41 protein-coding genes (2 of these 41 cut by a window edge) are annotated in these 57671 nt (G+C 47.5%); 17 read left to right on the top strand and 24 right to left on the bottom strand.

Annotated elements, in window-relative coordinates; genetic code table 11:
* Together V7Q13_RS07770 and V7Q13_RS07765 are read right to left on the bottom strand one after the other, a co-directional pair.
* On the bottom strand, positions 1-58 hold the 5' end (the start) of the coding sequence (locus V7Q13_RS07770) for an adenylosuccinate synthase (RefSeq protein WP_333800115.1). It extends 1205 nt beyond the left edge of the window; only the first 58 of its 1263 coding nucleotides appear in the window; it begins with the start codon at positions 56-58; its stop codon lies off the left edge, out of view.
* Positions 59-151: 93 nt separating this feature from the next.
* Positions 152-1093 (bottom strand): glycosyltransferase family 2 protein, encoded by a 942-nt coding sequence (locus V7Q13_RS07765; protein WP_333800114.1) that lies wholly within the window; start codon positions 1091-1093, stop codon positions 152-154.
* Between the two features lie 94 nt (positions 1094-1187).
* Between V7Q13_RS07765 and V7Q13_RS07760 the strand changes: the two genes are divergently transcribed.
* Positions 1188-2879 (top strand): ArnT family glycosyltransferase, encoded by a 1692-nt coding sequence (locus tag V7Q13_RS07760; RefSeq protein ID WP_333800113.1) that lies wholly within the window; start codon positions 1188-1190, stop codon positions 2877-2879.
* Positions 2880-2958: 79 nt separating this feature from the next.
* Here the strand turns inward: V7Q13_RS07760 and V7Q13_RS07755 are convergent, their stop codons facing one another.
* From V7Q13_RS07755 to V7Q13_RS07740, 4 genes are all read right to left on the bottom strand, one after another.
* Positions 2959-5247, bottom strand: a complete 2289-nt coding sequence (locus tag V7Q13_RS07755; RefSeq protein ID WP_333800112.1) for a T9SS type A sorting domain-containing protein — start codon at positions 5245-5247, stop codon at positions 2959-2961.
* Positions 5248-5525: 278 nt separating this feature from the next.
* On the bottom strand, positions 5526-8105 hold the full coding sequence (locus tag V7Q13_RS07750) for a phosphoenolpyruvate carboxylase (protein ID WP_333800111.1): 2580 nt from the start codon (positions 8103-8105) through the stop codon (positions 5526-5528).
* A 133-nt stretch (positions 8106-8238) separates the two neighbouring features.
* Positions 8239-10491, bottom strand: coding sequence for a RelA/SpoT family protein (locus tag V7Q13_RS07745; protein ID WP_333800110.1), 2253 nt, complete (start codon positions 10489-10491; stop codon positions 8239-8241).
* A 65-nt stretch (positions 10492-10556) separates the two neighbouring features.
* Positions 10557-10928: a co-chaperone GroES gene (locus tag V7Q13_RS07740; RefSeq protein ID WP_333800109.1), complete on the bottom strand. Its 372-nt coding sequence runs from the start codon at positions 10926-10928 to the stop codon at positions 10557-10559.
* Positions 10929-11114: 186 nt separating this feature from the next.
* Between V7Q13_RS07740 and V7Q13_RS07735 the strand changes: the two genes are divergently transcribed.
* Entirely contained in the window at positions 11115-11813 is a 699-nt protein-coding gene (locus V7Q13_RS07735) for a response regulator transcription factor (RefSeq protein WP_333800108.1), read from the top strand.
* A gap of 145 nt (positions 11814-11958) precedes the next feature.
* Positions 11959-12252, top strand: coding sequence for a hypothetical protein (locus tag V7Q13_RS07730; RefSeq protein WP_333800107.1), 294 nt, complete (start codon positions 11959-11961; stop codon positions 12250-12252).
* 34 nt (positions 12253-12286) lie between these two features.
* On the opposite strand, the gene mutL is transcribed toward V7Q13_RS07730, so the two are convergent.
* Positions 12287-14248 carry a DNA mismatch repair endonuclease MutL gene (mutL, locus tag V7Q13_RS07725; protein ID WP_333800106.1) on the bottom strand — a complete coding sequence of 654 codons (1962 nt, stop codon included), beginning with the start codon at positions 14246-14248 and terminating at the stop codon, positions 12287-12289.
* 561 nt (positions 14249-14809) lie between these two features.
* Here mutL and V7Q13_RS07720 point away from each other — a divergent pair.
* Both V7Q13_RS07720 and V7Q13_RS07715 read left to right on the top strand, forming a co-directional pair.
* On the top strand, positions 14810-15448 hold the full coding sequence (locus V7Q13_RS07720) for a hypothetical protein (protein ID WP_333800105.1): 639 nt from the start codon (positions 14810-14812) through the stop codon (positions 15446-15448).
* 48 nt (positions 15449-15496) lie between these two features.
* The gene (locus V7Q13_RS07715) at positions 15497-15889 is read left to right on the top strand and encodes a hypothetical protein (protein WP_333800104.1); all 393 of its coding nucleotides are present in this window, start codon (positions 15497-15499) and stop codon (positions 15887-15889) included.
* Positions 15890-16029: 140 nt separating this feature from the next.
* Here the strand turns inward: V7Q13_RS07715 and V7Q13_RS07710 are convergent, their stop codons facing one another.
* From V7Q13_RS07710 to V7Q13_RS07700, 3 genes are all read right to left on the bottom strand, one after another.
* Positions 16030-16881, bottom strand: a complete 852-nt coding sequence (locus V7Q13_RS07710; RefSeq protein WP_333800103.1) for an SDR family oxidoreductase — start codon at positions 16879-16881, stop codon at positions 16030-16032.
* A gap of 45 nt (positions 16882-16926) precedes the next feature.
* On the bottom strand, positions 16927-17340 hold the full coding sequence (locus V7Q13_RS07705) for an Rrf2 family transcriptional regulator (protein WP_333800102.1): 414 nt from the start codon (positions 17338-17340) through the stop codon (positions 16927-16929).
* A gap of 258 nt (positions 17341-17598) precedes the next feature.
* Positions 17599-19122 (bottom strand): M28 family peptidase, encoded by a 1524-nt coding sequence (locus V7Q13_RS07700; protein WP_333800101.1) that lies wholly within the window; start codon positions 19120-19122, stop codon positions 17599-17601.
* Positions 19123-19433: 311 nt separating this feature from the next.
* Here V7Q13_RS07700 and V7Q13_RS07695 point away from each other — a divergent pair, with 311 nt between their 5' ends.
* Positions 19434-22349, top strand: a complete 2916-nt coding sequence (locus V7Q13_RS07695; RefSeq protein WP_333800100.1) for a glycoside hydrolase family 3 N-terminal domain-containing protein — start codon at positions 19434-19436, stop codon at positions 22347-22349.
* Between the two features lie 397 nt (positions 22350-22746).
* On the opposite strand, the gene V7Q13_RS07690 is transcribed toward V7Q13_RS07695, so the two are convergent.
* Positions 22747-23208: a methylglyoxal synthase gene (locus tag V7Q13_RS07690; protein WP_333800099.1), complete on the bottom strand. Its 462-nt coding sequence runs from the start codon at positions 23206-23208 to the stop codon at positions 22747-22749.
* 193 nt (positions 23209-23401) lie between these two features.
* Between V7Q13_RS07690 and V7Q13_RS07685 the strand changes: the two genes are divergently transcribed.
* The 3 genes from V7Q13_RS07685 (at position 23402) to V7Q13_RS07675 (ending at position 27104) form a co-directional block, all read left to right on the top strand.
* The gene (locus V7Q13_RS07685; RefSeq protein ID WP_333800098.1) at positions 23402-25156 is read left to right on the top strand and encodes a DUF4836 family protein; all 1755 of its coding nucleotides are present in this window, start codon (positions 23402-23404) and stop codon (positions 25154-25156) included.
* Positions 25157-25244: 88 nt separating this feature from the next.
* The gene (locus V7Q13_RS07680; RefSeq protein WP_333800097.1) at positions 25245-25895 is read left to right on the top strand and encodes an ATP-binding cassette domain-containing protein; all 651 of its coding nucleotides are present in this window, start codon (positions 25245-25247) and stop codon (positions 25893-25895) included.
* Positions 25896-25898: 3 nt separating this feature from the next.
* Positions 25899-27104, top strand: coding sequence for a hypothetical protein (locus V7Q13_RS07675; protein ID WP_333800096.1), 1206 nt, complete (start codon positions 25899-25901; stop codon positions 27102-27104).
* Between the two features lie 2 nt (positions 27105-27106).
* On the opposite strand, the gene V7Q13_RS07670 is transcribed toward V7Q13_RS07675, so the two are convergent.
* From V7Q13_RS07670 to radA, 10 genes are all read right to left on the bottom strand, one after another.
* On the bottom strand, positions 27107-27742 hold the full coding sequence (locus V7Q13_RS07670; RefSeq protein WP_333800095.1) for a response regulator transcription factor: 636 nt from the start codon (positions 27740-27742) through the stop codon (positions 27107-27109).
* Between the two features lie 5 nt (positions 27743-27747).
* A complete protein-coding gene (locus V7Q13_RS07665; RefSeq protein WP_333800094.1) occupies positions 27748-29571 on the bottom strand; it encodes a sensor histidine kinase in 1824 nt (607 codons plus the stop codon).
* A gap of 352 nt (positions 29572-29923) precedes the next feature.
* Entirely contained in the window at positions 29924-30097 is a 174-nt protein-coding gene (locus V7Q13_RS07660) for a hypothetical protein (RefSeq protein ID WP_157476150.1), read from the bottom strand.
* Positions 30098-30174: 77 nt separating this feature from the next.
* Positions 30175-31581, bottom strand: coding sequence for a PSP1 domain-containing protein (locus tag V7Q13_RS07655; RefSeq protein WP_333800093.1), 1407 nt, complete (start codon positions 31579-31581; stop codon positions 30175-30177).
* A 522-nt stretch (positions 31582-32103) separates the two neighbouring features.
* Positions 32104-32781 (bottom strand): hypothetical protein, encoded by a 678-nt coding sequence (locus V7Q13_RS07650; protein WP_333800092.1) that lies wholly within the window; start codon positions 32779-32781, stop codon positions 32104-32106.
* Between the two features lie 90 nt (positions 32782-32871).
* Positions 32872-34170, bottom strand: a complete 1299-nt coding sequence (locus V7Q13_RS07645; protein ID WP_333800091.1) for a DNA polymerase III subunit — start codon at positions 34168-34170, stop codon at positions 32872-32874.
* 74 nt (positions 34171-34244) lie between these two features.
* Complete coding sequence (locus V7Q13_RS07640) at positions 34245-34775, bottom strand: glutathione peroxidase (RefSeq protein WP_333800090.1); 531 nt, start codon at positions 34773-34775, stop codon at positions 34245-34247.
* 56 nt (positions 34776-34831) lie between these two features.
* Positions 34832-36277, bottom strand: coding sequence for a choice-of-anchor Q domain-containing protein (locus V7Q13_RS07635; protein WP_333800089.1), 1446 nt, complete (start codon positions 36275-36277; stop codon positions 34832-34834).
* A 38-nt stretch (positions 36278-36315) separates the two neighbouring features.
* The gene (locus tag V7Q13_RS07630) at positions 36316-37014 is read right to left on the bottom strand and encodes a ComF family protein (RefSeq protein WP_333800088.1); all 699 of its coding nucleotides are present in this window, start codon (positions 37012-37014) and stop codon (positions 36316-36318) included.
* 54 nt (positions 37015-37068) lie between these two features.
* Positions 37069-38442, bottom strand: coding sequence for a DNA repair protein RadA (gene radA, locus V7Q13_RS07625; protein ID WP_333800087.1), 1374 nt, complete (start codon positions 38440-38442; stop codon positions 37069-37071).
* 414 nt (positions 38443-38856) lie between these two features.
* Here radA and V7Q13_RS07620 point away from each other — a divergent pair, with 414 nt between their 5' ends.
* From V7Q13_RS07620 to V7Q13_RS07600, 5 genes are all read left to right on the top strand, one after another.
* Positions 38857-39546 carry a zinc metallopeptidase gene (locus V7Q13_RS07620; RefSeq protein WP_333800086.1) on the top strand — a complete coding sequence of 230 codons (690 nt, stop codon included), beginning with the start codon at positions 38857-38859 and terminating at the stop codon, positions 39544-39546.
* Between the two features lie 400 nt (positions 39547-39946).
* Positions 39947-43042, top strand: coding sequence for a SusC/RagA family TonB-linked outer membrane protein (locus V7Q13_RS07615; protein WP_333800085.1), 3096 nt, complete (start codon positions 39947-39949; stop codon positions 43040-43042).
* Between the two features lie 21 nt (positions 43043-43063).
* Positions 43064-44422 carry a RagB/SusD family nutrient uptake outer membrane protein gene (locus V7Q13_RS07610; protein ID WP_333800084.1) on the top strand — a complete coding sequence of 453 codons (1359 nt, stop codon included), beginning with the start codon at positions 43064-43066 and terminating at the stop codon, positions 44420-44422.
* Positions 44423-44645: 223 nt separating this feature from the next.
* The gene (locus V7Q13_RS07605) at positions 44646-47717 is read left to right on the top strand and encodes a SusC/RagA family TonB-linked outer membrane protein (RefSeq protein ID WP_333800083.1); all 3072 of its coding nucleotides are present in this window, start codon (positions 44646-44648) and stop codon (positions 47715-47717) included.
* Between the two features lie 18 nt (positions 47718-47735).
* Positions 47736-49226, top strand: a complete 1491-nt coding sequence (locus V7Q13_RS07600) for a hypothetical protein (protein ID WP_333800082.1) — start codon at positions 47736-47738, stop codon at positions 49224-49226.
* Positions 49227-49327: 101 nt separating this feature from the next.
* Here the strand turns inward: V7Q13_RS07600 and V7Q13_RS07595 are convergent, their stop codons facing one another.
* Positions 49328-50503 carry a thiolase family protein gene (locus V7Q13_RS07595; protein ID WP_333800081.1) on the bottom strand — a complete coding sequence of 392 codons (1176 nt, stop codon included), beginning with the start codon at positions 50501-50503 and terminating at the stop codon, positions 49328-49330.
* Between the two features lie 262 nt (positions 50504-50765).
* Between V7Q13_RS07595 and V7Q13_RS07590 the strand changes: the two genes are divergently transcribed.
* A complete protein-coding gene (locus tag V7Q13_RS07590; protein ID WP_333800080.1) occupies positions 50766-51827 on the top strand; it encodes a quinone-dependent dihydroorotate dehydrogenase in 1062 nt (353 codons plus the stop codon).
* A gap of 49 nt (positions 51828-51876) precedes the next feature.
* A complete protein-coding gene (locus V7Q13_RS07585) occupies positions 51877-52680 on the top strand; it encodes a TerC family protein (RefSeq protein ID WP_333800079.1) in 804 nt (267 codons plus the stop codon).
* A gap of 21 nt (positions 52681-52701) precedes the next feature.
* On the opposite strand, the gene V7Q13_RS07580 is transcribed toward V7Q13_RS07585, so the two are convergent.
* Together V7Q13_RS07580 and dnaB are read right to left on the bottom strand one after the other, a co-directional pair.
* Positions 52702-53424, bottom strand: coding sequence for an RsmE family RNA methyltransferase (locus tag V7Q13_RS07580; RefSeq protein ID WP_333800078.1), 723 nt, complete (start codon positions 53422-53424; stop codon positions 52702-52704).
* A 111-nt stretch (positions 53425-53535) separates the two neighbouring features.
* Positions 53536-55125, bottom strand: coding sequence for a replicative DNA helicase (gene dnaB, locus V7Q13_RS07575; protein ID WP_333800077.1), 1590 nt, complete (start codon positions 55123-55125; stop codon positions 53536-53538).
* A 563-nt stretch (positions 55126-55688) separates the two neighbouring features.
* On the opposite strand from dnaB, the gene pheT reads away from it, so the two are divergent.
* A protein-coding gene (gene pheT / locus V7Q13_RS07570; protein WP_333800076.1) for a phenylalanine--tRNA ligase subunit beta crosses the window boundary here: on the top strand, positions 55689-57671 show its 5' portion. Its footprint extends 474 nt past the window's final position; only the first 1983 of its 2457 coding nucleotides appear in the window; the start codon lies at positions 55689-55691; its stop codon lies beyond the right edge, outside the window.

The raw sequence follows: 57671 nt of genomic DNA, 5'->3' as shown, positions 1-57671 counted from the left end.
CTACGATTTTTCCTTTGCCCTCATCGCCCCACTGTAGGCCGAGTATAACGTCAATCATGATTTGTTGGATATGCCTGTTGAACGGCAAAAATAGGAGGTTGCACCCGTGTATAGCCGATAATTGAAGGGAAGATTTAATTTGACAATTTCCTTACTCAATTACTTCTTCAATGTGGTATACTGGGCGCTGTTTGGTTTCGAGATAAATGCGGGAAATATATTCGCCCAAAATGCCCAAGGCTAGCAGCTGCACCCCGCCCAAAAAGTAAATGGGCAGTGTAATGGATGCCCAGCCCGGCGCATTGCGGCCGGTAAGAATGACGAAGATGACCCAAAATGAAGCCAGCAAACTGCCAATAAATACCAGAAAACCAACGTAGGTGATAATTTTCAACGGCACATTACTAAACGAGGTAATACCATTCACCGCCAGGTTCAGCATTTTCCGAAACGGGTATTTAGTTTCGCCAGCAGTGCGGTCTTGCCGGTCGTAGTACACCGTGGCATTGGCAAAGCCCATGCGGGGAAAAATGCCTCTCAGAAAAAGGTTTACTTCGCGGTAGCGGCCAAACTCATGCAACACCTGATTGCTTAGTAACCGAAAATCGGCATGGTTGTACACCAGATTAACCCCCAGCTTGTGCATGAGCCCGTAAAACCACAGGGCGGTTTTGCGTTTAAACCAGGTGTCGTTGCCACGGCTTTGCCTCACGCCATACACCAGTTGTGCTCCACGCAGGTAAGCTTCCAGCATGGCTTTGGTGCAATGAATATCGTCTTGCAAATCGGCATCCATACTAATCATGCAATCACACTTGCCGGTTACAAAATGCATACCTGCAAGCAATGCACTTTGGTGTCCGCAGTTGGCACTCAGCTTCAGGGTTTTAACCTGTGCACTTTTGTGCTGTCGCAACAGTTCCAGGGTGTTGTCGCGGCTGCCATCGTCTACAAACAACAGATAGCTTTCGGCGGCTATCAACGATTGAGCAACATAGTCGTTGAGCAAATGCTGCAACCGCTCCACAGTGCTGGCAATAATAGCTGACTCGTTGTAACATGGTAATACGATGGCTAACAGAGGAGGACGCATGCTGGCTACTTTATAGGGCGGCAAATTAGCGATTTCCGACGGGCTGGCAGATTGCCTGCCATGAGGCTATTACCTTCGCACAAATTTTTTGGGCATGAACAAAACTTATTGGCCACTCTGGTTGCTGCTGATTTTGGTGCTGGCAGCGGGTATGTTTTTTCCAAAACTGATGGATACCGATGCGCCGGAATATGCTGGCATTGCCATGCACATGCATCAGCAAAATAACTGGGCCGATATTGTAAACAGAACCTACGAAAATGGCCAAGCCTACGATTATCTCGATAAGCCGCATGTGTTGTTTTGGAGTGCATGTCCGGGCTATCAGCTGTTTGGCGCAACAGATTACGGCTACCGGTTGGTAAGCATACTCATGAGCTTGCTGGCTGCTTTTGCTACGGCAAAGCTGGGCGGTTTGCTGTACAATAAAAGAGTAGGGCAGGTAGCTGCGCTGATGTTTATGACCTCACAAGCCATACTACTGGCCAATCACGATGTACGTACCGATTCGTTACTCACCAGCTTTGTGGTGCTGGCTGTATGGCAGCTGGTATTGTTTATTCAAAAAAATAAATGGCAGCACCTGCTGTGGGCAGGGGCTTTTTTGGCAGGCGGCGTGGGCACCAAGGGCATGATTGCGGTATTGGTAGTGGGTAGTGTTACCTTCTTTTACCTGCTTGGTCAGCGTAATTTTAAAACCTTGTTTACCTGGAAGTGGGCCCTACTGCTGGCATCTTTCTTTGTGTTTTTGTCGCCGGTGTTGTACTACTATTATCAGCAGTTCGATTTGCATCCGGAGAAGCTGGTGAATGGTAGCTATGGCATGTCTGGCATCAAGTTTCTTTTATGGACCCAAAGCTTTGAACGCTTTGCCGGCGATAGAACTTTTGTAGACAATCCTGAGTTTAGTTTCTTGTTTCACTCGCTGCTGTGGGCAATGCTACCGTGGAGTGTGCTGTGCTACAGCGGTGTGGTTAGTCGCATTAAAGACGCTATTCAAACCAAGGGACAATCGCTGTGGCAGGTGGAGCAACTCACTTTTGCCGGAGTATGGGCCATGTTCATTTTTATGTCTATGTCGAGCTTTAAGCTGCCACATTATATCAATGTGTTGTTTCCGTTCATGTCCATTTTTACGGCACAGTTTGTTCATCAGTTTTTTGAAAAGGGCAATTTCAAAGCACTCCGTATCATCCGCAATTTTCAGTGGGTGATTGTGGGTATTCTAGGTGTATTGTTTGTGGTGCTCAATGGCTGGGCTTTTCCGGTGCAGCATTGGGGTGTTGCATTGGCAATATTGCTGTTTGCCGCCATCATCATTTGGTATTTTTTACGTACGCCTACCGATTTGTTTGATAAAGCATGGATACCTTCTGCTGCTACAATTTTGCTGGTCAATTTTGGATTGAACCTGAACTTTTATCCGCAAATAGCCCGCTACCAAGGTGGAAGTGCTATGGCAGAAGTGGTAAAAGAAATGCGGGTGGATAAGCAGCAGCTTTTTTTGTACCACACCGTGCTGCGTTCTTTTGATTTTTACCTGCAAGACTGGCGGCCCATGCTAAGTGATACGGCCATCCGTGACCGCATTGCCGCTAAGCAACCAACCCTCATTTTTACCAATGATGATGGCATTGCTTTGCTGCAAAAATCATTTGTGTTGCAAGAGCTGAGCAAGCAGCCCGATTTTCATATTACCGGTCTTAATGCACAATTCATCAATCCTAAAACAAGAAGTAACAGTTACGGATTTGTGCACCTGGTGGCCGTTGCCGGTGTTAAATAAATCACCTGACTTTTGTACATAAAAAAAATCCCTGCAAGGACTGGCCTTGCAGGGATTTTTTTTATGTGGACGATGGCTGTTATTCTTTCACCAAACGCAGTGTTTGACGATTGCCATTGCCAGTTACTTCTATGCTGTAGATTCCTTTGGCGAGGTTGGCAGTAGCCAGTTTCAGCTGGTTGGCACCTGCACTTACCTGTTGTGCGGTTTGCATTACCAGCTGGCCGCGGCTATCCAATACACGGATGTTTATTTTTTCGGTAGCAGTAGCCTTATACAACACCCGGGCTTCGCTGGTTACGGGGTTTTGCAGTAAGGCTGCACCCAAATTTACCTTACCCGGACGGATAGATTTGATGTCGCTGTAAGCGGCTTTGCCATCTCTGTCTATCATGTGCAGGCGGTAGTACACTACACCTGTGTGGGGCACTTTAGCCAGGTTGTCGGTAAAATTGTAGCTGCGGCTGCTGTTGCTATTGCCGGCGGCATTTACTTTTCCGGCCACGGCAAAGTTGTTGCCATCCAAACTACGCTCTACATTAAAGTGGCTGCTGTTTTGTTCGGAAGCCGTGTTCCAGTCAAGCTTAGCAGCAACGCCTTCTGCACGGGCAGTAAAGTTTTTGAGTTTTACCGGCAGTACGTTCAGGCTGGTTTGCATAAAGAAACCGCTGAAGCCAGTTACATCAAAGCTGATTTCCCATTTGCTGGTGGTACTGTTCCAGATGATGTCTGTATCTACCGGATCGATAATGGTAGTGCCACCACTATAGTTGGCCGGGTTGCCATCGTTGGGAGAGCTTGAGCCTGCATATTTAGTGAAACGGATATTGGCTTTATTGTTTTCGACATCAGCGCCATTGTATGGCAGGTCGTTGCCATTTGGTACAGCGTTAAAGGCATCAAATTCGGCCTGTGTAAAATAAAGCGTTACACGGGCAGTAGTACCGGAGGCCGGGGTAATTTCATAATGACGCTGCAGGTAAGGAATGTTGCCTACGCTTTGCACACTACCATCAAAGAAAACCTGAGCAGTAACGTTGCCACTTACTGGGGTAGCACCGTTGGGAACTACTTTAGCCACGATGCTACCATCTGTACTGCCCAAGGCATACACATTGTTTGCAGAAATGCCGGTGATAGTGGCCGTTTGTGCAGTGATTGCAGCAGTAAGGTCGCCATGCAGGCGGGCTATGCGGGTGCGGGTAGCACCATTGAATGTAGTGAAGCTGCCCACGGCAACAATTTTACCATCGCTCTGCAGCGCCAGTTGGTTTACAAAACCGCCGCTATTTGCGCCAGGGTTGGGTACAAAGTTGGTATTAACAGTGCCATTGGCATTGAACGAAGAGATGCTGTTGCGGGTAGGCAGTACGGATGGTGTGGTAGTACCCGAAATGGTAAATGAGCCACCTAACAAAAATGAATCATCGCTTTTTACCAAAATGGCAGTAATGGATGAGTTAGCACCTGCAGTAAAAGTTGCATCAACCGTACCATCGGGGTTGAGCCGAACCAAACGAACAACGGCAGACCCATTCCAATTGGTAAAGTCGCCACCAAGCAAAATTTTACCATCGCTTTGCACAGCTACGGCTCTCACAGTATTGTTGGCTCCAGTGCCAATGTTGGTCATAAATGTAGCATCAGTGGTGCCATCGGCATTCAAACGCACTACTCTGCCAATTGAAGCGCCGTTGAAAGTAGTCACATTGCCTACGGCAATAATTTTATCATCAGGTTGAACGGCAATTCTTTCAAAATCACCGACGGTTGCACCTGTACCAATATTGGTGTTGAAAGTGGTGTTGAGCACACCTGTAGCTGAGATACGGGCAATTTTTCCAACAGAGCTACCATTGAAAGTGGTAAATAATCCGGCTGCTACAATATCGCCACTTGAAAGAATACCAATGGTATTGACACGAAGGTTGGTGCCACTGGCAGGTGCATACGATACATCACGGCTACCATCATCATTCAGCAACAAAATGCCGCCCGGGGCTGCAGCTCCATTGAATTGTGTAAACGCACCACCAATCCAGATTTTATTGTCGCTGCGGATGCGAAGAGCTCTTACAATGGCATTAGGACCATTGCCACCCGTGTTGAAACTGGCATCAAAACTGCCATTCGAATTCAACTGAGCCAGATTGGTTTTGGTATTGCCATCCACTGAGTTAAAATCACCGGCAATGATGATTTTGCCAGTAGATGTAATGGCGGTATTGGAGATAAAGTTATTTCCGCCGGATACACCGGCTCCAAAAGTTGTAGCATCTAATACTCCGCCCTGTTGGCCAAAGCCAATGTGTGTGCCCAATAGCAGGAGGGCACCTGCCATGGCTTTTTGAAAGTAAACGTGTTTCATGCTTGTTAGGTTTATGCTATTAAATGATAAATGGCGAAGTTTATTCAATCAATCTTGGGTTCTTAAGAAAAGCAGCAGCTACAATTGCAATAGCAATAGGCAACACCTACGCTACAAGTTTTGTAACTGTACCCGCAGGAGTATATCACTTTTCTTCAGTAAAAATGGGTTGGTAAGCGAAATGGTTTTTGGGGTATTTACTTATTGCAAAGTAAGAAATTCATTGTTGTAATGCTGAATTTCCTTTGCAAGAATATGACCGAGGGATAAAAAACTTTTTAAGCACTGTTTCTGCCAGCATTGATAATGCCAAAAGAGCAACGCATCACCAGCTTTTCGTATTTGTTTTTGAGTGGCGAGGTCATTACCTGTTCTTCCATACGCCGGAGCTGTGCCAGCCCAAACTGCTGTATGGTTGTGAGCGGTATTACAATGCGTTCCCGCATTTGTATGCTCAGCTGCTCCACCGGGTAGTTGCCCATAAGTTCGGTATTACCGCTCAGTTTCAGCACCATTTTGCGGGTAAGGTTATACTCGTCGTGTATCATATGCCATACTTTGCCATATACGGCATGCTCTCCCAGGTACGCCGTTAGCGGAAAGAAGCATTTTTTCATGGCCATTTCGCTGTTATCAATCAGTGTGCGGAAGAACAACGATTGCTGATAGAGATCGGCCACTTCCTGCCAACGGCCGGCAGTTTCAAAATGATGCAAAGCCGTGCCCACGCCATAATAGCCGGTTACGTTTTGCTTTATCTGGCTCCATGCACCTACAAATGGGATGGCCCGCAGGTCTTTCAACGCCAGTTTTGCAGAGCCTCCCCGCTTGGCCGGCCGGCTGCCAATATTGGTGTCGGCATAAAAGCGTAGCGGACTGGCACTGCTCAGGTAATCCAAAAAGTTGGGGTGATTTTTCAATCCCTGATAACTTTTGTACCCGAGGTTGGCCAGTTCTACCAGTATTTGCTCTTCTGCTTTTTCCAGGGTGGATAGTTTTGAGGCAAACAGGGTGCTGCTCAAACCGGCATTCATCAGTTGCTCCATGTTGAACTGTGCAGCATCTACGGTGCCAAAGTTGGAACTTACGGTTTGTCCTTGTATGGTTAATTGTATTTCGCGGTTCGAAATGTTTTGCCCCATGCTGGCGTAAAACTTATGCGTTTTGCCACCGCCACGGCTGGGCGGGCCACCACGGCCATCAAAAAATACCACCTCAATATCATACTTGCGGCTGAGCATGGTGAGTTCTTCTTTGGCTTTGTAAATACACCAGTTGGCCATAAGATAGCCGCCATCTTTGGTGCCATCGCTAAAGCCCAGCATAATGGTTTGCTGATGGCCGCGGCGGCGCAGGTGCTCCCGGTAGCCGGGCTGCATGTACAATGTTTCCATAATGGCCGCCGCACCTTGCAAGTCGTCGATGGTTTCAAACAAAGGCACAATGTCTACCGGCATTTTTTCTGGTTGCCAGCCATTCAGCAAAAACAGGCCAAATACTTCCAGCACATTTAGTGCACTCTGGCACTGGCTGATAATGTAGCGGTGGCAACCGGCTTCACCATTCAACCGCTGTATTTCGCAGATGGTGGCTGGTATTTTCAACGTATCCTGATGTATTTCGTTGCTCAGCACATTGGGCGACAATTGCTGCTGCAATTGCATAATGGCATCCATTTTGCCTACGGCATCCAACTGGGCATAGCCATCTGGCAAAATGCCAGGCACTTTGGCCAGCTCTTGCCACAGTGCCGTGTGTACACTGCTGTCTTGCCGCACATCCAGCGAAGCAAAATGAAGCCCAAACACTTCTACTTTATTAATGAGGGTTTCTACCAAATGAATAAACAACCCGTTGTGCTCTTTTTTCAGTGTTTGCCGAATGTGCAACAGCGGCCCTAAAATATCCTGCAGCACCAATTCGCTTTCGTAACCCGGCACAAATACATGGTCGTAGAGTAGCTTTTCCAGTTCGGCCAAAGGTTTGGTAACACCCTTAAAAGTGAGGCGGCGCTTCAGTTTCCGGATATCCAGGTAGTAGCATTTTAAAATGCTGGTGCGCAGTTCTTTGGCCACTTTCAATGTGGTATCCACTTTTACAAATGGGTTACCATCACGGTCGCCGCCCGGCCAAAAACCCAACCGGATAATAGGGTTTTTCGGGTTGGGTACATACTGCAGGTGCCGTTTCATAAAAAACAGAATACGACCTGCTGCAGCATAAAATATATTTTCTAAAAACCACACCAGGCTGATGGCTTCATCATATGGGGTAGGTTTTTCTTTTTTCAAAAAAGGTGTTTTGCCCAGCTGCTGCAGGTACATATTTACCTGTGCGTTATTGTCTTCGCTCAGGGCTTTGGCGAGGTCATGAATAATGCCCAACACTTCGCCTGGATAAAACTGCGTAGGGTGTGCAGTAAGCACCAGCCGAATGGCAAAATGCTGCATCAGTTCTTGCAGCACAGCCTGCTGATTTTCCTGCTCTACCCCTGCCTGTAGTTGCTTGAGCGAACCGGTACCGGCAAAGTCGTGCAGGTCTCTGAACGCTGCATCTTCCAGCGCATCAAACAACACAATTTGCCGCTCGGCATATTGCAAAAAACGAAACAGCAAATCAATGCGTTCTTCTTCCGATTTGCGACCGGTATGTTTATCAAAAAAATCGTTGAGAATGTCTACGGGGCTCATGCCTTTGTCGTAGCCTTCTTCGCAGTTGCTGAGTAGCAACGACAAAAGGATACCCGTTTTTTCAATGCGATGAAAAGGCAGGCTGGTAAACAGGCTGTTGAACAACTGAAACTTGATGCCTACTTCATTTTTGAAGCGTTCAAGTTGCGTTAGTGAGTTTGGATCCATATCTGATGAATATACTTCTTAGGCAGCAATCGTATTACATCAGGCAGCATGCTAAACTAAGGAAAATGCCGGACAGCATTGGATAAAGCCTTCGTGAAACTGTCGCTACCGTTTGCCACAAGCCAAACAAACACTACTTGTTTTCTTCAGGATCAAACCGGTCAACCGTTTGTATGCCACGCAAACTTTTGAGCCTGCTCACCAGTTCGTTCAGCTCTTCTTTGTCGTGCACATACACTTTTATGTTGCCTTCAAACAAGCCATCGCGGCTTTCGATGGTAAGGGCATTGATGTTGATGCGCATGTCGCCGCTAATGATGTTGGTTATTTTATTGATAACACCCACATCATCGAGCCCAATGATTTTAATACCGGTGAGAAAAGCGATGTCTTTGTTTTTGGCCCACTTGGTTTTTACCACCCGGTGGCCATAGTTAGCCAGCAGCCTGGCAGCATTTGGGCAGCTGGTGCGGTGTATTTTCAAGCCTTCGGTAGCTGTTATAAAGCCAAATACATCATCGCCTGGAATGGGCTTGCAACAGTTGGCCAGCGTGTATTTAAACTGGTCGCCGCTTTCGCCAAAAATAATCAGCTCCGTGTCTTTCGGAGGAACAAGTGGTTTGTGGTGATCGTGGTGATGCTCTTGCGGTTTGTGCTCCTGATGCTTAGGTCTTGGCAAATCAAGCCGGTCGCCAAACACCTGAAATTCTTTCAGCTCTTTGAGGTCGATATTTTTTATGGCGATATTGTAATACAAATCCAGCGAAGAAGAGAGCTTGTAAAACTGGGTTATGAGCTCCACGTTGCCGGGCGTAACAGCCGCTTTCATGCCTTCCAGTTTCTTCTGCAAAATGTATTTGCCGTCGTCGGCTATTTTGCGTTTTTCCTCTTTTAGTGAATCTTTTATTTTGCTTTTAGCCTTGGCCGTAATTACCAGGTTCAGCCAATCTTCATGCGGCTTTTGCTTGTTGCTGGTAATGATTTCAATTTGATCGCCGCTGCGCAGTTTGTGGCCAATGGGCACCAGCTTGTGGTTTACTTTGGCACCAATGGTTTTGCTGCCAATGGCACTGTGGATGTAAAACGCAAAGTCGAGGGCAGTACTGCCTGCGGGCAGCATTTTTACATCGCCCCGTGGCGTATACACATATATTTCTTCGGCCAGAAAACTGGTTTTGAAATCATTCAGAAAGTCTACCGAGTCGGCATCGGGTGAGCCAATCACATCCCGTATCTGCTGAAACCACTTGTCAAAACGGTCTTCATGCCCCGTGCCTTCTTTGTATTTGAAATGGGCGGCCAAACCACGTTCGGCTATTTCATCCATACGGCGGCTGCGCACCTGCACTTCTACCCAGCGGCCTTGTGGCCCCATTACAGTGGTGTGCAAAGCTTCGTAGCCATTGCTTTTGGGGCGGCTCAGCCAGTCGCGGAGGCGTTCGGGTTGCGGCTGATACTCGCTGGTAATGATACTGTACACCTTCCAGCAGTCGGCTTTTTCGGCTTGTAATTCCGAATCGAGAATGACCCGGATGGCAAAGAGGTCGTACACTTCTTCAAAGCTTACACCTTTCTTTTTGATTTTATTCCAGATGGAGTGTATGCTTTTGGGCCGGCCGTAGATGTCAAACTTCAGCCCGGTTTGTTCTATTTTTTCTTTGAGTGGGCGAATGAACTCGTTGATGTAGCGGCTGCGTTCCCGTTTGGTTTCGGCCAGTTTTTGGGCTATGTCGCGGTAGGCATCGGGCTCCATGTACTTCATGGATAAATCTTCGAGCTCCGTTTTAATAGCATACAGGCCCATGCGGTGTGCCAGCGGCGTGTACACCCAAATGGTTTCGCTGGCTATTTTCAACTGCTTTTCCCGCTTCATGCTGTCCAGGGTACGCATGTTGTGCAGGCGGTCGGCCAGTTTTATCAAAATCACCCTTGGGTCATCGGTTAGAGTGAGCAGTATTTTTTTAAAATTTTCGGCTTGCTGGCTGCTGCTGGCATCTATTACATTGCTGATTTTAGTAAGACCGTCTACAATGCGGGCTATCTCATTGCCAAATTCCCGCTGCACATCTTCCAGCGTTACTTCGGTGTCTTCTACCGTATCGTGCAGCAGGGCACAAATAGTGCTGCGTACCCCAAGGCCAATTTCTTCGGCACAAATCATGGCCACGGCAATGGGGTGTAAAATGTAAGGCTCACCGCTTTTGCGCCGCATGGTTTTGTGGGCATCGGCGGCCATTTCAAATGAATGCCGCACCAGCTCCCGGTCGCCGGGCTTAAGCTTGGGTTTGAGCACCCGTAGCAAGGCACGGTATTTCCGCAGGATTTCGTTTTTCTCCTGTTCCTCGTTGAGAGTATACGTTTTCGTAGGTACGGCTGGTGTTTCCAATGGCACTGTTCTAATGCGGTAAAGATAAGCGGCGCTGCACTGATGCAGACCGGCCCTAAAATAGGTTATAAATCTTCTTCCCGCTCCAGCATCAGTATGGCGCTTTGCGGTACAATAAAATACTTTTCACCTTCATACATAACTTCTGTAGCACCACTTACCAAAAAAATGGCAAGGTCGCCTTCACGGGCTTGCAACGGAATGTATTTTACCTGATCTTCTTCAGCTTTCCACGGCTCACTATCTACCGGCATGGGTATGGCATAGCCCGGCCCGGTTTTGATGACATATCCTTGCTGCACTTTTTCCTTTTCCTGTACCCCTGGTGGCAAATACAGGCCACTCACGGTTTTCTCTTCGGGCTTGCTTGGACGAATGAGCACCCGGTCGCCAATCACAATGAGTTTTTTGAACGTATTATCAGAAGTAAGAATCATAGCCATGTGTTTTGGGTACTACTACAACTTGTATACAGTTGCAATCGGTGGTTACAAATTGTCAGATCGCAGTGACTAAAATACAGGTAAACGCCATAGCCTGCATGCAGCATTAACCCGCTCATTAACAATTTATTGGACGGGGGGCTGCTATTTTCTATTTTTATTTGTACAAACACCATTGATATGGAAAAGAAATACAAGATTCTGCTGTGCGAAGATGACACCAATCTGGGCATGGTATTGAAGAACTACCTCGAACTGAACGACTACGATGTAACCCTGGAGCGTGACGGCCGCCTTGGTCTTGCTGCTTTTCAACGGGAGAAGTTTGATATATGCTTGCTGGATGTAATGATGCCCAATATGGATGGCTTTACACTGGCCGAAGAAATCCGCGATGTAGATCCGGATATACCGCTGTTTTTCCTGAGTGCCAAAACCATGAAAGAAGACATCATTCAAGGCTACAAACTGGGTGCCGATGACTACATCACCAAGCCTTTCGACAGCGAGGTGTTGCTGCACAAAATCAAAGCCATTTTGAAGCGCAATGAAGAGATGAACCGCGAACAGGAAAACATGGAGTTTGACTTGGGCAATTTCCACTTCAACCCCAAGCTGCGGGAGCTGAGCATTGCCGGCAAAACACAAACACTGAGCCCCAAAGAAAATGAACTGCTGCGTATGCTGGCCGAGCACAAAAACGACCTGCTGCCCCGCGAAAAAGCCCTCAAGAAAATTTGGGGTAGCGATACCTATTTCAACGGCCGCAGTATGGATGTGTACATTGCCAAGCTGCGCAAATACCTGAAGGAAGACGAAAACCTGGAGATTGTAAATATCCACGGTAACGGCTTTAGATTGGTGGAGAAGGAAGCGTAATACAAACCCTCATCCCCGCCTCTCTCTAAAAGGAGAGGAGCCTTTAGCCTTCGGCTTTTAGCTTAAAAAGTCTTAAATATTTCAATCCCCTGCCAGTATGGCGGGGGATTGTGTTTTTTGGTATGTAAATGGATACAACTACAGTATGAAAACATTGAAAATTTTTCGCAACATCTTACTGCTATTGTGGTTTGGCTGGTTTGCGCTGGCCGGTATAGTAGTTACCGGTTTGATGGTATGGCTTACGTCTATCAGCCTAAGCGGATTGGCCATAGTAGCTTGGGGTACACTGGCTGGTGTACTGTTGGGTGGAGGTGTAGCTGCCGCCTTGCTGGTACTCATTTGGCGCCGTATTGGTGCGCCGCTCATGGGTGGTTTGGCTACCATTCGGTTTATAAGGGAGCAACTACTGCAATTCAACAGTCGGTATCGTTTTTAATACAGCCACGCACAGCTATTGGTGCAGCCGAATGTTACCCGAAAATTCTCTGCAGCTGATCGGTGGAGTACTCCACATACGTAGGCTTGCCGCCTGGTGTGGTGTTGGGCGTGGTACATAAAAACAGTTGCTCCACCAAGCTGCGCATTTCCTTTTCGCTGAGGTTGCGGCCCGCCTTGATGCTTTGCTGCCAGGCCAGGGTGCGAATGAGTTTTTCGCGGCGGCTAAACTTCACTTCTGCAATGAAGTTTTTGTAATGTTCCAGTATGTGCTCAATGGCTTTTTGCTCATTGCCGCTGTCTACATCGGCAGGCGTGCCGTGTATAATAAAACTGTTGTGGCCAAAGGGTTCTACCTGATAGCCGAGTTGCAGCATATCGGGCAAAAGTTCTGTCAGCAGCACAGCATCGGCAGGTTGCAATTCAATGCTCACCGGAAACAGACTTTGCTGTGTGGCAATGGGTTTACCGAAGATGGCTTTTTGCAATTGCTCATACAAAATACGTTCGTGAGCACCCTGCTGGTGAATGAGCAAATAGCCATGGTTGGTAATGGCAATGATGTACGCCCAGTGTACCTGCATGAGCGGCGTTTCGGGTATCCACTGAAAACGCTTTTCGCGGCTGATGGGCCGCTGCTCATGTTCAAAATCGTAGTATGGCGTTTTGGGCGAAATCTCAAAGAGTTGCTCTTTTAGTTTGGCCAGTTCACTTTGCCAGCCAGCAGCCCCCTCTAACTCCCCCGGTGGGGGAGAACTGAAGCCACCCGCTTGTTGAGCAGCTTTTTGAATGTCAACCGTCTGTTGTTTTTCTGCTATCCAACTGCCGGGCATGGGGCGCATGGCACCAGCACTGGGTTCAATTTTGTGCGCCTGATTTTTTTGTGTAAAGGTTTGGTACAAACTGCTGCTGATGGTGCGTTCGGCTATGTCATCGGTCACCGGTTTACTCACGGCATCCAGTTGTTGTATATCGGCATTGAGGCTAAAATCAAGCGACGGCGCAATGCTGAACTGCGCCAGTGCATGCTTGATGGCAGCCTGCACAAAAGCATACACAATCTTTTCATCATCAAACTTTATTTCCTGCTTGGTGGGGTGCACGTTGATGTCCACATGCTGCGGGTCAAGTTGTATAAACAGCACATACGAAGGGTAGCTGTCTTTCGCCAGCAGGTCTTCATATGCATGGGTTACCGCATGGTTGAGGTAGGCACTTTTAATAAAGCGGTTGTTGATGAAAAAGTATTGGTCGCCACGGGTTTTGCGGGCCGTATCGGGCTTGCCTACAAAACCGCTGATGGTGAGGTAATCGGTATCTTCTTTAATGGGTACCAGCTTGGTATTGTACTGGCTGCCCAGCAGTTGTACAATGCGCTGTTTGAGGCTGCCTTTTTCCAGCATAAACACCTGCTGCCCGTTGCTGGTAAGGCTAAACCGCACATCCGGAAAAGCCATGCCCACCCGGGTAAATTCATCCATGATGTTGCGCAGCTCGGTGTTATTGCTTTTCAAAAAATTGCGGCGGGCCGGCACATTGAAAAACACATTTTTCATGCTGATGCTGGTGCCCACGGGGCATTGCACCGGCTCTTGCTGTACCACCACGCTGTTTTCGATGCGGATGAAAGTGCCCAGTTCGTCTTCGGCCCGGCGGGTTTTTAGTTCCACCTGTGCCACGGCCGCAATGCTGGCCAGCGCCTCGCCCCGAAAGCCCATGGTACGCAGGCTAAACAGGTCTTCGATGGTTTTGATTTTGCTGGTGGCATGCCGCTCAAAGGCCATGCGGGCATCGGTCGCACTCATGCCCTTGCCATTGTCTATCACCTGCACCAGTCCTTTGCCTGCATCGGTTACAATCAGTTGTAAGTCGGTAGCCCCGGCGTCAATGGCGTTTTCCAGCAGTTCCTTTACGGCACTGGCTGGTCGCTGAATCACTTCTCCGGCGGCTATCTGGTTGGCAATGTGGTCTGGTAGCAGTTGTATAATATCGGGCACTCGCAGTTTCTCCTTGTAGCCGGCAAAAATAGGGGTTCGGGGAGAGTCGGTAGATAGTAGTCCGGAGACGGAAAGACGGGAAGTCCGGAAGACCGAAAGTCCGGAAGACGGAAGCCGGGAGTTTTCGTCATGCTGACGAAGGAAGCATCTCTTCAATCAGCGTCCGGAAGACCGGAGTCGGTGGTCCGTAGTCTGTCGTCCATTTGCTTTCCCAGCCCTGCAAGGGCGACCTACTTCAGCCATGGGCAACGCCCATGGATACAACAAGCCCTTAATCCAAAAGCCCTGTAGGGGCGGCATCACACATTAATAAGCGTAGAGATTAATTGGGGCTGTCAGCAGCGGTGCATGCTCAGCAACAGTTCCGGCTGTCCGCTTGTAGCCCCGACCTGCGGCGTCGGGGGCTACCGCTTCCATCCGGCAGCCCATCAGCTGTTGTACATAAATCAGCTATGAGTTGTAGCGTATCTAAGCTGCATGGATGACATGAATTATGCCAGATAGTGTGTGCAATCCAGCAACCCATTGCATCAACAATACATGCTACCAAAACTATATTATGTGCCTGGCTTCATCAGCTTACTGCTGCTGTTTCCGCTTTTTTATTATACCGCGGAGCCTAAGCTGCACCCCCCAACTACAGTAAGTTTTTATTTACCAAAGGATAAAAATCCGGAAGACGATCAATTCATGGCATATACAGTTCCGGGCATTGAGCAGAGGGTGCAAAGCAAGCAGCAAACCAGATTTTGGTTAGGAGAAGTTGCTGCACAAAGCAAACTGTCGCTGCAAATGATACAACAAGAAGCCTTACAACTAAAGCTCACTCACGATACCAATAGGGTAGTGGCGGCAGTATTGTTGCCATCTGCCACGTTCAACGATTTTGTAAGCCTCATCAATATCTGTTTGATTAACGAACACAAACGATATGCTTTGGCAAGAGATACGTTTTACATTTTTGCAGATCCACCACCTAATAATGAAGTTATGACTTGTGGCGGAGTAATTTGTAAAGTGATCAATGTTGAAGAACAACCACCGGGAATGCTTGAAAAAATGAAAATGTATTTTGACAACAACATCCTTCCCTATTGGTATTGGTGGTGTTGTTATGCTGCTTTGGTAGGCGGTGCAATTGTCAGTATCATGCGCAGCTATTGGCCGTCCTCCCCAAAAAAAATCTCCACCCCTCATTAAACGTTCCCTCGTCATGCTGCGTCATACCTGCACAAAAACCGAAAGAACATGACACGCACTACTACCAAACAACTCCTGCTGACTGCCGCCATTGCACTCGCCACTTTTACCACCCAGGCCCAAACCCGCGACCGCAAAGAAGATGTACGGGACAAAAAAGAAGACGTTCGTGACCGCAAGGAAAACCGCCGCGACCGCCGCGAAGACAAGCGGGACAAAGCCGAAGACCGTCGCGACAAACGCGAAGATGTACGGGATGCCCAACACGATGGTGGCCGCCGCGATAAACTCGAAGATGTAAGAGACCGCAAAGAAGATGTACGGGATAAAAAAGAAGACCGCCGCGATAAAGCCGAAGACAAAAGAGACCGTAAAGAAAACCGCCGCGACCGTGCCGAAAACAAAGTCGACCGCCGCACTGGTCCTTCCCGCAGAGGTTAAGGAAAGAAGTACGAGGTAAGAAGTACGAGTCTTTTGCAGTAATACATGACCGTTACTTCCAGCTATCTTTTCTCCTGTATCAATAGTAAAAAAGCGAAGCGTTTTGGCGCTTCGCTTTTTTATTGAAGGATTATGGAAAATTACTGTGCAGCACCAGCCAACACTTCACGTACTGTTTCAGCGATGGGTGTGGTGGGGCGGCCAATCAATTGCGCCAGTTGCTGCTGTTCGTCCAGCAAATCGTTTTGCGCAATGCCTGTTTCCCATCCGGCAATGGTTGCTGCCAATGGTTCGGGCAAGCCAAAACTGCTGAGTAGTTTGGCGTAGTCTGCTACCGGCAGGTTGTTGTACTGCACGGGCTTGCCTGCTTGCTCCGCTACAATGGCAGCCAGCTCGGTAAGCGTATAGCTGCTGCTGCCTGCTAGTTCGTACACTTTGCCTTCGTGGCCGGTGCTTGTCAGCACCACAGCTGCAGCTTCCGCAAAATCTATACGGGCGGCAGAAGAAATTTTGCCATCACCCGAACTGCCTGCTATGGCGCCTGCATGCAATGCACCTGCTATCGCGTTTGCATAGTTTTCGTTGTACCAGCCATTGCGCAAAATCACATGCGGTATGCCCGATGCCTGCAACAATTGCTCTGTGGCCACATGTTCTTCGGCAAGGCTAATGCGAGATGTATCGGCATGCAACAAACTGGTGTATACTATCAATTGTACGCCGGCTTGCTGTGCAGCACGAATTACATTTCCGTGTTGTGTTTTGCGTTGGCCAATTTCATTGCCCGAAATCAACAAGAGTTGATCAATACCCTGCAATGCATATACATCGGGTTGGCTGTAATCGAATGCCCTTGCTTCAATGCCGAGTGATGCGGCTTTTTCTGTGTTGCGAACGAGAGCCACCAACTGGCTGGCTTCGGTTCTTTGTAAGAGTTGTGCTACTACCAGCTGACCCAGCTGTCCGGTGGCGCCTGTGATACCTGTTTTCATAGAATAAAATGTAATTAAAAATGTTACAATTATGAATAAAAAAAATTAACGGTGAAATTGGGCTACAAAACTGGCGAGGGTTTTGCCTGCTAAAAAAGCAGCTATTATCTCGTCTGTTTCCAGAAACAGTTGATCGAGTTTTTTATTGATGTTTTTGCCTACAGGGCATTTATGATTGGGGTTCAGGTTTTTGCGGCCCAGCACTTCCGATTGTTTGATGGCGGCATACACTTCGGCCAGTGTAATGGCTGCCGGGGGCTTGCCCAGCATCGATCCGCCATCTTTGCCTTTGCGGGTTACTACCAGCCCTGCTGCCTGCAACACACTCAGTTCTTTGCGCACCATCACGGGGTTGATGTTGATGCTGGTGGCCAGCCACTCAGAACTCTGCCACTCGCCAGGCATGCTGGCCAGCAGGGTGAGAATGTGCATGTTGGTTGCAAACCTGGCATTGTTCATAATGGGGCAAATGTAGGACTTGTTTTTAATGTAACAAATATAGTTACATTAAAAATTACTGAAAGCAATACGGCCTTTCCTGAAGTAGCGGACAAAAAAGGGAAAGCTACATAGTAGTAATTGGTTGAATGGTGCCAACGCCACTGCTGATACATAGTAGTACCACCGCTGACCCCCAAAAAAGAAAAAGCGTAGGAAAAATTCCTACGCTTTTACATGGTTGAAGACACTTCGTAACTCGTACTTCTAACCTCAACATTATCTGGTGAGTGCTGTAGCAGGCAATGGCTTGTCACGCTTCAGCATCTCGTTGCGGTTGGCTATTTCCCAGGCGGTGAGGAATACCAGCTGGGCACGTTTGGCCATCAGCTCAAATTCAATTTTGTCTACCGTATCGGTTGGGCGGTGGTAGTCGCGGTGAATGCCATCGAAGTAAAACAGGATGGGTACACCATGCTTGGCAAAATTGTAGTGGTCGCTGCGGAAGTAAATGCGGCTCTTATCCAGCGGGTCGTTGTAGCGGCCATCGAGCACCATTTTCAAATTTTTGTTGGCCAGTACAGATACGCCGGGCAGGTCGCTGCTCAGCTTGTCTTCACCTACGAGGTACACATACAAAGCAGAATCTTTTTTGCTTTCGTACACGGTATCGGTGCGGCCAATCATATCGATGTTGAGGTTGGCGGTTGTTTTTTCCAACGGATACACAGGATTGTTGCCGTAGTGTGCACTACCCCACAAACCTTTTTCTTCACCACTCACAGTCATAAACAAAATGCTGCGGCGGGGGCCCTTGCCTTCTGCTTTGGCTTTTACAAAAGCTTCGGCCAGCTCCAGCACACTTACGGTGCCACTGCCATCGTCATCGGCACCATAGTTGATGATATCGCCACGGCGGCCAATATGATCATAATGACCGGTTACCACCAGGAACTCATCTTTTTTATCGGTGCCTTCCAAAAAGCCGAGGATATTGTTGCTCACCAGAGTGATTTGCTTTTCGTGGTAGCTGAAGTGCACACTGGCTTTGATGTTTTTGCTCTGCAGTTTGCCGCCTTTTTCAGTAGCAGCATCGGCACCCAACAGTTGTGCAGCAGCAGCGTCAGATACGCTAAAGAAGTTGATGCCTTGGCGGGCAGGATCTTTTACTACCGTCATACCACTCATCACAGGTTCTTTGCCATCGTTGATGCGATCGCCCAGTACGAGTACGGCAGCAGCGCCTTTGGCCTGCAGCTGACCCACCACCATAGCGGGGCCGCCAAAAAAGCCACGACCACCGGCACCGGCCGCTGGGGCTTTCATGCGTACCAGCACCAGCCGGCCACTCACATCTACTTTGTTGTTTTTCCAAAGGCTGTCTTCCATGTTTACATACACAACTTCGCCAAAACTCATGTGGCTGTTGTAGTTAGCTGTAGTAGCACTGAAATCTTTGTAGAGGTTCAGCTTGCTGCCATTTACTTCCAGCGAAGCTTCGGTCAGGCTGTCGCGGTACACGTTGTACGATTGTGTCCACTGGCCATTGTTGCCGGGTTGCAGGCCAATGGCTTTCATTTGTTCGATGATGTAGGCTGCGGCTTTGTATTCGCCGGGGGTAGCGGTTTCCCGACCTTCCATTTCGGCGCTGGCCACAATGGTCAGGTGTTTTTTCAAATCGGCAGGCGTAATGGTTTGGGCATATTTGCCGGCCTGTTTGAGCGTTGGCTGCGCCATGGCTGCAGTGCCACAGAGGCAAAGACCAACGAGCAATACATGTTTTACGTTCATGGTTGTTTTCATTAAAGTTTGGTAGAACACTGCATCAATAGATGTGATTGCCGGAAAAATCCAGCGATGGCAATGTAGGGAATAGTCGGGAAGTCGGAAAGACGGAGAGTCCGGAGACAGTAGTTGGGAGAAAGACGTGAAGTCAGAAAGTCCGAAAGTCCGAAAGCCGGAACGACCGGAGTCGGAAGGGCAAAACTGGTAGCACAATCGGTTGATGAACTTTGGAACACTGTAACTTCTAATCCCGATAGCTATCGGGACGAGAACTTGTAAACTCGTAAACTTGTACCCTCGTAACCTTAGTAACAATAAATAGTTCAGAAATGCGTCGCTTGCTTTTTATGATGTCGATGTTGTGTGCTGGTCAGTTGATGGCGCAAAAGCAACAATGGGTAGATAGTGTGTTTCAATCGTTGAGCAATGAAGAACGCATTGCGCAGCTCATGGTGATACGTACCAGCAGTATGGATGCCAAAGGCAATCCCATCATGTTTGATAGTTTGGCCAACGATTGGGTAGGTAAATACAATGTAGGTGCAGTGTGTTTATTCCAAGGTAGTCCGGCGCAGCAGGCCGCACTGCTCAACAGCATTCAGGCCAAGGCCAAAACGCCCATTATGGTTACGGTAGATGGTGAATGGGGATTGGGCATGCGTTTCGCAGGTGTGAAATCATTTCCATATCAGCTTACTATGGGTGCGGTAAATGATGCAGCCGTGGTGTACAAAGTGGGGCAGGCCATTGCCGACCAATGCAAGCGGATGAACATACATGTGAACTATGCGCCGGTGGTTGATATCAATAATAACCCCGCCAACCCGGTGATAGGGGTGCGCAGTTTTGGTGAAGACAAATACAAAGTAGCCCTCATGGGCACCCGCATTATGCAAGGCATGCAAGATGCCGGTGTAATGGCTTGTGCCAAACATTTTCCCGGTCACGGCGATGTGAGTGTAGACAGCCATTACGATTTGCCCATCATCAATAAAAACATGGATGAGCTGACGGCGTTGGAGCTGTATCCTTTCAAAGAAATTTTTGCCAAAGGCATTGGTAGTGTTATGGTAGCGCATCTTAGTATTCCAGCCATTGATAGCACCCCAAACAAACCAACTTCTATTTCTTACAATAATATTACCACGCTGATGCGCAATGAGCTCGGTTATAACGGGCTCACATTTACGGATGCATTGGAAATGAAAGGGGTGGCCAAATATTTTCCCAGTGGCGAAGCTGCTGTGCAAAGCATCATTGCCGGCAACGACATGCTGTGCCTGCCCGCCGATGTACCCAAAACCATTGATGCCATTAAAAAAGCCATCGAGGCAGGAAGATTGACCTGGAATGATGTGTATCATAAATGCAAGCGGGTGCTGGAAGCGAAATACGATTATGTGTTGGGTAAAACTGCTACAGTAAATGAAACCAATTTGCTGAACGATTTGAATGCTCAGGTAGATGTGCTGCGCAAAGAAGTAGCCACACAAGCACTTACAGTGGTAAGAGGAAATGCAATGCATACCAAGCCAAAAGCCGGCAGCAAAACAGCGTACATCTTAGTAGGAAATGTGCCTGACATTCCTATGGCCAGGTTGATGAAAGCTCAACAGCATCAGGTATTTTTTATGCCATTGAAAAATGGCACTGCAGCAACGGCCGATTCATTGCTGAAAAAAATCAATGCCTTCAAACCCGCCAACATTGTGGTGGGCTTACATGATGTGCGTCGTCAGGCGGCCAACAATTTCAGCATGGGCGAAGCTGCAGTTTCATTGGTAAAAACATTGGGTAATAAAAAGGGTAGTTCACTGTTGTTGTTTGGCAACCCTTACGCTATGGCGCAGTTCGACTCTACCGGCTATGAAAACCTGGTGGCTTGTTATGAAGATGATTCTGTGTTTCAAACGGTGGCGGCCAGCTGGCTCAAAGGACAATTTGCGGCCACTGGGTCATTGCCTGTTACCGTAGGCAATTGGAAATTTGGCACTGGTGCTACAGCGGCCAAATCCTTTGCTGCCGTGGCCCCGGAAGCAGTGGGCATGAGCAGCGACACCTTGCGCCAGATAGATGCCATTGCTGCAGAAGCCATTGCTGCAGGTGCTACGCCGGGCTGTGTGGTAACGGTGTTGCGCAAAGGCAAACTGGTGTTTCAAAAAGCATACGGCCATTTGGATGCGGCTCAAACATTGCCCATGCAAACCAGCACCATTTTCGATTTGGCGAGTGTGACAAAAATATCTGCTACTACAGTAGCAGTAATGAAACTGGTAGAACAAGGCAAGGTGGATGTAAAGAAAAAAGCCAGCGATTATTTGCCTTGGCTCAAAGGTGGTGATAAGGAAAACCTGACGGTAGAAAACCTGTTGTTGCATCAGGCCGGTTTGGTAGCATGGATTCCTTTTTACAAAGAAGTAACGGATGCAGCTACTGGCAAAGCTTCGCCAGCGGTTTTTACGCCGTTTAAACAATCGAATTTTTCGGTAGAGGTAACAGACCAACTCTTTATGCGCAACGATTGGGTAGATACCATGTATCGCCGCATTTATACCAGCCCGGTAGCTGCTAAAGAACTGAAGTATGTGTACAGTGATAATGATTTTATTTTGCTGGGTAAGTTGGTAGAAGCTGTGAGTGGCTTGCCATTGGAGCAATATGTGCAGCAGCAGTTTTATGCGCCCATGGGTATGCGTACTACAGGCTTTAAACCATACGAGCATTTTGCCAATAGCAGCATTGCACCTACTGAGCAGGAAAAGGTTTTTCGCCAGCAATTGGTTTGGGGTTATGTGCATGATCCTGGTGCAGCCATGTTTGGCAATGTGGCCGGTCATGCTGGTTTGTTTAGCAATGCCGAAGACCTTGCCAAACTGTATCAAATGCTGTTGAATGGTGGCCAGTTTAATGGCAAGCAATATTTGAAAAAATCTACCATTGATTGGTTTACCAGTTATCAAACACCCATCAGCCGCCGTGGTTTGGGTTTTGATAAGCCGGAGAAAAACAACAGCCTGCGCAATGAAAAAACAGCTTATCCTGCGCAGTTTGTTTCTGCTGCCACTTTCGGGCACACAGGCTTTACTGGTACTTGTGTATGGGTAGATCCTGCTACTGAGCTGGTATATATTTTCCTCAGCAACCGGGTGCATCCCGGTGGTGGCGATAATCGTACACTGCTCGACCTCAACATCCGCAGCCGCATTCATGATGTGCTGTACAAGAGTATGCAGTCAAAGCCGTAGCCTGTGTCGGCCTAATCTGGGTGTTTAAAACCGTTGAAACGGTTTTTTCCAAATTCATGGCTTCATTGCATCCCACGGTTGAAACCGTGGGCTATGATTTGTTGTGATAGTAATTTCATCCAAATTATTACCCGCCTATGTGACGCTTTTGGCTATTCTATTACCAAGGTGTAAGAATTTTTCTTGGTTACAGATTTCAGCCCACGGTTTCAACCGTGGGTGCAATGTGATGGTCAGTTTTGTAGAAAATGGATTTATCCATTTCAAAGAAAAATGAAATGGCGGCACGTTTTTATCTAACCAAATGAATCCGTATTCATACCTACGGTTTCAACTGTGGGTATGAATAATAATGATGGGTCAATAAATTCATTTACTCATAATTATCGTACATGAGTTAGTGCGGTATCGAACGCTTGAGGTAAGTGCTGTAGTCGGGCACTTTGCATTCGTATTTGTGCTGCATCAGCGGGCTGGTGAGCAAAAAGTCGGCGGTGCTGCGGTCGGTAGCCATGGGTATGTTCCATACGGCCGCTAAGCGAAGCAGCGCTTTAATGTCGGTATCATGCGGTTGCGCTTCCATGGGGTCCCAAAAAAATATAAGCATGTCTATTTCGCCATTCGAAATCATGGCGCCAATTTGCTGATCGCCACCCAACGGGCCACTCATGAGTTTACGTACCGGGCGGTCCAGTTTTTCTTCGAGCAACCTACCTGTGGTACCGGTGGCAAACAGTTCATGTTTGGCCAGCATGTCGCGGTTAAAATATGCCCATTCAATAATATCATCTTTCTTATGGTCGTGTGCTACCATGGCAATGCGTTTGCGGGCCGGCAGCTCTCTGGTTTCAAATTTCATGCATGAAAAGTACCTGCTTTCTGCACAGGTGCAAAATCCGTTTGTACAACCAATGTTTATAGGTTTTTGCTGCCGCTCATGGTAGCTACAACCAGCACTTTGAGGCATTCACTGCCGCCCTTGTATTATCGGGCTGCGGGTTTGTGCATCCACTGCATTCCCCGCATCTTTGTGTCAAATTCTACTATCACTTATGAACCGTAACCGTTTTGCAGGACTCCTCGTATTGGCCGCCATAGTGCTGGCTTCCTGCGGCAAAAAAGGCCCCGAATACACACGTTACATTCCCAAATCTGCAGGCTATGTACTGGCTTTTGATGTAAAAAGCATGGTACAAAAACTGGAGAAAGATTCGCTGAGCATCGAAAACATGATGCAGGTGCTGAAAGATGAAAAAGGCAACACCGGTTATACCGAAGCCCTGGACATGTGGAAGCAATTCAAAGACGCCGGCATCGATTTTCAGAGCCGCGTATTTGTAGCCGTACCTGAAATGAATTTCAACGGTGGCAGTCTTTCTTTTCAGCTGGTAGCAGGATTGGAAGATGCTGCAAAACTGGAAGCATTCATCGGCAAGCAATTCAAAGACGCCAAGATTGAAAAGATGGGCGACATTTCAGTTGTGAGTCTGCCCATGGTTTCTATTGGTTGGAAAAAGGATGCGGTGATGATGGTGGGTAAACAATCCACTGCAGATTATGGCATGGTGGATATGAATGACCTGATGGGCGATACTGCAGCAGGCAATACCACAGCACCTGTACTATCCACTGATACCAAGCAAGACATCAAAAAATATTTTGAGCTGAAGAAAGATGAAAGCGTTGCCAGCATTGATGTATTCAATGAGTTGATGGAAAAGCCTGCTGATGTGGCCATGTTTACCAGCAGCGAGTCTGCAGCAGGTGTAGCCAGCAACCCTTTCATGAACATGATGCCACAGGTAAAAGAATTGATGGCTGATGCATACAGTACTTCTGTCATCAACTTTGAAGATGGCAAAATTGTGATTGAAGGTGATAGCTATGTAGGCAAAAAGCTGGGCGATTTGCTGAAAAAATATGCCGGCCCTGTGGTGGATATGAGTCTGGTAGAACGTTATCCCAATGCCAATGTAAATGGTGTAACGGCCTTTAGCTTTAAGCCAGAATTGCTTCCTGCATTTGTAAAAGAACTGGGCGTTGAAGCCTTGGTAAATATGGCTTTAAGTCAGGGTGGTGTAACTGCCGATGAAATTGCAAAAGCCTTTAAAGGTGATTTTGCCGTAATGTTCAGCGATTTTGCTTTCGAATCAAAAACATTTGGTAAAGACGCCAGTTATAAAAGCGTAGAACCCACCGGCAAATTGCTGATGGCCATTCGCATTGGCGACAAAGCCGCATTCAACAAGTTGATTGGTTTGGCCGAAAAAGAAGGAGGCATCCGCCGCGAAGGCAACCGCATTATTCCTGTATCACCACAAATAGAAGTGGAAGATGGTGAAATGACGCAGCCCATGCCGCAGCTTGGTGTGTTTGCCGGCATTGAAGGAGATCTGATGATCATCAGCAACGACAGTACAGTGTACGCCAACTATGCCAGCGGAAAAGCCGGTGCCAAGTTGCCCGAGCAAGCCCGTACTGCTTTGAAAGATCAGAGTGTTGGTTTTTACCTCAACACACCATCTATCCTCAAAGGCATTCCTGAAACCATGTTTGACAGCAGCGATGTGCATGAGAAAAACATCCTGAATCGTTCTAAGGAAATCTTTGGTGAAGTATGGTTTTCTTCGGGCAACTTCGATGGCAAGAAACTGACGACAAAAGGTGAAATGCAAATGGCGCCGGGCAAAAACACCTTGCCGCAGCTGGTGCGTTACCTCATGTTCATAGCCGACGAAATGAAGGCGAAAGAGAAAGAGGAGGAAGAAATGTACAAACGCATGGAAGCTGAAATTGAAATGCAATAATTGTGTTCCTGAATAAGTGCATTGCCATGGTTACTCAACCATGGCAATGTTTTTTGGTTAATATTGCTGAGTTGTCTTTATCGTTATCATGACCATCACACTGGACCATATTGTACCAACACCCATTCGGGAAAAAGTATTGCAGCGTTCCTCACAAATCTGGAACCAGCAAGTGCAGCTGCATGCCAGCGAATGGATTAAGGTGAAAGCCCCCAGCGGTACAGGCAAAACCACGTTGCACCACATCATCTGGCATTTGCGCAAAGATTATACGGGCAATGTATTGTACAACGACCAACCCGTATCGGCACTTTCGCAAGAAGCATTGGCGGACATAAGACAAACACAGTTGAGTGTGGTGTTTCAGGATTTACGGTTGTTTGGCCAGCTCACAGCTTTAGAAAATATTGAACTGAAACGCCGCATGCCGGCTACGCCTTACTGCAGCAGTGAAGATGTGCAGGCAATGGCCGAACGCTTGGGTGTGGCGCATGTGTTGCATCAGCAGGCGGCTACTTGTAGCTATGGCGAGCAGCAACGCATTGCCATCATTCGTGCCTTGGTGCAACCCTTTGAGTGGTTGCTGATGGATGAACCTTTCAGCCACCTCGATCAGCAAAATACAGCCAAAGCAGCAGCGCTGATTGCAGAAGCCTGCACCCAACGCAAGGCTGGTTTTTTGCTCACCGATCTCGACGACGATCAGCATTTTTCTTACACCCGTTATTTGCAATTGTAACCCATGGCCACGCAGCCTTCCATACAACCCTTGCTCAAAAAACTGATTCGTGCCGGTATTGGTAAAGTACGTTTTTTAATGGCTACTATTGGCATGGGTGTAGCCATGATGTTTATTTTGCTGGCTGTGCAAACCTTCATGAATTTTAATGAGTTGTTGCATGGCAAAAACAACGACAATGAAACGGCTGATTTTCTCGTCATCAACAAGCAAATCACCGGCGAAAGGCAGAGCAATAAAGCATTGAGTGCTTTTACAAAAGCAGAAGCTGATAGCCTGCAGTCACAACCTTTTGTCGAAAAAATGGGCGTGTTGACAGCGTCGAATTTTTCGGTGAATGTGAGTAGCTACAGCGATGCCATTCCTTTTTACAGTGATGCTTATTTCGAAAGTGTACCCGATGAATTTATTGATGTACAAACCAACAGTTGGCAGTGGCAAAAAGGACAGCGGGATTTGCCTGTCATCATACCTACATTCTTCATCGATTTGTACAACACGGGTATGGCCATGAGCCAGCAAAATCTGCCACAGTTGTCCATCGAAGCATTGAAAGTAATTCCGCTGAAAATAACGATCTCAGGTAAGGGCAGTTCAGCAGAATTGGTAGGTCATATTGTAGGCACTTCCGACCGCTTGAATTCTATTTTAATTCCGCAATCCTGCATGGATTGGGCCAACCAATTGTACGGCTACAGTACTACACCACTCACTACCCGCCTGGTCATTAAAACCAATGATCCTTCAGATCCCGAATTAGTGAAATACCTGGCTGACCGCGGCTGGCGTACCAATACTGATAAAACCCGCTTCAGCAAAGTGCGGGTGATTGTCAACTGGATTGTAGGTATTGTAGGCAGCATAGGTTTGGTAATGTTGCTGTTTGGTATGCTGGTGTTCAGTTTGTTTATACAACTCACCATTGCCAGCAGCCGGCCCGATATAGAATTGCTGAAAACCATAGGCACTTCACCCAAGGCATTGCAGTCATTTTTAATGCGGCAATTCATGCCCGTGAATGGTGCGGTGATGTTGACGGTATTGCTACTGCTCAGCGGCATTCAATACGGCATGCATTATTTGCTGGCAGCACAGCAAATGAATATTGCAGCATTCATCAGCTGGGTAACCATTGCTGCCATGCTACTGGTGATGCTGCTGGTGTGGCTTACCAACAGTAGCACAGTACGGCGTTATTTGCGCAGCTGATTTTAGCGATCCATTTCTTTAATACGGGTGGCCAGCATGGCCAGTTGTGCCGCATTTTTCAAATCCAGTTTGCGGAGCAAATTTTTGCGGTGCGTGGATACTGTGAGTTGACTCAAACTCAGCTTGTCGGCAATTTCTGCGGTTGTCAATCCTTCGCATACCAACAGCACAATTTCTCTTTCCCGTTTGCTCAAACGTTGCAGTTTATCGTGCTCAGACAGGGGCAAATTATCAGGTTGTCGCCACATGTAATATTGTTGCCGTTGTTGCACGGTTTTTATCGCATCCAGCAGTTCCGTTCTGCCGGTCGATTTGAGCAGATAGCCGCCAATGCCCATGTCTTTACACTGCTGCATAATGCTGCGGCTATTTTCCATGGTTAGGAAAATTACGTGCAATGAAGGGTCTTCCTGCATCAACTGTTTGGCCAAGTCGAGCCCATTGCCATCGGGTAAAAAATAATCGAGTAGCAACAGGTCGGGTTGCAGTACACGGCAGCCTTGCAAGCCTTGCTGCATGTTGGTAGCACTGCCCAGCCATGTTATCTCTGGTACATCGTACAGCAATGAATACACGCCTTGTGTAAACAACAAATGATCGTCAATATGAAATATCCGAACTGGTTTTAACTCCGGCATAAATATCAAATGGGTAATGTAATAACAATGGTAGTGCCAGATGTGTTGGAGTCGATGTGCAGTGTGCCTTTCAGATATGCAATTCTGTTGTCGATGTTTTTCAAACCTATGCCTTTTGACGATGTACTGTTGCTGAAACCTTTGCCATTGTCTTCGGCAATGATTTGAATGGCTCCACTGTCTTCGGCAATGCTGAGGTTGGCTTCGCTGGCTGCTGCATGTTTCATTATGTTGTGTAGCAACTCATGACAAATGCGGTATACCAGCAACTGAAATGATTCCGGCAGTTGCGTGTCAACCGCATAATCAAATTGTACTTGCAAGCCTGCTTGCTGATTGATGCTGTTGATGTGGTTGAGCATCACTTGCTCCAATCCAATGTCGGCCAAATGCGGTGGCACCAGGTTGTGCGAAATGCTCCGAGCTTCTTGCATGGTCGTAGCAATCAATGCTTGAAGCCCGGTAGCTTCTTCGGGTAGTTTTTCCTGATGAATCAACTTGTTCAACCGCATGTTGATGGTGGCCAGCATGCTGCCAACCGTATCGTGTAAGTCGCGGCCAATTCTGGCCCGTTCTTCTGCTTCTACAGCAATGATTTTTTCTGCCAGTTGTTTTTCCTGTTCCAGCAATTGCCGGGCCAGTTGTTCTTTTTGTTTTCGATGAAGATTGGCTCTGTGGGCAAATCCCAAACCAAGAATGGTGCTTTCACCAATGAGGCCAAGGCTGCTGCCATACATGTTTAAAAACTCATTGGGTGCAGCAGAAATGCCAAACTGATGCAAGTTGAGTAGTAGCGTAACGAACAGCAAAAAGCTAATGCCGGTAAAGTAATAACCAACGAGTGGCGCATTGTTTCGCCATTGGCGCCACAGGTACAATACACACAGCACAACCGAAATAATACTACATACAGAGCATACCTGTAAAAAGGGAACCTTTATAACGGATGGCAATTGCTGATAGTTGAAAAAAAGGAGTACGATTGCGAGTGTCACCTGTACTCCAATACTGATGTGAATACTCTTTACCAACCATTTGCGGCCACTAAAAGGAGGGAAGAATTGGGGAAGCGTTGCTAAAAAACTTGCGGTGCAGAGCAACAAAAAAACGGGTCTTGCTTTGCTCGGAAAATCGGTGAGTTCCGGCCATAAATACTGAAAGCCAATGCCCCAGTTGCTAACAATCCAAGCCATGGTGAACAGTACGTACAAAGCGTAGATAAGCGCAGCTTTATCCGATAAGGAAATACCGAGAAATACAGAGAGCAACACTATCAACAGCAACCAGCCAAGACCGGCACCCATGAGCAAATTTTGCAGATGCCGCATTTGTTCAAATGCTTCGTTGCTGTATAGTTCGGCATGCAGTTGTAGCGACTCATTTGCTTTATCTACCAACAACAAAATCGGTATGCTGTCGTGAGGCAAAATCTGCAAGGGAAACACAAAGTCTCTGTCTTGAAAAGGACGTTGGGCAAATGGCAGCCAGTCGCCGGTAATGTGAAGCGGCGTGGTATTTCCATTTTGGTAATACTTTAGCAGGTTGATGTGCGGATTATTTAGCACTAGCTTGTATTGCTGCACTACACTATCGGTGTTGTACACCGTGGTAGTAAGCCACCATGCGGTGTTGGTAAAGCCCGGGTTGAATTGTCCGTTTGTAGCTGTTGTCGTAAAATGTGTATGCCATGGCAGTTCTCCTTTGCGAACAGCTGAATCGGGGAGCAAGCGTATTGACAACTGCGCCTGCAAGCCTGATGTACAAATCAACAAACTGCATAAAATGGCAAAAGCAGACAGCAGTTGTCTTGGTTGTTTTGCCACAGGCATTCGCCAGTTTTGTAAAAGACAGTTTCTCATTTGCAGCAGGCAAATTACCCATAAATAGGTATTGCGGCATGCTTGTATGTGTAGGAATATTGCTGTTGCCGTAGAGCCATGCCTGCCATCATGCGCTTTTGTACTGGCTCTTTGCACAAGCATCACACCCCGAAAGAAATGAACCCACCAACTCTTTTGCAGCTTTCGCAATTGGTAGCTGTGAACTCATGTAAGAAACGTTCTGGTAGGACGTGTACTTGGTGTTGATTGCCTCTGGCCTGTTAAGGTCCGCACCCACACCAAATCAAAAGCCCCGCAATTCCTTGCAGGGCTCTTGTATCATTCTAAATGGTTGTGCTGATTACAGCAGGTCCATTGCTTTGGCAAATTCGGTTACCACAAAAGGAAGCAGCAGCCAAAACCACTGTCCGTAGGGTGAAAACATCAGCACCATCATGGCGATGGTCCAGAAAAAGAAAAGGGCCCAATGCTTGCCGGTGCTTTTCTTGGCTACTTCTTCTACATATTGTTCCATGAGGATCGGTGTTGTTTATTGAGTTGCAAATATAAGCGGGGTTATCAAATAGGCAAGTTCCTTGCTAATTCTACCAATCAGGCTTCGCCTTCAGGTTTTGGAGGCCTTGGTCCGCGGGGCGGTTTATTGCGCCGCTGGTTGTTGCCCTGCCCGCCGCCTGCCTGCTGCTGACCAGGTTGCTGCGGCGGCCTTTGTTGCTGTGGCGGTCGCTGCTGCTGCCGGGGGGGGCGTTGCTCCTGTTGTTGTTGGTTGCCTCCTTGGGGGGGGCGCTGTTGTGGGGGCCGCTGCTGTTGTTGTTGATTGCCCGTATTACCTGTACCACGTGGTGCTTGTCCACGGTTGCGGCCATCGTTATTACCCCGTTCTTTTTCCCGTTGGCGGCGGCTGGTTTTTTCAAGGCTCCGCAGGCTTATTTGGCCTACCACATCTACAAATTCGGGTTCTACTTCTCTGGCTTTGTTGGTCACCACTTCCACAGCCTGCAGGTCATCGGGGCGTTCGCCGTTGCGGTTCATGGCTTTTATTTCCTGCACCCGTTTCAGCGTCAGCGGATATTGCTTGGTGCTGTCGGGCAGGGTGTACCACATCAGGTTTTTGAAAATATCTTTCTTCACCAAAAAGGCCCGGCCACGGCTTACTTCCAGTACATCGGCATCGTTGGGAAAATGTTGCAGGGCATCGAGGTATGTATCGAGCTCGTAGTTGAGACAGCACTTGAGGCGGCCGCACTGACCACTCAGCTTGGCCTGATTAATGCTCAGGTTTTGGTAGCGGGCTGCCGTAGTGTTGACACTTTTAAAATCAGTAAGCCAGGTGCTGCAGCAAAGCTCACGGCCACAGCTGCCAATGCCACCTACTTTGCCCGCTTCCTGGCGGGGGCCAATCTGGCGCATTTCCACTTTTACCCGAAACTCACCGGCAAAAATTTTAATGAGCTCCCGGAAATCCACCCGGTCGTCGGCAGTATAAAAGAAGGTGGCTTTTTTGCCATCGGCCTGTATTTCTACTTCAGCCAGTTTCATTTGCAGGCCCAACTGCCGGGCTACGGCACGGCTCCGAATAAGGGCTTCCTTTTCGCGGCCTTTGCTTTCCTGCCATTTCTCCAAATCGGTGGGTGTACTGCGGCGCAGTATTTTTTTAATATCGGCACTGTCTTCGGGCAGGTTGCGCTTTTTGAGCTGCATGCGTACCAGTTCGCCGCTCAGGCTTACTTCGCCTACATCAAAACCACTGACACCTTCTACCGTTACTAGTTCGCCCTTGGCAAAATATTGCAAGGACGCATTGCGATAATATTCTTTACGGCTTCCCTGGTTGAAGCTTACCTCCACAATTTTGCAACTGCTGTTGGGGTCAGCAAAGGGTAAATTGGCCAGCCAATCGTGCACATTCATGCGGTTACAACCGCCGCTGCTACAGCCGCCGTTGCTTTTGCAACCATTGGGTTTGCCCGATGAGCCCGAACCACAACTTCCACATCCCATATCTCTATTCCCTTTTCCTAATGATTGATTACCAATAACTACGTTGGTTACTATGTACCTAACGTTGCTTTGGAGTTACTTGTTTTTTTTGGTGAAACCATTTTGGTACAGCTCTTGAGCTTCTTTGTGTCTCCCGATAGCTATCGGGACACTTGTACAGCAGTGCAAGTATCGGCTTTGCACCATACTTGTTGCCAATGGGCCGGATGGCTACCCTCGGTAGCGGTGGCTGGCAAGCTGGGCAAACGGGGTTTGCCTTTTTATGCTGAATAAAGAATCAACAGTTGCAGTGTCCCGATAGCTATCGGGAGACACAACGCCAATTCCATGAGCTTACGACTGGTTCACAAAAAAGTTTCGCCTCAAAAATCTTTCTCACGGATTACTGCGTCAAAAATAGGTGATTATGGTATAGGAAGGCGGGGCGGAATGAATCCTGTTGACCATCCCATTGATTTGCAAGAGGCTTATTTGTTGGTCAAAAATCTGTCAGTCGTTTTTTTGCGTGGTTCAGTAGCATTATTACTGTGCTTTGGGGTTCAAAAAATCATCCCATCCGAAAATCCAATCACTCTTTTTTGGAAAGCTGCTTGAACAGTAAGATGGAATAGCCAGAAGGGCACCTTGAAGTCGTAGGTAAAGGGTAGGGGTAACCTTTTCTATTTTCCCCTTGCTGTATTTTCCTTTGATTACCCAGGCAAATGGTCTCTGGCAATCAGCGCAGGTATCTTGGCTTACAAAAGCCAACGATTCCTTTGCTGAGGGTTTAAGTTTAATTGCTGAATTGCTCTTACATACAAAGCTTCTGCTGATAATAGACAACGGGTGCAGTTGTGTGCTGCTATCGGCAAAAATGATTTGGTGTTCAGTTAGTTCGGCAAACACATTATTGGTGCAATGCACTAGCATGTATTTCAGTTCATTCTCATTTTGAACGTTCGGCCTGACAATTATGCATAGAATTCTTGAGGTATCATTTTGCTTTTTTAGAATGATTGCATGGTCCCAATCATATGCTTTCAACTCCTTTCGCTTCAAGTATTGTTCAGCAAAACTTTTTGCACCGGATGCAGTAGGTGATATGCCGGAAGTCGTGTCTGTTTTTTGTGCGATACCATTATTGCCAAGTAAAAGAACCAGCAAGCTTAAGAAAGACGCCCAGAAAATGCGGGTTATGGTGTGAGGAGTGGCTATAAGCATTTGAATTACAGGATTGGTTGTCGTGCAATTTAGGGAAGAGAAGTTGTTATCCTGCAAATCTGAATCTATGCGCAGAGCGTAAATTTTACATCAATGACTGCTCATCACAATTTTCTCCAGCACAATGCTCCTTAATTTGAGTGTTAGAGCATGAAACAGCATTTTGGCGTTAGCGTTCCGCTCTATGTAGTAAATGGCTTTCTCCAGTTCTTCGGCGATGGCTTTTTGCTGGCCCAGGCCACTAAACTTGTTGAGCCGGAGGGCAAAATCTTTTTCGGTAGGGGGCAGGTGTACCTGCTCTTCGCCTATCAGGCGCAGGCGTATGCTTTGCTCTACCAGCTGCAGAAAGTAGCGCAGAAACTGCTTTTGTCTTTCGCGGCCGAGTGAGCTTACGTTGGTTACAAACTTGTTTTGCAGGTCGAAGCGTTCAAAAGCCTTGGCGCCTTTCAGCAGGCTGGCATTGAGCCAGTCGCGGAGCAGCCCGTTGAAATCGTCTTCGTTGTGCTGCAGCAGTTGCTGGGCTTCGTGGTAGTTGCCTTCGCATACCATGGCCAGCTGGCGGGCCGTATCGGGGGCGGCATTGCAGCGGCTGATGAGGGCTTCTTCTACATCGGCTTCGGTAAGTGGCGGCACCCGTATGGTTTGGCAGCGGCTCACAATGGTGGGCAGCACGTCGGCCTCGTTTTCGGTGGCCAGTATAAATAAGGTATCAACCGGTGGTTCTTCTATCAGTTTCAGCAGCTTGTTGCCCTCTTTGCCCAGGTATTCGGGCAGCCACATCACCAGCACTTTGTAGCGGGCCTTAAAGGTTTTGAGGCTCAGCTTGCGAATGATATCGTTGCACTCTTCAGCGGTAATGTTTCCCTGCCGGTTTTCGGCATTAATGCTTTGCAACCAGTCGAAGCCGGAGCCATAGGGCATGAGTTTGAAAAACTCCCGGAACTCGCTGATATAATCGGTACTCACGGGTTTGTCGCCTGGCTTTCTGGAAAGCACGGGGTAGCTCAGGTGCAGGTCGGGGTGCATAAGCTGTGCAGCCAGCGGGTCGATGCTGCCAGGTGCTTCGGGTGCCGGCTCGGGTGGGGCAATGGGTGCGCCAAACAGGTCGGTGCCGCCGCCAAACAAATCGGGGGTGGGTGCTGCTGCGGCCGCTTTTTCGGCGGGCATACTCACCACGTACTGGCCAAAGTTGATGGCCAGCGGCAGCAGTCCGCTTCCTTCTTTACCCACCAGCAGCAGGGCATGGCTCAGGCGGTTGTTGTCCACCAGATCGAGCAGGTGCTGCCGGGTTTCCAATTGTCCTATTACATCCGGAAAAAGCATGGCTGCAAGATAGGGGGTTGAGGGGTTGGGTAAAAATTGAGCTATGCAGAGCACTGGTTTTTGCATGTCACTGCATAAAAAAACCGCTGCATGAGCAACGGTTTTGTACAAACAAAGTGGAGTTCTATAACAGCCAGTGGCTATTTCAAATATTTGGTAATGGCTTCATCGGTAGGTTCTACACGGCTGGCAAAGTGCTGAATGAGCTGGCCGTTTTCATCCAATAAAAACTTGTTGAAGTTCCAGCCAATGTTGGCATCGAGTACACCATTTTCAGCTTTTTCAGTAAGCCATTTAAAGATGGCTGCTTTATCGCTGCCCTTTACACTCACTTTGGCCGCCATGGGAAAGCTGACATCAAACTTGCTGGTACAAAATTCTTTTACCTCTGCATTACTGCCGGGTTCTTGCCCGCCGAAATTGTTGGCCGGAAAGCCTACAATCACCAGCTTGTCTTTGTACTGGTCATACAACTTTTCAAGGCCTTCGTATTGATACGTATAACCACATTTGCTGGCGGTATTCACTACCAAAATTTTCTTGCCTTTGAATTTCGAAAAATCAATAACGCCGCCATCAATGCTTTCTACTTTGAAAGCATGAATGCTGGGTTTAGAAACGGGTACAAAAGCCATCAGGGCCAGCGCCAGTAATACAGATAAATATTTCATGGTAAATGGATTGAGTGATTCAGGAAGGTAACAGCTAAAAAAGGCAAATGGTTGAGTTATTGTTTTTCGTAGCAGCCAATATCGGGTCGGGTGCCTGCAGGGCGGGGGTTACCGTCGAGGTCGGTAGCGGGGCCGCCAGCAATACCGGCATTGCGGGCCGGCGATTCATCTCGCAGCCGGAAATTGTACTGCTGCCGGCTGGTACTGATGCTGTCGAACAGGGGCTCCACATTTTTCAGCGAATTCAGGAAGCTTACATTGGCCGGATCATTTTTTACTTTGTACAAACAGTTGCGCAGCTGAATGCTGAATGCCGTGTTGCCGGTTTTGCTTACCACTATTTCATCGGTGGCCAAACCGCCCTGCCCGTATACAATACAGTTATCCATTTGCACTTGCAGGGGCAGGCTTTGCAATCCACTGTTGTTGCTGATGAACAACGCTGGCTGCTTGTGGTTTTGATAAAAGTTGGCATAGGTAGCAATGGTACAATGATTGAAGGTATAATTACCCCCTGCGGCAAGGAGTACGTTGCTGCCGCCAAGGCCGGTTTCGCCATCATTGCCCACTTGCGAAATGAGACAGTTTTCTGCTACAATTTTGGTGTTGAAAGCCAGCAGGCCTACATCATACGCATTACTGATTTGGCAGCTAAACAATGTGAGCTTTGGCGTAATGTCATTAGGATTTCCTTGTGCAATCACGGCTTGATAAGCATTGAGCACATTGGTGTAGCGCAGCTCATTGTTGCTGCTACTGTTGTTGAACACTATGCCAGGCCAGGTGCCGGGAAAGTCGCGGTAAGTTTCATCCAGCCTGTCGCCACGAAAAGTGATGCGGGTGCTATCGTACACTTTCCCCAATGCTTTGAGGGTGCCATTCACAATAATGGGGGCTGTGGCATTGCAGTAAATACGTGTGCCTTCTGTTATCGTCAATGTAATGCCGTTATCTATCGTCAATGGTTTTACAATTACATACGGAAGCGTGTTGTTCCAGGTGGCATTGCTGCTGATGCGGCCACTGCTGATGAAGCGGGCATTTTGTCCGTAAGCTTGCAATTGCACTTGTTGAGTGTTGCCATTGATGGAAAATCGAATGCTGTCTTTTACCAGAAAAGGCAAGTCACTGCTGCCTGGGTTGATGTTCACTTTTACAAACACATACAAGCTATCGAATGCATTGAGGCGAATGTTGCTAAACGATGTACCACTACTGCCATTGACATTGATGCTGTAGGCAGAGTTGCTGCCACCCATCAACTGAATATTGCTGATGTTGAGTGGTTGGTCATAAGCATTTACCACAGTAAATGATTTGGTGATGGAACCAACAGTGGTGAAGACCGTATCGAAAGTGAGTAGTTCTGTAGCCAGTGTTAGTTTGGCATCGGCACTGGTGAGCAGTTGATCTTTTTTACAACTACCCAAAGAAAAAACAACAACAGACAATATGAATGCAATGGCCAACCTCATGCGGTGAAAATAATGTACGTCAAACATAACGCCATTTTCGATAGCCTATTTCACAGGGTTGAGTTTTAAATACGGGAGGCATATGCCAGACTGCACAACGATAACTGCAGGCCTGGAATGCGGAGCAGCACTTCGCCCATGGCTTCCATGGTGGCGCCGGTGGTAATCACATCATCTACCAGCAGCACATGTTTGCCTTCCAGCGATTGAGTTTCCTGCACATCAAACACATGCTCCACATTCATCCAGCGCTGTATGCGGTTTTTCTTGGTTTGGGTGCTGGTGTAGCGGGTACGCATCACGGCTTGTGTATGCACAGGTACTTGCAATATCTGGCTGATGCCTTTGGCCAGCAACTCCGCCTGGTTGTAGCCACGTTGGCGTAGTTTCTTCTTATTTAGCGGTAATGGAATAATGTAATCGAGTTGTTGAAACCGATCAATCGATTGCATTTTTCGGCCCATCATTTCACCCATATATATACCCAGTTCTTTTTCACCTTTGTACTTAAAGCGATGGGCTACAGCCTGCGTAATCGAGTCTTTGTTGAAATACAGCAAGCTGAAAGCTTCCTGTAATTTGAGCCGGCCGGTAAAAATGCGTTTCACCGGATTTTCAGCATGCTGCTCAAAGCCGGTAAATGGCAATTCTTCGAGGCATCGCCAGCACAGCAATTGCTCTTGTTGAAACACTTCGTTGCCGCAGGCTTTGCAGAGCAACGGATAAAATAAACGGCGTAAATTTTCGGCAGCTTGTAATAGCACGGGCACGGGTTTGTGCAAACAAATTACAGCTGCACATCCACAAATGCAAGTGGTTTAAAACAAAGCCCGGTACACTTCATCTACCCCTGCTACTGGTACTACTTCTATGTCAGCGTGTTTGCCCAATCCTTTGGTATGAAAGCGACTGATAAAAATTTTATCGAAACCCAATCGGGCAGCTTCTGCAATGCGTTGGTCTACGCGGTTCACAGCACGTACTTCACCATTCAATCCTACCTCTCCGGCAAAGCAAACGTTAGTGGGAACTGCGGTGTCATCATAGCTACTGAGCAGGGCTACTACCACCGCCAAATCGATAGAAGGATCTTCTACCCGCAAACCGCCAGCAATGTTGAGGAAAACGTCTTTCATGCCAAATTGAAAACCTCCTCTTTTTTCCAACACAGCGAGTAGCAATTGCAAACGGCGTAAATCAAAGCCACTCACGGTTCGCTGCGGTGTTCCGTATACGCTTTGCGTTACCAGTGCCTGCACTTCTATCAATAAGGGGCGCATACCTTCCATAGTAGCGGCAATAGCACTTCCACTCAGGTGATGTTCTTTTTGTGAAATAAGAATTTCCGAAGGATTGCTCACAGCCCGCATGCCCAAATCGGTCATTTCATAAATACCTAGTTCGGCAGTAGAACCAAATCGGTTTTTAAGGGTGCGTAAAATGCGATATGTATAATGACGGTCACCTTCAAACTGCAGCACGGTATCTACCATGTGCTCCAAAATTTTCGGGCCGGCAATGTTGCCGTCTTTTGTAATGTGACCAATGAGAAAAACAGGCGTGTTGGTTTCTTTGGCAAAGCGCTGCAACTCTGCTGCACATTCTTTTATCTGGCTGATGCTTCCTGCTGCACTATCAATGTAGGGCGACTCCAAAGTTTGTATAGAATCAACAATAAGCAGTTGTGGTTTCAGCTTTTTTATTTCACTGAATATTGTTTGTGTGTTGGTTTCTGTGAGCAGGTAAAAATCGTTGGGGGTTGCTTTGAGCCGGTCGGCCCGCATTTTAATTTGTTGCTGACTTTCTTCACCACTAATGTAAAGGGTGGTTACGTCTTTCATTTGCAAACCGAGTTGTAAAAACAAGGTGCTTTTGCCTATGCCTGGCTCGCCGGCTACCAGCACCACGCTGCCCGGCACTATGCCGCCACCAAGCACCCGATCCATTTCGGCATCGCCGGTTGAAAAACGCGGTTGTTGGCTGGCATTTACTTCCTGAATGAGGACAGTTTTTTTGCCCGGGCTGGGTGCATCATTTCCTTGCCAGGGAGCTGCTTTGCCGCCCTTGGTTTCTTTATGAATTACTTCTTGAGTAAACGTATTCCACTCGCCGCAAGAAGGGCATTTGCCCGACCATTTGGCACTTTCATAACCACATTTATTACAGAAAAAAGCCGTCTTTACTTTACTCATTTCGCAAACCTACATTTTTGGAAGCAGCAGCTGTGCCCCGCATTCTGAATATGGATGCCAGCGGCACAAAAAAAGGACCGGATGTAGAGACATCCAGTCCTGTTTACTTACTAACCCATTAAATTCTGTTGCTAAAATACAAATAAGGTGCAGAATGCAAAATAAATTTTGCCCGACAGGGCAATCAAATGGCCCTTTTTCCGGACGGTTTGCTGGCCTGAATTTTGGGCCGGGCAATGGTCTGATTTTGGGTGACCGGCTGACAGGATTACTGGTAATTTGGTCAAGTTGGCAGTAAGGAGTTTTGAAACTAAAGTGTTGATTTTCAACATAAATAATTCCAGAAATGTTAAAAGGGGACTTTATACAGGAATTGGTAAGCCGTTTGCACACATACTTGAAAAAGAAAAGAAAATGTCAGGAATTTATTTGGTCTCCATCATTTTTTTGGGCATCAGTTGGCTGGTGTCGATGCGGTTGAAGTCAAAGTTTTCCGCATATAGCCAAGTGCCGCTGCAAAATGGCATGTCGGGTAAAGAAATAGCTGAGCAAATGCTGCACGACAACGGTATTTATGATGTAAAAGTGATATCGGTAGAGGGTCAGCTGACCGACCACTACAACCCGATGGATAAAACCGTGAACCTGAGCCAGGATGTATATTATGGCCAGCACGTATCGGCGGCGGCGGTGGCTGCCCACGAATGTGGCCACGCTGTACAGCATGCACAAGCCTATAACTGGCTGATGCTCAGGAGCCGTTTAGTGCCGCTGGTTCAGTTTAGCAGCAATATTGTGCAATGGGTACTGTTGGCCGGTGTGCTCATGGTAAATGCATTTCCGCAATTGTTGATTGCTGGCATCGTATTGTTTGCCGCTACCACCATTTTCGCTCTCATTACCCTGCCGGTGGAATTTGATGCATCCAAAAGAGCCTTGGCGTGGTTGCAGCAAACCCGCATTACTGCCGGCCAAACCCATGAAAAGGCAAAAGATGCCCTGCACTGGGCCGCCATGACTTATGTAGTGGCAGCACTGGCCAGCGTGGCTACCTTGCTGCAATATGTGTTTATATTGATGGGCAACCGGGACAGGGAAGAATAAAAGAACGGAAATTCAGTAGACATGCGCTGTTTGAAACCATAGAGGGTTCTGGCAGCGCATTTTTTAATTTTTTGGGAATGTTATTCTTCTCCTATTTTTGAAACTGACTAACTGCGCATGGAAAAGAAAGCTTAAGGTTTTCTTTTGGGAAACATGTATGAGTTAAATAAACTGAGTTCGATGCCAGTTTACGAGCTCCTCATTATCACTTGCTTCTTTGATTGCACTACTGTGCCAAACGGTACGGTTTGGTGTATTTGAAGAGGTTGCTGTGGCAGGTTCAGTTTCAAAAACGTAGTATATAAACCAGCATCTGGTGTGCAAGGAAGGGAAAGGCAGACTGCCAAACTGATGCCATTTCTAACTAAGGACGCCAAAACATTTCTAAACTCAACTGTGTATGATGAAAAAACTGTCGTTGTTTTTGATGGTACTATTTGTGTCCGTCAGCCATTTGGCTTTTAGCCAAAAAACGGTAAGTGGTAAGGTGTCCGATGCCACAAATGGCAAGCCGTTAGAAGGTGTAACTGTGTCTGTAAAAGGCACTTCAGTCGGCACTTCTACCAATGCCGATGGTTCCTTTTCTTTTGTTATTCCTGAAAAGGCTGCCATCCTCGTTTTCTCTTCTGTAGGTTTCAGAGAAAAAGAAGTAGCAGTATCTGCTAACCTGAGCATGATCCAACTGACGCCCTCTAGTGGCGATTTGGGTGAAGTAGTAGTAGTAGGTTATGGTACAACACTCAAAAAAGAACTGACCGGCACGGTAGCCCGTGTAAAAGGTGCTGATGTAGCTAACATGCCGGTACCCAACCTCAACCAAGCGTTGCAGGGTCGTGCTGCCGGTGTGTTTGTAGAAGCCGAAAACGGTAAAGTTGGTGAAGGTATCAAAGTACGCATTCGTGGTAGTGGCTCTGTAAACAGTAGCAACCAGCCCCTGTATGTGGTAGATGGTATTCCTTTGTCAGGTGGTTTTGCTGGTGCTTCTACCGCCGATATCAACTTCAACGATATCGAATCATTTGAAATTCTGAAAGATGCTGCTGCTGCTGCTATCTACGGTAGCCGTGCTGCCAATGGCGTAGTAATTATTACTACCAAGCGTGGTAAAGCAGGTAAAACCAAGTTTAATTTGGGTGCTCAGTTTGGCGAAAACACCCCTACCAACAAGCGTGGTTTCTTAAACGCAAAAGAATATGTTGATTACTTCCGTCAGGCTGGCCGTGGTGCTGCAGAGTACCACATGCGCCCCGATGGTGGCGACAACTGGTTTGGCTTCACCGATTTGGCAGATGCCTATGCTTACATGGATAATGTTGTTATTGGTCGTTTAAACCGCTACAGCGGTTGGAGACCCTTCCGTGGGGGTAAAGACTGGCAAACAGGTGAAGTGAATACCAACTGGGAAGATCAGGTATTACGCAAGGGTAATACCAACCAATTGGAGCTGAGTGCTGCTGGCGGTAACGATAAAACTCGTTTCTACATGGCTGGCAACATCAATAACCAGGACGGTATTTTGGTGGCCAACAAGTTCCAGCGTATGAGTGCTCGTCTCAACCTCGACCATCAGGTAAACAATTGGTTGAAGGTAGGCATGAACACCAGCCTCACTAAAACTTCCCGCAACCAGGTGCCTTTGGACAATGCGTTCAGCACCCCAATGCAGGCAGTAGCTTTGTCGCCTATTACACCAGTGCGTGACTCTTTGGGCAACCTCTTCGATCGTCCTGTTGCTACTTATTACAACCCGCTGATTGAAGTAGAAGAAACCATCAGAAAGTCTTCTGCATACCGCAACCAGGGTTCCATTTTTGCAGATGTAAAACTGGCTCAAAACCTGACTTTCCATACCGATCTTGGATTGGATATGGTACAGCAAACCAGCGAAAACTGGTGGGGCCCCCGCACACTGGTGGGTGCTGCTACCGCCGAGCAAAAAGGTGAAGCCGACAGCCGCTGGTTCCGCAATACCCGCTGGATGACCAACAACTACTTTAGCTACAAAACCACTTTTGGTGAAAAGCATAAGTTGGACGCCACTGCAGGTTTTGCATTTGAAAACGTAGAAATTTCTGATGTATATGCCGATGGTCAGGACTTCCCGGATATTGCCTTGAAAACACTGGCCAGCACCGCTACCCCTAGCGATATTGATGGGGCCCGCTCTGAAAACAACCTGCGTTCATACTTTGGCCGTGCCAACTATGTATACGATGGCAAATACCTCTTGGGTGTAAGCGTTCGTAATGATGCTGACAGCCGCTTTGGTACCAACTACAAGGCCGGTACGTTCTGGTCTGCTTCACTGGCGTGGATTATGTCTGACGAAAAATTCATGCAAGGCATTTCCTGGCTGAGCTACCTGAAACCACGTGCCAGCTACGGTACCAGTGGTAACAACTCAGGTCTTGGCTTCTATCAGGCCCGAACTCAATATGGTGCACAAACCTATGGTACTGCCAGTGGTCTTGGTGTAAGCAACTTTGGTAACGATGACCTGCGTTGGGAAACGACCAAAATGCTCAACATTGGTTTGGAATTTGGTGTGTTCAACAACCGCCTGACCGGTGAATTTGAGTGGTACGACAAGCGTACTGAAGACATGCTGCTGAATGTGCCTGTAACATCTGTATCTGGTACTACCAGCGTGTATGGCAATGTAGGTGGCATGAGCAATAAGGGTATTGAATTAACCTTGAACAGTGTAAACGTTGCCAGCAGAAACCTCCGCTGGACAACCAGCCTTAACCTGGCCAAAAACAAAAACACACTGACAAAACTGGATGGTGAGCAGAAAGAAATTCTGCCAAACGACGCCCGTTTTGCCAACGCATTGATCGTTGGCAAGCCCATTGGTGTTTTTTATGCGCCGAAGTTTTTGGGTGCCAATCCTGAAAACGGAGACCCCATGTTCCGCAAGGCAGATGGTACCACTACCCGTGAGTACGACGAAGCTGAAAAAACAATCATTGGTGATCCTAACCCGGACTGGATTGCTGGTTTAACAAACACTGTAAGCTGGAAAGGCCTCGAACTGAGCGTATTGTTCCAGGGTGTGTTTGGCAGCCAGGTACAGGATGGTGCAGGTGGTTTTATGAGTGCCAGCGCCGACTGGTTTGATAACCAAACCCGTGACCAGCTGAATGCATGGCAGAAAAAAGGCGACGTAACCATGGTGCCTCAGGCTCGTTTGAACTGGTTTGGCGATTTCGCTTCTCCCAGCATTAGCAGCCGCTATGTGTACGATGCTGATTATGTACGTTTGAAAAATATTACACTGGGCTACAATATTCCTCAAAAGACAATGGCTAAAATTGGTTTGACGAGTGCCCGTGTATATGTATCAGGCGTAAACCTGCTCACATTTACGAAGTATCCAGGATGGGATCCTGAAGTGAACACTGACTACCGCTCTTCAAACGTAAACCAGGGTGGCGATTTTTATGCTGCTCCTCAAATTAAGAGTTGGGTATTTGGCCTTAACCTCGGATTCTAATCAGCAACAAAACATACGAACATGACAAAGAAAATATCGATATCTCTCCTTGTTGCTGCTACGCTGTTTGCAAGCAGCTGCGATAAAAAATTGAATTTGCAGGACCCACAGGCAATTGATGCCACAACTGCATTGAGTACCGATGACCGGGTAAAAAAAGTACTCATAGGTAACTATGCAGCGCTTGGCAGTGCATCACTCTACGGTGGCGATGTACTCTGGATGAGCGAATTGCTGGCCAGCGATGGTGAACTGACATGGGTGGGAACCTTCCCCGACCCTCGCCAGATTTGGGGTAAAAACATGCTGGTGAATAACTCAAACGCATTTGCAACGTATGCAGCCGCTTACCGGGTTATTTATAACAGCAACAATATCCTCGCCAACTTGAGTGTGGTGAAAACCGCCGATCAGCCAAAAGTGGAAGGCGAAGCCAAATTTCAACGTGCTCTTGCCTATTTTGAACTTGTAAAGTTCTTCGGCGAAAAGCCTTATGTAGCTGGTAGCACCACTACGCTCAAAGGTGTTCCTGTAATTACCACCCCCGGACCAAGTGCTCCGCAAAGTACCGAATACAACCTGCCCCGTGCTTCTGTGGAAGCTGTTTACCAGCAGGTAATTCAAGACCTTACCGATGCGGAAAGCAAACTGCCAAACACCAACGGTGTATATGCCAACAAACCATCAGCTCAGCTGGCACTGGCCCGTGTGTATTTGCAACAAGCCAAATACACCGAAGCCAGAGATGCAGCCAACAGGTGTATTACTGCTGCTTTGGCTAACGGGTTCTCACTGGTATCAAGTTATGGCGCTGCATTTAATAACGCTGCCAACACCAGAGAAGATTTGTTTGCTATGCAGTACAACCTTGTATCAGGCACAAACTCATGCTTCACCTACTTTAGTACTGGTACCTACGGTGCCCGTGATGGTGACATTGAGGTTACCGATAAGCACATGAATAAATATGCTGCCGGCGATACCCGTAAAGATTTGTTCTTCTTTGACGCTGGTGCCTACCGTGTTGGCAAGTGGAGAGACAACTACAGAAACGTAAAAGTGTTCCGTTTGGCCGAAGCTTACCTCACCCGTGCTGAATGTAATGCCCGTTTGGGTCAGAATGCTGCTACTGTAGCTGCTGATATCAAACTCATTCGTGACCGTGCAGGTTTGCCTGAACTGGCAGCACCCACTTTGGCGCAAATCCTTAACGAACGTGAGCTGGAACTGGCCTTTGAAGGCCAGGGCATTTGGGATGCCAAGCGCCTGAAGCTTTCTGTTGATGGCCGCTCTTGGGATGATCCAAAGTTGACTTTCCCAATGCCTTTGAGAGAAAGAAACATCAATGGCGGGTTAGATCAGAATCCTGGCTACAACTAAGCCTCATATCAGTTTAGTTTTCATTACCACCGGCAGCTTGTTTTCAAGCTGCCGGTTTTTTTGTGTGGCTCACCAACATGTCAGGCGGTTAGCTTGAAACAAGATGAAAATTTTGCCAGATATAACTTTCGGTTATATCATTTTCATACATTTGAGTTAACAAAAAACTAACAACATGAGAAGAATGTTATTGCTGCTAATGGCGGCAATTCTTCCTTAGCTAATGCTATTGGCGCAAGGCAAGAAAATTTCAGGTACAGTTTCGGATGGAGCAGGCAAGCCAATTGACGGTGCAACCGTACTGGCAAAAGGTGCTGCAAAAAATGGTACATCTACCGATGCCAACGGCAAATTCGAACTTACCGTTCCCGAGTCAGTGAAAAGTATTGTTATCTCAGCTGTGGGCTATGAGTCACAGGAAATTGCCCTTGCCGGCAAAACATCTTTTGCCGTATCTATGAAAGATGTAGCTACGCAAGAAATGGGCGATGTAATTGTAACCGGCGTGGCTGGTGCTACCAACCGAAAGAAAATGACTGTATCGGTAGCCAAGGTTTCTGCTGAGCAATTGCAGGCTGTGCCAGCTTCATCGGCTGCCAACGCCCTTGCGGGTAAGGTTGCCGGTTTGAAAACTTCAGCTGTAAACGGTAACCCCGGCCAAGGTGCAGACTTGCTGCTGCGTGGCGACAATAACCTGAGCACCAGCTCCCAGCCCCTCATTTTGGTGGATGGTATTATTCTTTCCGGTAGCCTCGCCGATATCAACATCGACGACGTAGAATCGATGGAAGTGGTAAAAGGTGCTGCGGCATCCGCCCTCTATGGTTCACGTGCCGGTAATGGTGTAATTTCCGTTATCACCAAGCGTGGTAAAGGCATTGCTGCCAATAAGCCAGTCATTACGGTTCGTAATGAAATAGGTGTGCAGAATCTGCAGCATTATCTCGAAACTTCTCAGAGCCACTATTATGCATTGGCCAGCGATTGGGAAACTGCCAAAGGCAAATACACCAAGTATGCCGGCGTTACTTATCCTGCCAACTATTTGGGAGCTGGTTTTAGTCCCGGCATTGCCGGCAGCCGTGCTATTGATGCCGATGGTTATATGGACAACCCTTATGGTGTGTACAGAAACCAACAGGCTGAGTTTTTCAGAACCGGTATGAACATGGTAAACTTCATTTCTGTTGCCAACAGAACAGAAAAAAACAACGTGTACCTCTCTTTCGAAAACAACAAGCAAGAAGGTGTGGTAAAGTTGACTGATGGTTATTCTCGTCAGAACTTCCGCTTCAACATCGACCAGAACATTACTCCTTGGTTGCGTTTCAGCGCTTCAAACCTGTTCATCAATACATCTTCAAAAACACCAGGTGCCGCCAGCGGTCTCTTCTACAGTATTGCCCGTATGGAAAAAGACGTGAACCTGTTTGCTGAAAACCCCGATGGTCAGCCATACTACCTGCGTGTAAACAACTTTAACGCAGAAATTACCAACCCGCTGTATCCTTTGTATAAGCAAAAAATCAGCAACACATCTCGCCGTTGGTTGGCTAATTATTCTGCCAATATCAAGTTCACCTCTTGGGCAGATTTGGATGTGGCTCAAACCATTGAAATCCGTAACAGTCGTTCTGGTACCATCAACCCACAAGATACCTGGACCCGCTCTGGTCTTTCTTCCGTTAATAATGGTATGTCTTATACTGGCGGTGGTATGTCTCAGTCTACCAACGAATCAAAAACAGCCAATACACAGGTTACGCTGAATTTGTCGAAGAAGTTTGGTGACTTCAATACAAGAGCAAAGTTGTCGTACCTCTATGAAAACAGACACTATGAGAGCAACTATATTTCTGCTTCTCAGTTCCGTATTTCTGGTATCGAGAACTTTGAAAACTTTACGACCATCAACGACGCTTCTTCTTACATAGAAAACGAAAAAGCCCAGAACTACTTCGCTATCCTTGGTGTAGACTGGAAAGAAAAAGTATTGTTGGATGGTATGTTCCGTTACGATGGTTCTTCATTATTTGGACCAGAAGCCCGTTGGAACCCTTATTACCGCGTATCAGCAGGTTACCGGTTGTCTGAAGACCTTAAAATCAAAGGCATTGATGAATTGAAAATTCGTGCTGCTTATGGTACCGCAGGTATCCGTCCTGGTTTCGACTGGCAGTATGAAGTGTATGACCTCAACAACGGTGTAGCTGCTGCCAGACAAAAGGGTAACAAATTCCTGAAGCCTTCTCAAACTGCAGAAAAAGAAATCGGCCTGAATGTTGACTTCCTGAAAAAGTTCAATTTCGAAGTGACCTATGCGGAATCTGAAACAAAAGATCAGTTCCTCAACGTACCATTGATTCCTTTCCTGAACGATGGTTTCAACAGTCAGTGGCAAAATGCCGGTACCATTAAGTCCAACACTTTGGAATTTACATTTGGTGCCAACTGGGTGAAGAAGAAGAACTTCTCTTGGAAAACAACAGTTGTATTCTCAAGAGTGAAGCAGCGCATTACCGAACTGCCCATTGCACCTTATTTGGCTAATGGTCAGGATTACAACGGTGACCAGAATATTTTCTATATTAAAGGTGGCGAAGTGTATGGCGCTATCTACGGTTACAAAATGGTACGTACCCTCGATGAAATGTCAAGACAATTGCCAGCAGGCAAAACCATTGCTGACTTCGAGGTAAACAGCGAAGGTTATGTAATTGCCAAAGGCACACAGGGTAAACCCAACGAATTGCCTATTAAAATGCTGAATGCAGATGGCACGCCTTGGTATGGCAAAATTGGCAATGGTAACCCCGACTTTGTAGCCGGTATCACCAACACCATCAACTTCAAAAACTTCCAGTTATACATGTTGCTCGACTGGAAACAAGGTGGCGATATTTATAACGGTAAAGAACAGCGCCTTACTTTCAACTACGTAAGCCAAAAGCAAGACATGACCAACGTACCTACTGCCAGCAAAAGAGCTGCTGCATATTGGGGTGCTGGTATGTATGATAACAACAATGCCAATGCGTATTGGGTGGAAGATGGTACTTACCTGAAAGTTCGGGAATTGGCCATTGGCTACACCGTGCCTTCTAAATACCTGAGCACTGTGTTCAATGGTTTCATTAAAGGCATCAATGCTAAAGTGGTGGGCCGCAACCTGCTTACCTTCTCAAACTACTCTGGTTACGATCCTGAAGTGGGTACTATCCGTTACCCTGTTGATGGCATCAACGCCAACCCCATTTACAGAAACTACGCTGTTTCTCTTTCTTTCAATTTCTAATCTGTCAATTGATACATAATGAAGAATATTAAAAAACTACTGTTCTCCGCAGCCTTGTTATCTACGATGATGGTGGGCTGTAAAAAAGAAGAACTTCAAGTAGCCAACGAAAACGACCCTGACTTTTTGAAAGTGTATGCCAAAGGGGATGACGTTGAAAACGTTGCATCAGGTTTGTTCAACACCGTTTTTCACGGCGAACACGATTTTACTGGGGTACAAATGATGATGGCAGTAGCTGCCGATCATGCAACCTGCTCATGGGGTAATGCCGGTATGCGGGATATGTCTTGGGAACCTAGAAACTTCGGTTGGAACAACTCGCCCAGCTACAGCAACAGCGGTGTGCTAAAAGCTACTTACGATAAAATGTATTCCGCCATTTCTACTTCTAACCTGGTAATAAAAGCGGTAAATGGTGGTGTAAACATTGGCGACAATGGTGCAAACAACAACAGAGCTCTGGCGGTGGCCCGTTTCATTCAGGGTATTTCTTATGGCAACCTCGCACTGTTGTTCGACAAGGCGCATGTAGTAGATGAAGTCACTTCTGTAGATGGCGTGTTGGAAACAGCCGTGCCTTACAGCGAAGTAGCTAAAGCAGCTCTCGGCTATCTCGACAAAGCCATTGTACTGGCTGGTAATTCTTTTACCATTCCGGCCAGCTGGTTTGGTACCCCCGCCGATATTTCCAGTGCCGACTTCAAGAAAATGTGTAACACTGCCGCTGCCCGTATTCTTTCTTACATGCCTAGAAACAAAACAGAACTGGCGGCTGTAGATTGGGCTAAAGTGAAAACTTATGCTGATGCTGGCATTACTTCCGACTGGAAGATTGTAATGGATGGTACTACCAAGTGGTACTTCGAAGCAGGTGACTACCTCACTTATCCTGGTTGGGGTCGTACTGATATGTATGTGGTGAACCTGATGGACAACACGCAGCCCCAGCATTGGGATGATGTAGCGTCTTTCCCTCACCCACCTGCATCTACCAATCCTCAGGACAAGCGTTTGTTATCAGACTTTGAATACCTCGCATCCAACGACTTCCTGGCTGCCCGTGGTTACTACCATTTTTCTAACTACCGCAACTCTCGTTACGATGGTGTTTATGTAGCCGCTATTGGCGAAAAGCCACAAGTAATGAAGGCTGAAAATGACATGCTTCGTGCTGAGGCCCGTGCTTACACCGGTGATTTGGCTGGTGCGGCTACAATCATCAACACTGGCACTCGTGTTACACGTGGTCAAATGGCACCGGTGGCTGCCAATCTTGCCGATATCGTAAAAGCCATTCACCACGAAAGACATGTTGAATTGTATACAACTGGTATGGGTGTACAGTTTTTTGAAATGCGTAAGCTAAACCTGCTGCAAAAAGGTACACCCCTGCATTTCCCTATTCCGGCTAAGATTCTGGAACTGTTTAAGCAAACCACTTTCTACACCTTTGGTTATTTGGCCAATGCTGATGGAAAGGGTACTTCTAACGGTGGCTGGAGATAAGCTCATCAGTACTAGTACTGCATAAAATATAAGCGCCACTTCAACTGAAGTGGCGCTTATTATTTGTACCTGCTGTTGGTGAAAAAGAATGCAAAAGTGTATTACAAACGTTCAATTACTCCCGCAATACCCTGACCACCACCCACACAGGCCGTTACCATGCTGTATTTTTTGTTGAGGCGTTTCAAATCGTGCAGGGTTTGAACGGTGAGCTTGGCACCGGTACAACCCAACGGATGGCCCAATGCAATGGCGCCACCATTAATATTCACGATATCAGGGTTCAATCCAACTTCCCGAATCACCGCCAGCGATTGCGATGCAAAGGCCTCATTCAATTCTACCAAATCAATATCGCCCAACTGCAAGCCTGCCTGCTGCAATGCCTTTGGAATAGCAGCTATAGGGCCAATGCCCATGAGCCTTGGTTCTACACCAGCTACGGCACAAGACACTATTCTGCCAATAGGAGTAAGGCTCAATTCTTTCACCATGCGTTCACTCATCACCACTACAAAAGCAGCACCATCGCTGGTTTGTGAGGCATTGCCTGCAGTCACTGTTCCATCAGCCGCAAATACTGGTTTCAGTTTGGCCAGTGCTTCCAGGTTGGTATCCGTGCGGGGGCCTTCGTCTGTATCTACCACGTACTTTTTGGTAGCACGTTTTCCTTTTTCGTTCAGGTACACTTCTTCTACAGTGATGGGCAGAATGCCTTCTTTAAAATAGCCGTTTTGAATTGCTGCAATGGCCTTCATGTGGCTGTTGTAGCTAAACTGGTCCTGATCTTCCCGGTTCACGTTGTATTCTTTGGCCACCGCTTCGGCAGTTAGGCCCATACTTAGGTAGTAGTCGGGTTCGGTGCTGGCAACGGTATAGTTGGGCACGGTTTTCCAACCGGCCGTAGGTACCAGGCTCATGCTTTCTACACCACCGGCCACAATGCATTCGGCCATACCACTTCTAATTTTGGCCGAGGCAATGGCAATGGTTTCCAAACCACTGGCGCAATAGCGGTTAACGGTCATGCCTGGCGCACCTACCCCTAAGGCTCTGGCGCTGATGATGCGGCCAATTTGCAAGCCCTGCTCCGCTTCTGGCACGGCATTACCCACAATTACATCATCCACCCGTTTGGGGTCGAGCTGTGGCAGGCTGGCCATCAGGCCTTTTATCACATCTACTGCTAAATCGTCGGGGCGAACAAATCGAAAACCGCCTCTTTTACTCTTGGCTACCGCTGTGCGGTATCCGGCTACTATGTAAGCGTCTTGCATAGGTGCATCGTTGTTTAAGATGGCTAAAATAACGAAAATAGTTGTTTATGCAACTAAATTATGATAACGATAATGAAGTAGCTCGTTCCCGTATTGTTCATCCGGTTTTCTCTATCAAAGTTTGATGATAGTAGGTTGAAAGCACTACATGCATCCGTGGGAATCAGTACTTCATCCGTGCAAATCCGCGTCCCCATATCAGTGTACTATCAAATCTGTGGCTATCTCCAACAACCCCAACAGATAGCATTATTTTCGCGGCATGTTTTACAAAGTCGTTCGCAACATCCTCTTTCTTTTTCCACCGGAAGCCGTGCACCATTTTGCCATGAACTGGCTGGGACGTATTTGCAGTATCAGTTGGCTAAAAAGGATGATGAAGAAAAAATACAGTTTCAACAATCCATCTTTGGCTACCACCGTGGCGGGCATTCCCTTTCCCAACAAAGTAGGCTTGGCGGCTGGTTTCGATAAAAATGCGAAGTACCTGAATGAGTTGGATGCATTGGGCTTTGGATTTGTAGAAATTGGCACGGTTACACCAAGGGCACAGGATGGCAACCCTCAGCCACGATTGTTTCGCCTGCCCGAAGACAAAGCGCTGATCAACCGCATGGGCTTTAATAACGAAGGTGCCGATGCCGCGGTGGAAAGGTTACAAGCCTGGCGGCATCGTTTTCCATTGTACCGCAAAGGAGGCAAGCCCGGCCAAATGATTGTTGGGGGCAACATTGGTAAAAACAAAACTACGCCCAACGAAAGTGCTTATCTCGACTACGACATTTGCTTTCGCAAATTGGCACCATACGTCGATTTTTTTGTGGTGAATGTTAGCAGCCCCAACACACCGGGCTTGCGGGCCCTGCAGGAAAAAGATGCGTTGCGTACCATTTTGGTACACCTGCAAAACCTGCGCAGTGACACCAATGAGCAGCTGCCCATCTTTTTGAAAATAGCCCCTGACCTAACCGATGAACAAATAGCCGATGTGGCCAGCCTGGCTGCCGAAATTAACCTCGATGGTATTGTGGCTACCAACACCACCATCAGCCGGGCCAACCTGGGTGATGCCGGTAAAATACGTGCCGGTGAAGCAGGCGATGGCGGTTTGAGTGGTGCCCCTGTACGTGTCCGTTCTACTGAGGTGGTTCGCTTGCTGCGCAGTCAGTTGCCGGCGCATATTCCCATCATTGCTTCGGGTGGAATTTTCACCGCAGCCGATGCCAAAGAAAAACTTGCAGCGGGTGCTCAACTGGTACAGGTATGGACGGGCTTTGTTTATGAAGGGCCGGCCATTGCCAAAAACATTTTGCAAGAATTATAACCGATTGCAAACACCTGATAGCTTTACCTAATTTTGCGGCTCTTACACTATGGAACATTTACTTACCTCAGAAGCCATTATCAGCTTCGTTATTCTGGTGATACTCGAAGTAGTACTCGGTATCGACAACGTGATTTTTGTGAGCCTCATCATGAACCGCTTGCCCGAATCGAAGCGGAAAAAGGCCCGTACTTACTGGATGATTTTTGGCATCATCAGTAGGAGTGCGTTACTGTTTGCACTCAGCTGGTTGCTGGAGCAAAAAGGCAAGGCCTTGTTTACCATCAACGGCAAAGGTTTTGATTTGGCCAGCATTGTGATGTTGTTTGGCGGTTTGTTTTTGATGTACAAATCGGTAAAAGAAATTCACCACAAACTGGAAGGGGAAGACCCGGCCATGACCACCGGAAAGGCTGCCACACTTGGCTTTGCACAAGCCATGGCGCAAATCGTACTCATCGACATGGTGTTTTCATTCGATAGTATTTTAACCGCCGGCGGTACGGCCAAGCATCTTGAAATTATGATTGCTGCTGTTGTGATAGCCATGCTGGTGATGTTCTTGTTCAGTCCAAAAATTTCGGGCTTCATTGCCAAGCATCCCACGTTGAAAATGTTGGCTCTTTCTTTCTTGGTCATGATTGGCTTGAGCCTGATTATAGAAGGATGGGATAGCGAAGCAGCGCATGAACTGCACATGAAAAACTACATCTACTTTGGTATGGCATTCAGTTTTGCTGTAGAACTGCTAAACATGGTGATGCGCAAAAAAATGGAAAAACAAAGAGTGGTGCGCCTGAATGTGCCTACGCTTACAGAGCCCAGCAAAGACTATAACGACATGGCTAAATAGCACGTATTTGTGCAACATGCCTTAGGGCAACAAACACAGCAGGCTGGCTCCCACCACGCCTGCTGTTTCTGTTCTCAGGCGGGTGTCGCCCAAGGATACGGCGGCAAAATTTTGTTGTACGGCCTGCACTATTTCAGCCTCGGTAAAATCACCTTCGGGACCAATCAGTAACAAACTGTCCGTCATGCCGGGCTTTACAGCGTGGGCCAGGTGATGCTTTTCAAAATCGGCGCAATGGGCTATCCATTTGCTGTGGTAATCAACCTCGCTGGCAGCTACCTGCTGCATCAATGCCTCATACGTGAGTGGCTGATGTAAAATGGGCAACCAGGCTTGCTGGCTTTGCAGCATGGCACTGATGCAAATGCTGTTGAGCCGTTCGTAGCGGAAATGCTCCCGAACAGTGCGGTGGCAGGTGATGGGAAAAATTTCGGTAACACCCATCTCAGTTGCTTTTTCCAAAAACCACTCCAGCCGGGCGGTGTTTTTTAGCGGCGAAATAGCCATGCCTACTTTACGATGTACCTGCCTTGGCTGCTGCTGCAATGCAAGCACGTTTACCACGCATTGTTTTTTGCCTAATGTTTGAATGGTCGCATTTCCTATAAGACCGGCACCATTGGTGAGAACCAACGCATCGCCTTCCCGCATCCGCAACACTTGTACATGTTTGGCGGCAGGTTCATCCAGCGCTACCGCTCCGGTTGTGCTAAGTGCAGGCAAATAAAACCATGGCGTTTCCATGCGGCAAAGGTAAGCGGCGCTTTGTGTTTGAAGATAAAGCGACGATGAGCCAAAAGAAAAAAGAGAAGCATTGACAACAATGCTTCTCTTTGTATTGAATCTTTTAATTGCTTATATCAGTTCTTCTTCGTCAAATCCATCATCAAAGTTTTGCATATCGTTCATGCGGCTGGGCTTTTCGATGAACAATGCAGCACCACTGCCGCCACCTGCTTCACCGCCACTCAGCTTTTTAAAGTTGCCGGCATTGCCAAATGGATTGCCGCCTTCTTCATCAAAGTCTTCAAACTTTTGAATGTGCAGCTTGCCTTGCAGCTTCACCATATCCAACTGTCCGTTACGGTGCTTGGCTATTTTTATAAGCGTTTCACCCTTGTTACTTTCGCCGTTTTCGTTTTGGTTGATTTCGTAATACTCGGGGCGGTACAAGAACATAACCATGTCGGCATCTTGTTCAATGGCACCCGATTCACGAAGATCACTCAGTTGTGGAATTTTGTTGCCTTCTTTCCGGCTTTCTACGGCACGGCTCAACTGGCTGAGTGCAATGATGGGTACACTCAATTCTTTGGCCAAACCCTTTAGTGAACGGGAGATGGTACTAATTTCCTGTTCACGGTTCATGTTGCGATTTTCGCTACCGCCGCTCATCAGCTGCAGGTAGTCGATGATGATCATGCCCACTTTGTGCTTGTTCACCATGCGTCGTGCCTTGGCCCGTAGTTCAAAAATGTTGAGGGCAGCGGTATCATCCAGGTAAATAGGTGCTTCGGTGAGGCGCTGAATGCCTTTGGTGTAGAGCTGTTGCATCTCATGGTCTTCGAGGTGACCACGAGAAATTTTTTCCATCGGCACTTCGCTTTCGGCACTCAGAATACGCTGTACCAGCTGGGCATTACTCATTTCCAAACTAAACAAACCCACAGGTGTAGGCCGCACCGGATGCAGGGCTGCATTGCGGGCAAGGTTAAGGGCAAACGCCGTTTTACCAACCGACGGACGGGCTGCCACAATAATGAGGTCGGTGGGCTGGAAGCCGTTGGTGATTTTATCGAGTTTGGTGAAGCCACTTGGCACACCAGAAATATCTTCTGTTTTGTTGCGCAGTTCTTCAATGCGGTTTACCGCCACGGCCAGCACATTGGTGATTTCTTCAAAGTTGCGCTTGGCAAAGCTGTTGCTCACTTCAAAGAGTTTGCCTTCAGCATCGTCCAGCAAGTCGAAGGCATCGCTGGTGTCTTCAAATGCATCGCTAATCACTTCGCCACTGATACGAATGAGCTCCCGCTGAATGAACTTTTGCACCAGAATTTTACAGTGCGTTTCTAAGTGGGCACTGCTCACTACCGCATTGGTAAGCTTTGTGATTTTGTAGGGACCATCCACCGCATCGAGTTCACCCCGGCGGCGCAGTTCTTCTACTACGGTCAGCAAGTCGATGGGCATGTTTTTTTGCTGCAGACCCATCATAGCGCTGTAAATGCGCTGGTGTTTGTAATCGTAAAAGACAGAAGGATTCACCAGTTCGCTGGCCACGTCGAAGGCGCTTTTTTCCAGCATAATGGCACCCAGCACGGCTTCTTCCAGCTCCAGTGCCTGCGGTGGTTTTCTCCCAAACAGCAGGTTGGTGTTGGCGGTTACATCGGGCGTGCCTTTGCCCGTCCGCCGTTTTTTATCTTTCCCGAGGTTCGTAATTTCCATGTGTTGTTTCTGTCCAAATGTTGTGTACCAATTACCCTTATTGTCCGTCCTTTTTCAACGTCTTACTTTGTGATGCCCGAGCCAAATTCAGAGGCCAAAAAGTCCACTCACCAATACCGTTGGGTATTCGTCAGAAGCGGAGAATGGCCACCGGTTGGCGTGGCTCGGCTACCTTGGTTGGGAAGTCGTTTTCCGTAAAAGGAAGTCGAAGGTAAAGGCAAAAAAACCATTCTAAAATGACCTCTTCACAAATATTTTATTCCATGCGATGTGCACAAGAAACCCGGGTTTATTCCAATAGTAGCTGGGTTTATACACAGCCACGGCGGGTATTTACACAAACTCAAGTATTTGTAAATGTGTTGTACACAATTGCTTGTGTGTAAATAAACCGCTGGTAAAAAGGGGTTTGTACCCTGTTTTTTACATCACAATTTGGACTTCAACAACTGTTGAAATGGCCTTTGTGTACACCACTAAACAGGCTGAAAATGCGGCTGATTTTTTGCCCTGCAAGCAGGCCCCACAGCCCGTATCTTTGCGGCCCAAGTTTTAATAGCAACATGACGATATCGTACAAATGGCTTTGTGAATACCTGCCCGTGGGCGAAAGCCTTCCGGCAGAATTGGTGGAACCCGAAAAGCTGTCGAAAATACTGACCGCCGTAGGGCTCGAAGTTGAAAGCCTCGACTATTATGAAAGCCTGAAAGGTGGTCTGAAAGGCGTAGTGATTGGTGAAGTGCTGACTTGTGCCAAGCATCCTGATGCCGATAAATTATCCATTACTACTGTAAGCATTGGCGAAGGCGAACCTTTGCAAATTGTGTGCGGTGCGCCCAATGTGGCCGCCGGCCAAAAAGTAGTGGTAGCTACCGTGGGCAGCACCATTTACCCCAGCACCGGCGAACCACTCACCATGAAGAAGGCCAAAATCAGGGGCGTGGAAAGCCACGGCATGATATGCGCTGAAGATGAAATTGGTATGGGCAGCAGCCACGCCGGTATTTTGGTGCTGGATGAAAAGGCCGTGCCCGGTACTCCGGCTGCGGAGTATTTCCAACTGTATACAGACTGGATTTATGAAATAGGCCTTACGCCCAACCGCATGGATGCCATGAGCCACCTGGGTGTAGCCAAAGATGTGTGTGCTTACCTGAGCCACCACCACAAAAAACATATCGCTGTAAAAACGCCGCTGAAAAACAATTCTCTGAAAGCTTCAGAAACAGTAAAACTGCCTATTGAAGTGGTGATTGAAAATACAGAAGCCTGTCAGCGCTATGCTGGTGTAAGCATTGCTGGTGTTACGGTAAAAGAAAGTCCTGATTGGCTGAAGGACAAACTCAAGAGCATTGGTTTGCGACCCATCAACAATATAGTGGACGTTACGAATTTTATTTTGCACGAAACGGGTCAGCCCCTGCATGCTTTTGATGCCGACAAAATTGCCGGTGGCAAAGTGCTGGTGAAAAACCTGCCCGAAGGAACGCCGTTTGTAACCCTCGATGAAAAAGAACGCAAACTAAACGAAGCCGACCTGATGATTTGCAACGCCAACAGCGAAGGCATGTGCATTGGCGGTGTGTTTGGCGGTTTGCATAGTGGCGTGAGCGATACTACTACCAACATCTTTTTGGAAAGTGCCTGGTTTCATCCGGTGAGCATTCGCAAAACCTCGTTTCGTCATGGCTTGCGTACCGATGCTGCCACCCGTTTTGAGAAAGGTGTAGACATCAGCAATACGGTAGCCGTGCTCAAGCGGGCTGCCGCTTTGATACTGGAAACCGGCGGTGGCGAAATAGCCAGCGATGTGGTGGATGTGTATCCCAACCCTAAAGAGAAAAAGCAGGTAGCGATTAAATATCACTACCTCAAAAAACTCAGTGGTAAAAATTATCACCCCGATGCGGTGAAGCAAATACTGGAAGCACTCGGTTTTGAATTTATCAAAGAAGGGCAGGATGATTTGTGGTTTGCTGTGCCTTTCAGCAAGCCCGATATTTCTTTGCCTGCCGATATTGTAGAAGAAATCATGCGGATAGATGGCTACGACAACGTAGAAATTCCGGCGGTGATTTCGATGGCGCCATCCAACGACCTGATGGGTCCCGAAGAAGCCCTGAAAGAAAAAGTAGCCAACTATCTGGTAGGCTTGGGTTTCAACGAAATGCTCACCAACAGCATTACCAACAGCAAATACTATACAGCAGAAGTTGTGGCCGGCGGGGTAAAAATGCTGAACAACCTGAGTGCCGATTTGGATATGCTGCGGCCATCGATGATGGAAACTGGTTTGGAAAGCATTCTCAACAACCTCAACCGCAAAAACAACCAACTGCAGCTGTTTGAATTTGGTAAAACCTATCACAGTGCAGGCGTGGGCAACTACAGCGAAAAACGCATGCTCACGTTGTTTGTAACCGGCGAAGCCACCAATGCACATTGGCGCAGCACCGGTGCTCCTAAAGATTTGTTTTACCTAAAAGCAGCTGTGGCCAATCTGCTCAGCATTATTGGTTTGCAAGGTGTGCAACTCATTCCCTAC

Origin of the sequence: Phnomibacter sp., assembly GCF_036803085.1 — a bacterium.
In the GTDB taxonomy this organism is placed as follows: Bacteria; Bacteroidota; Bacteroidia; order Chitinophagales; family Chitinophagaceae; genus Phnomibacter.
The sequence above is the reverse complement of the archived record's forward strand: the minus strand, read 5'-3'. Positions and strand labels throughout refer to the sequence as shown.

Bases quoted from the DNA above. Each gene is read 5' to 3' on its own strand.
- V7Q13_RS07765 (WP_333800114.1), bottom strand. From the start codon at position 1,093: ATGCGTCCTCCTCTGTTAGCCATCGTATTACCATGTTACAACGAGTCA.
- V7Q13_RS07760 (WP_333800113.1), top strand. From the start codon at position 1,188: ATGAACAAAACTTATTGGCCACTCTGGTTGCTGCTGATTTTGGTGCTG.
- V7Q13_RS07755 (WP_333800112.1), bottom strand. From the start codon at position 5,247: ATGAAACACGTTTACTTTCAAAAAGCCATGGCAGGTGCCCTCCTGCTA.
- V7Q13_RS07750 (WP_333800111.1), bottom strand. From the start codon at position 8,105: ATGGATCCAAACTCACTAACGCAACTTGAACGCTTCAAAAATGAAGTA.
- V7Q13_RS07740 (WP_333800109.1), bottom strand. From the start codon at position 10,928: ATGATTCTTACTTCTGATAATACGTTCAAAAAACTCATTGTGATTGGC.
- V7Q13_RS07735 (WP_333800108.1), top strand. From the start codon at position 11,115: ATGGAAAAGAAATACAAGATTCTGCTGTGCGAAGATGACACCAATCTG.
- V7Q13_RS07730 (WP_333800107.1), top strand. From the start codon at position 11,959: ATGAAAACATTGAAAATTTTTCGCAACATCTTACTGCTATTGTGGTTT.
- V7Q13_RS07715 (WP_333800104.1), top strand. From the start codon at position 15,497: ATGACACGCACTACTACCAAACAACTCCTGCTGACTGCCGCCATTGCA.
- V7Q13_RS07710 (WP_333800103.1), bottom strand. From the start codon at position 16,881: ATGAAAACAGGTATCACAGGCGCCACCGGACAGCTGGGTCAGCTGGTA.
- V7Q13_RS07705 (WP_333800102.1), bottom strand. From the start codon at position 17,340: ATGAACAATGCCAGGTTTGCAACCAACATGCACATTCTCACCCTGCTG.
- V7Q13_RS07700 (WP_333800101.1), bottom strand. From the start codon at position 19,122: ATGAAAACAACCATGAACGTAAAACATGTATTGCTCGTTGGTCTTTGC.
- V7Q13_RS07695 (WP_333800100.1), top strand. From the start codon at position 19,434: ATGCGTCGCTTGCTTTTTATGATGTCGATGTTGTGTGCTGGTCAGTTG.
- V7Q13_RS07690 (WP_333800099.1), bottom strand. From the start codon at position 23,208: ATGAAATTTGAAACCAGAGAGCTGCCGGCCCGCAAACGCATTGCCATG.
- V7Q13_RS07685 (WP_333800098.1), top strand. From the start codon at position 23,402: ATGAACCGTAACCGTTTTGCAGGACTCCTCGTATTGGCCGCCATAGTG.
- V7Q13_RS07680 (WP_333800097.1), top strand. From the start codon at position 25,245: ATGACCATCACACTGGACCATATTGTACCAACACCCATTCGGGAAAAA.
- V7Q13_RS07675 (WP_333800096.1), top strand. From the start codon at position 25,899: ATGGCCACGCAGCCTTCCATACAACCCTTGCTCAAAAAACTGATTCGT.
- V7Q13_RS07670 (WP_333800095.1), bottom strand. From the start codon at position 27,742: ATGCCGGAGTTAAAACCAGTTCGGATATTTCATATTGACGATCATTTG.
- V7Q13_RS07665 (WP_333800094.1), bottom strand. From the start codon at position 29,571: ATGCCTGTGGCAAAACAACCAAGACAACTGCTGTCTGCTTTTGCCATT.
- V7Q13_RS07660 (WP_157476150.1), bottom strand. From the start codon at position 30,097: ATGGAACAATATGTAGAAGAAGTAGCCAAGAAAAGCACCGGCAAGCAT.
- V7Q13_RS07655 (WP_333800093.1), bottom strand. From the start codon at position 31,581: ATGGGATGTGGAAGTTGTGGTTCGGGCTCATCGGGCAAACCCAATGGT.
- V7Q13_RS07650 (WP_333800092.1), bottom strand. From the start codon at position 32,781: ATGCTTATAGCCACTCCTCACACCATAACCCGCATTTTCTGGGCGTCT.
- V7Q13_RS07645 (WP_333800091.1), bottom strand. From the start codon at position 34,170: ATGCAAAAACCAGTGCTCTGCATAGCTCAATTTTTACCCAACCCCTCA.
- V7Q13_RS07640 (WP_333800090.1), bottom strand. From the start codon at position 34,775: ATGAAATATTTATCTGTATTACTGGCGCTGGCCCTGATGGCTTTTGTA.
- V7Q13_RS07635 (WP_333800089.1), bottom strand. From the start codon at position 36,277: ATGTTTGACGTACATTATTTTCACCGCATGAGGTTGGCCATTGCATTC.
- radA (WP_333800087.1), bottom strand. From the start codon at position 38,442: ATGAGTAAAGTAAAGACGGCTTTTTTCTGTAATAAATGTGGTTATGAA.
- V7Q13_RS07620 (WP_333800086.1), top strand. From the start codon at position 38,857: ATGTCAGGAATTTATTTGGTCTCCATCATTTTTTTGGGCATCAGTTGG.
- V7Q13_RS07615 (WP_333800085.1), top strand. From the start codon at position 39,947: ATGATGAAAAAACTGTCGTTGTTTTTGATGGTACTATTTGTGTCCGTC.
- V7Q13_RS07610 (WP_333800084.1), top strand. From the start codon at position 43,064: ATGACAAAGAAAATATCGATATCTCTCCTTGTTGCTGCTACGCTGTTT.
- V7Q13_RS07605 (WP_333800083.1), top strand. From the start codon at position 44,646: ATGCTATTGGCGCAAGGCAAGAAAATTTCAGGTACAGTTTCGGATGGA.
- V7Q13_RS07600 (WP_333800082.1), top strand. From the start codon at position 47,736: ATGAAGAATATTAAAAAACTACTGTTCTCCGCAGCCTTGTTATCTACG.
- V7Q13_RS07595 (WP_333800081.1), bottom strand. From the start codon at position 50,503: ATGCAAGACGCTTACATAGTAGCCGGATACCGCACAGCGGTAGCCAAG.
- V7Q13_RS07590 (WP_333800080.1), top strand. From the start codon at position 50,766: ATGTTTTACAAAGTCGTTCGCAACATCCTCTTTCTTTTTCCACCGGAA.
- V7Q13_RS07585 (WP_333800079.1), top strand. From the start codon at position 51,877: ATGGAACATTTACTTACCTCAGAAGCCATTATCAGCTTCGTTATTCTG.
- V7Q13_RS07580 (WP_333800078.1), bottom strand. From the start codon at position 53,424: ATGGAAACGCCATGGTTTTATTTGCCTGCACTTAGCACAACCGGAGCG.
- dnaB (WP_333800077.1), bottom strand. From the start codon at position 55,125: ATGGAAATTACGAACCTCGGGAAAGATAAAAAACGGCGGACGGGCAAA.